This window comes from Shewanella vaxholmensis (assembly GCF_031932135.1).
Classification (GTDB): domain Bacteria; phylum Pseudomonadota; class Gammaproteobacteria; order Enterobacterales; family Shewanellaceae; genus Shewanella; species Shewanella hafniensis.
The window spans coordinates 1-57671 of the sequence record NZ_JAUOEV010000025.1 but is presented as its reverse complement, the minus strand read 5'-3'; the positions used below and the strand labels follow the sequence as shown (position 1 = coordinate 57671).

The 57671-nt window shown below is 45.8% G+C and carries 56 protein-coding genes (1 of these 56 running past the window's edge); 24 read left to right on the top strand and 32 right to left on the bottom strand.

Features of this window, described 5'->3' with window-relative positions; genetic code table 11:
- The 9 genes from atpF to mioC all read right to left on the bottom strand — a co-directional run.
- Window positions 1-344 carry the 5' portion of a F0F1 ATP synthase subunit B gene (gene atpF / locus Q4Q46_RS18440; RefSeq protein WP_259516210.1) on the bottom strand. The gene continues 127 nt to the left of window position 1, outside the view, so the window shows 344 of its 471 coding nt (coding positions 1-344); the start codon lies at window positions 342-344; its stop codon lies beyond the left edge, outside the window.
- Between the two features lie 37 nt (window positions 345-381).
- Window positions 382-633 carry a F0F1 ATP synthase subunit C gene (gene atpE / locus Q4Q46_RS18435; RefSeq protein ID WP_006083840.1) on the bottom strand — a complete coding sequence of 84 codons (252 nt, stop codon included), beginning with the start codon at window positions 631-633 and terminating at the stop codon, window positions 382-384.
- A gap of 64 nt (window positions 634-697) precedes the next feature.
- Entirely contained in the window at window positions 698-1492 is a 795-nt protein-coding gene (atpB, locus tag Q4Q46_RS18430; RefSeq protein WP_106648792.1) for a F0F1 ATP synthase subunit A, read from the bottom strand.
- A gap of 12 nt (window positions 1493-1504) precedes the next feature.
- The gene (locus Q4Q46_RS18425) at window positions 1505-1888 is read right to left on the bottom strand and encodes an ATP synthase subunit I (RefSeq protein WP_063883871.1); all 384 of its coding nucleotides are present in this window, start codon (window positions 1886-1888) and stop codon (window positions 1505-1507) included.
- A gap of 225 nt (window positions 1889-2113) precedes the next feature.
- Window positions 2114-2992 (bottom strand): ParB/RepB/Spo0J family partition protein, encoded by an 879-nt coding sequence (locus tag Q4Q46_RS18420; protein WP_006084765.1) that lies wholly within the window; start codon window positions 2990-2992, stop codon window positions 2114-2116.
- Window positions 2993-3001: 9 nt separating this feature from the next.
- Window positions 3002-3790, bottom strand: coding sequence for a ParA family protein (locus Q4Q46_RS18415; RefSeq protein ID WP_259591018.1), 789 nt, complete (start codon window positions 3788-3790; stop codon window positions 3002-3004).
- A 73-nt stretch (window positions 3791-3863) separates the two neighbouring features.
- The gene (gene rsmG / locus Q4Q46_RS18410; RefSeq protein ID WP_006083835.1) at window positions 3864-4484 is read right to left on the bottom strand and encodes a 16S rRNA (guanine(527)-N(7))-methyltransferase RsmG; all 621 of its coding nucleotides are present in this window, start codon (window positions 4482-4484) and stop codon (window positions 3864-3866) included.
- Between the two features lie 117 nt (window positions 4485-4601).
- Entirely contained in the window at window positions 4602-6491 is a 1890-nt protein-coding gene (mnmG, locus tag Q4Q46_RS18405; RefSeq protein ID WP_311906709.1) for a tRNA uridine-5-carboxymethylaminomethyl(34) synthesis enzyme MnmG, read from the bottom strand.
- A 439-nt stretch (window positions 6492-6930) separates the two neighbouring features.
- Window positions 6931-7371 carry an FMN-binding protein MioC gene (gene mioC, locus Q4Q46_RS18400; RefSeq protein ID WP_006083832.1) on the bottom strand — a complete coding sequence of 147 codons (441 nt, stop codon included), beginning with the start codon at window positions 7369-7371 and terminating at the stop codon, window positions 6931-6933.
- A 250-nt stretch (window positions 7372-7621) separates the two neighbouring features.
- On the opposite strand from mioC, the gene Q4Q46_RS18395 reads away from it, so the two are divergent.
- Complete coding sequence (locus tag Q4Q46_RS18395) at window positions 7622-9175, top strand: POT-type proton-dependent oligopeptide transporter (RefSeq protein ID WP_311906708.1); 1554 nt, start codon at window positions 7622-7624, stop codon at window positions 9173-9175.
- An 81-nt stretch (window positions 9176-9256) separates the two neighbouring features.
- On the opposite strand, the gene mnmE is transcribed toward Q4Q46_RS18395, so the two are convergent.
- The 5 genes from mnmE to rpmH all read right to left on the bottom strand — a co-directional run bounded on the left by mnmE (window position 9257) and on the right by rpmH (window position 13105).
- Complete coding sequence (gene mnmE, locus Q4Q46_RS18390; protein WP_012588973.1) at window positions 9257-10618, bottom strand: tRNA uridine-5-carboxymethylaminomethyl(34) synthesis GTPase MnmE; 1362 nt, start codon at window positions 10616-10618, stop codon at window positions 9257-9259.
- 127 nt (window positions 10619-10745) lie between these two features.
- Complete coding sequence (gene yidC, locus Q4Q46_RS18385) at window positions 10746-12371, bottom strand: membrane protein insertase YidC (RefSeq protein WP_311891285.1); 1626 nt, start codon at window positions 12369-12371, stop codon at window positions 10746-10748.
- A gap of 3 nt (window positions 12372-12374) precedes the next feature.
- Window positions 12375-12629, bottom strand: coding sequence for a membrane protein insertion efficiency factor YidD (gene yidD / locus Q4Q46_RS18380; protein ID WP_006083829.1), 255 nt, complete (start codon window positions 12627-12629; stop codon window positions 12375-12377).
- Window positions 12596-12952, bottom strand: coding sequence for a ribonuclease P protein component (gene rnpA, locus Q4Q46_RS18375; protein WP_105250802.1), 357 nt, complete (start codon window positions 12950-12952; stop codon window positions 12596-12598). The genes yidD and rnpA overlap by 34 nt, the downstream gene beginning before the upstream one ends.
- Window positions 12953-12967: 15 nt before the next feature.
- A complete protein-coding gene (rpmH, locus tag Q4Q46_RS18370) occupies window positions 12968-13105 on the bottom strand; it encodes a 50S ribosomal protein L34 (protein WP_006083827.1) in 138 nt (45 codons plus the stop codon).
- Window positions 13106-13551: 446 nt separating this feature from the next.
- Between rpmH and dnaA the strand changes: the two genes are divergently transcribed.
- From dnaA to gyrB, 4 genes are all read left to right on the top strand, one after another.
- Entirely contained in the window at window positions 13552-14940 is a 1389-nt protein-coding gene (gene dnaA, locus Q4Q46_RS18365) for a chromosomal replication initiator protein DnaA (RefSeq protein ID WP_006083826.1), read from the top strand.
- Window positions 14941-14959: 19 nt separating this feature from the next.
- Window positions 14960-16060: a DNA polymerase III subunit beta gene (gene dnaN / locus Q4Q46_RS18360; RefSeq protein WP_300482337.1), complete on the top strand. Its 1101-nt coding sequence runs from the start codon at window positions 14960-14962 to the stop codon at window positions 16058-16060.
- Between the two features lie 201 nt (window positions 16061-16261).
- Window positions 16262-17344, top strand: coding sequence for a DNA replication/repair protein RecF (recF, locus tag Q4Q46_RS18355; protein WP_106648778.1), 1083 nt, complete (start codon window positions 16262-16264; stop codon window positions 17342-17344).
- 16 nt (window positions 17345-17360) lie between these two features.
- Entirely contained in the window at window positions 17361-19778 is a 2418-nt protein-coding gene (gene gyrB, locus Q4Q46_RS18350; protein WP_311891282.1) for a DNA topoisomerase (ATP-hydrolyzing) subunit B, read from the top strand.
- A gap of 81 nt (window positions 19779-19859) precedes the next feature.
- On the opposite strand, the gene Q4Q46_RS18345 is transcribed toward gyrB, so the two are convergent.
- The gene (locus Q4Q46_RS18345; protein WP_311906706.1) at window positions 19860-20522 is read right to left on the bottom strand and encodes a glutathione S-transferase family protein; all 663 of its coding nucleotides are present in this window, start codon (window positions 20520-20522) and stop codon (window positions 19860-19862) included.
- 240 nt (window positions 20523-20762) lie between these two features.
- Here Q4Q46_RS18345 and Q4Q46_RS18340 point away from each other — a divergent pair, with 240 nt between their 5' ends.
- From Q4Q46_RS18340 to Q4Q46_RS18325, 4 genes are read left to right on the top strand one after another with little or no spacing between them, the layout of a single operon-like run.
- Window positions 20763-21065: a c-type cytochrome gene (locus Q4Q46_RS18340; protein WP_311906716.1), complete on the top strand. Its 303-nt coding sequence runs from the start codon at window positions 20763-20765 to the stop codon at window positions 21063-21065.
- Window position 21066: 1 nt separating this feature from the next.
- Window positions 21067-22293 carry a sulfite oxidase gene (locus tag Q4Q46_RS18335; protein ID WP_311906705.1) on the top strand — a complete coding sequence of 409 codons (1227 nt, stop codon included), beginning with the start codon at window positions 21067-21069 and terminating at the stop codon, window positions 22291-22293.
- On the top strand, window positions 22293-22676 hold the full coding sequence (locus Q4Q46_RS18330) for a cytochrome C (RefSeq protein ID WP_311906704.1): 384 nt from the start codon (window positions 22293-22295) through the stop codon (window positions 22674-22676). Before Q4Q46_RS18335 ends, Q4Q46_RS18330 begins: the two co-directional genes overlap by 1 nt.
- On the top strand, window positions 22673-23008 hold the full coding sequence (locus Q4Q46_RS18325; protein ID WP_311906702.1) for a c-type cytochrome: 336 nt from the start codon (window positions 22673-22675) through the stop codon (window positions 23006-23008). Before Q4Q46_RS18330 ends, Q4Q46_RS18325 begins: the two co-directional genes overlap by 4 nt.
- 92 nt (window positions 23009-23100) lie before the next feature.
- On the opposite strand, the gene Q4Q46_RS18320 is transcribed toward Q4Q46_RS18325, so the two are convergent.
- On the bottom strand, window positions 23101-24021 hold the full coding sequence (locus Q4Q46_RS18320) for a 5-oxoprolinase subunit C family protein (RefSeq protein WP_006084778.1): 921 nt from the start codon (window positions 24019-24021) through the stop codon (window positions 23101-23103).
- A 333-nt stretch (window positions 24022-24354) separates the two neighbouring features.
- On the opposite strand from Q4Q46_RS18320, the gene Q4Q46_RS18315 reads away from it, so the two are divergent.
- Entirely contained in the window at window positions 24355-25395 is a 1041-nt protein-coding gene (locus Q4Q46_RS18315; protein ID WP_311891278.1) for an HDOD domain-containing protein, read from the top strand.
- Between the two features lie 100 nt (window positions 25396-25495).
- On the opposite strand, the gene glyS is transcribed toward Q4Q46_RS18315, so the two are convergent.
- Both glyS and glyQ read right to left on the bottom strand, forming a co-directional pair.
- Window positions 25496-27565 carry a glycine--tRNA ligase subunit beta gene (glyS, locus tag Q4Q46_RS18310; RefSeq protein ID WP_311906700.1) on the bottom strand — a complete coding sequence of 690 codons (2070 nt, stop codon included), beginning with the start codon at window positions 27563-27565 and terminating at the stop codon, window positions 25496-25498.
- Window positions 27566-27575: 10 nt separating this feature from the next.
- The gene (glyQ, locus tag Q4Q46_RS18305; RefSeq protein ID WP_219235734.1) at window positions 27576-28481 is read right to left on the bottom strand and encodes a glycine--tRNA ligase subunit alpha; all 906 of its coding nucleotides are present in this window, start codon (window positions 28479-28481) and stop codon (window positions 27576-27578) included.
- Between the two features lie 117 nt (window positions 28482-28598).
- Here glyQ and Q4Q46_RS18300 point away from each other — a divergent pair, with 117 nt between their 5' ends.
- Window positions 28599-29195 carry a DNA-3-methyladenine glycosylase I gene (locus Q4Q46_RS18300; RefSeq protein WP_311906699.1) on the top strand — a complete coding sequence of 199 codons (597 nt, stop codon included), beginning with the start codon at window positions 28599-28601 and terminating at the stop codon, window positions 29193-29195.
- Window positions 29196-29372: 177 nt separating this feature from the next.
- Here Q4Q46_RS18300 and Q4Q46_RS18295 read toward each other — a convergent pair whose 3' ends face one another.
- The 6 genes from Q4Q46_RS18295 to fadB form a co-directional block, all read right to left on the bottom strand.
- Window positions 29373-32561 carry an amidohydrolase family protein gene (locus Q4Q46_RS18295; protein ID WP_311906698.1) on the bottom strand — a complete coding sequence of 1063 codons (3189 nt, stop codon included), beginning with the start codon at window positions 32559-32561 and terminating at the stop codon, window positions 29373-29375.
- Between the two features lie 262 nt (window positions 32562-32823).
- Window positions 32824-33270, bottom strand: a complete 447-nt coding sequence (locus Q4Q46_RS18290) for an MOSC domain-containing protein (RefSeq protein WP_268650039.1) — start codon at window positions 33268-33270, stop codon at window positions 32824-32826.
- Between the two features lie 47 nt (window positions 33271-33317).
- Window positions 33318-33563, bottom strand: coding sequence for a sulfurtransferase TusA (gene tusA, locus Q4Q46_RS18285; protein WP_259512326.1), 246 nt, complete (start codon window positions 33561-33563; stop codon window positions 33318-33320).
- A gap of 170 nt (window positions 33564-33733) precedes the next feature.
- A complete protein-coding gene (locus Q4Q46_RS18280; RefSeq protein WP_311906697.1) occupies window positions 33734-34897 on the bottom strand; it encodes a diguanylate cyclase domain-containing protein in 1164 nt (387 codons plus the stop codon).
- Between the two features lie 241 nt (window positions 34898-35138).
- Complete coding sequence (gene fadA, locus Q4Q46_RS18275; protein WP_006083808.1) at window positions 35139-36302, bottom strand: acetyl-CoA C-acyltransferase FadA; 1164 nt, start codon at window positions 36300-36302, stop codon at window positions 35139-35141.
- Window positions 36303-36324: 22 nt separating this feature from the next.
- Window positions 36325-38475, bottom strand: a complete 2151-nt coding sequence (gene fadB / locus Q4Q46_RS18270) for a fatty acid oxidation complex subunit alpha FadB (RefSeq protein WP_311906696.1) — start codon at window positions 38473-38475, stop codon at window positions 36325-36327.
- A 490-nt stretch (window positions 38476-38965) separates the two neighbouring features.
- Here fadB and pepQ point away from each other — a divergent pair, with 490 nt between their 5' ends.
- The 4 genes from pepQ (at window position 38966) to hemG (Q4Q46_RS18250) (ending at window position 42992) form a co-directional block, all read left to right on the top strand.
- Window positions 38966-40288, top strand: a complete 1323-nt coding sequence (gene pepQ / locus Q4Q46_RS18265) for a Xaa-Pro dipeptidase (protein ID WP_311906695.1) — start codon at window positions 38966-38968, stop codon at window positions 40286-40288.
- Between the two features lie 27 nt (window positions 40289-40315).
- Window positions 40316-40930 carry a YigZ family protein gene (locus Q4Q46_RS18260; protein ID WP_311906693.1) on the top strand — a complete coding sequence of 205 codons (615 nt, stop codon included), beginning with the start codon at window positions 40316-40318 and terminating at the stop codon, window positions 40928-40930.
- Between the two features lie 77 nt (window positions 40931-41007).
- Window positions 41008-42465 (top strand): TrkH family potassium uptake protein, encoded by a 1458-nt coding sequence (locus tag Q4Q46_RS18255; RefSeq protein ID WP_107946146.1) that lies wholly within the window; start codon window positions 41008-41010, stop codon window positions 42463-42465.
- Window positions 42466-42467: 2 nt separating this feature from the next.
- Window positions 42468-42992, top strand: a complete 525-nt coding sequence (gene hemG, locus Q4Q46_RS18250) for a menaquinone-dependent protoporphyrinogen IX dehydrogenase (RefSeq protein ID WP_311906692.1) — start codon at window positions 42468-42470, stop codon at window positions 42990-42992.
- Window positions 42993-43055: 63 nt separating this feature from the next.
- Here the strand turns inward: hemG (Q4Q46_RS18250) and Q4Q46_RS18245 are convergent, their stop codons facing one another.
- Window positions 43056-43364, bottom strand: a complete 309-nt coding sequence (locus Q4Q46_RS18245) for an ArsR/SmtB family transcription factor (protein WP_006083802.1) — start codon at window positions 43362-43364, stop codon at window positions 43056-43058.
- Window positions 43365-43564: 200 nt separating this feature from the next.
- On the opposite strand from Q4Q46_RS18245, the gene hemG (Q4Q46_RS18240) reads away from it, so the two are divergent.
- Window positions 43565-44116: a menaquinone-dependent protoporphyrinogen IX dehydrogenase gene (hemG, locus tag Q4Q46_RS18240; protein WP_311906691.1), complete on the top strand. Its 552-nt coding sequence runs from the start codon at window positions 43565-43567 to the stop codon at window positions 44114-44116.
- A 75-nt stretch (window positions 44117-44191) separates the two neighbouring features.
- On the opposite strand, the gene Q4Q46_RS18235 is transcribed toward hemG (Q4Q46_RS18240), so the two are convergent.
- Genes Q4Q46_RS18235 through def form a run of 5 tightly spaced genes read right to left on the bottom strand, consistent with a single transcriptional unit; the run spans window position 44192 to window position 49845 of the window.
- Window positions 44192-45634 carry a TrkH family potassium uptake protein gene (locus Q4Q46_RS18235; RefSeq protein WP_300482294.1) on the bottom strand — a complete coding sequence of 481 codons (1443 nt, stop codon included), beginning with the start codon at window positions 45632-45634 and terminating at the stop codon, window positions 44192-44194.
- Between the two features lie 20 nt (window positions 45635-45654).
- Window positions 45655-47064 (bottom strand): Trk system potassium transporter TrkA, encoded by a 1410-nt coding sequence (gene trkA / locus Q4Q46_RS18230; RefSeq protein WP_106648741.1) that lies wholly within the window; start codon window positions 47062-47064, stop codon window positions 45655-45657.
- A gap of 15 nt (window positions 47065-47079) precedes the next feature.
- Complete coding sequence (rsmB, locus tag Q4Q46_RS18225) at window positions 47080-48366, bottom strand: 16S rRNA (cytosine(967)-C(5))-methyltransferase RsmB (protein WP_311906690.1); 1287 nt, start codon at window positions 48364-48366, stop codon at window positions 47080-47082.
- A 1-nt stretch (window position 48367) separates the two neighbouring features.
- Entirely contained in the window at window positions 48368-49324 is a 957-nt protein-coding gene (gene fmt / locus Q4Q46_RS18220) for a methionyl-tRNA formyltransferase (RefSeq protein WP_126490852.1), read from the bottom strand.
- Window positions 49325-49332: 8 nt separating this feature from the next.
- Entirely contained in the window at window positions 49333-49845 is a 513-nt protein-coding gene (gene def, locus Q4Q46_RS18215; protein WP_311906689.1) for a peptide deformylase, read from the bottom strand.
- A gap of 125 nt (window positions 49846-49970) precedes the next feature.
- On the opposite strand from def, the gene Q4Q46_RS18210 reads away from it, so the two are divergent.
- The 6 genes from Q4Q46_RS18210 to hemF all read left to right on the top strand — a co-directional run bounded on the left by Q4Q46_RS18210 (window position 49971) and on the right by hemF (window position 54987).
- Window positions 49971-51101, top strand: a complete 1131-nt coding sequence (locus tag Q4Q46_RS18210; protein WP_311906688.1) for a LysM peptidoglycan-binding domain-containing protein — start codon at window positions 49971-49973, stop codon at window positions 51099-51101.
- Between the two features lie 83 nt (window positions 51102-51184).
- Complete coding sequence (gene dprA, locus Q4Q46_RS18205; protein ID WP_300482280.1) at window positions 51185-52201, top strand: DNA-processing protein DprA; 1017 nt, start codon at window positions 51185-51187, stop codon at window positions 52199-52201.
- A 2-nt stretch (window positions 52202-52203) separates the two neighbouring features.
- Entirely contained in the window at window positions 52204-52677 is a 474-nt protein-coding gene (locus tag Q4Q46_RS18200) for a DUF494 family protein (RefSeq protein WP_006083793.1), read from the top strand.
- 119 nt (window positions 52678-52796) lie between these two features.
- Complete coding sequence (locus Q4Q46_RS18195; RefSeq protein WP_006083792.1) at window positions 52797-53360, top strand: DNA topoisomerase family protein; 564 nt, start codon at window positions 52797-52799, stop codon at window positions 53358-53360.
- A 126-nt stretch (window positions 53361-53486) separates the two neighbouring features.
- Window positions 53487-54053, top strand: coding sequence for an L-threonylcarbamoyladenylate synthase type 1 TsaC (gene tsaC / locus Q4Q46_RS18190; RefSeq protein WP_226060052.1), 567 nt, complete (start codon window positions 53487-53489; stop codon window positions 54051-54053).
- Window positions 54054-54078: 25 nt separating this feature from the next.
- Window positions 54079-54987 carry an oxygen-dependent coproporphyrinogen oxidase gene (gene hemF, locus Q4Q46_RS18185; RefSeq protein ID WP_006084800.1) on the top strand — a complete coding sequence of 303 codons (909 nt, stop codon included), beginning with the start codon at window positions 54079-54081 and terminating at the stop codon, window positions 54985-54987.
- Between the two features lie 34 nt (window positions 54988-55021).
- Here hemF and Q4Q46_RS18180 read toward each other — a convergent pair whose 3' ends face one another.
- Window positions 55022-55456: a group II truncated hemoglobin gene (locus Q4Q46_RS18180; protein WP_259583128.1), complete on the bottom strand. Its 435-nt coding sequence runs from the start codon at window positions 55454-55456 to the stop codon at window positions 55022-55024.
- Between the two features lie 152 nt (window positions 55457-55608).
- Between Q4Q46_RS18180 and aroE the strand changes: the two genes are divergently transcribed.
- Entirely contained in the window at window positions 55609-56457 is an 849-nt protein-coding gene (aroE, locus tag Q4Q46_RS18175; RefSeq protein ID WP_311906715.1) for a shikimate dehydrogenase, read from the top strand.
- A gap of 5 nt (window positions 56458-56462) precedes the next feature.
- Window positions 56463-56738 (top strand): DUF1488 family protein, encoded by a 276-nt coding sequence (locus Q4Q46_RS18170; protein WP_006083787.1) that lies wholly within the window; start codon window positions 56463-56465, stop codon window positions 56736-56738.
- A 119-nt stretch (window positions 56739-56857) separates the two neighbouring features.
- Here the strand turns inward: Q4Q46_RS18170 and Q4Q46_RS18165 are convergent, their stop codons facing one another.
- Window positions 56858-57406 (bottom strand): gamma carbonic anhydrase family protein, encoded by a 549-nt coding sequence (locus Q4Q46_RS18165; protein ID WP_012586351.1) that lies wholly within the window; start codon window positions 57404-57406, stop codon window positions 56858-56860.
- Between the last annotated feature and the right edge of the window lie 265 nt (window positions 57407-57671).

Here is a 57671-nt window from a genome sequence, read left to right as displayed (position 1 = left end):
CGATTACGTTCAGCTTCAATTTCTGCTTTACCCTGAGCGATGATTTTAGCACGCTCAGCGTCTGCTTCGGTTTTGGCTTCTTCAACTATTTGAGCTTTACGCTTGTTAGCTTGCTCAATAATTTCATTAGCCGTTACCTTGGCTTCTTTTAGTTGGTCAGTCGCTTTCGCTTGTGCCAACTCCAGGTCTTTTACCGCACGATCAGCATCAGCTAGACCGTCAGCAATCCTTTTTTGGCGCTCTTCGATGGCATTCATCAAAGGGGGCCATACAAACTTCATGCAAAACCACACGAAGATCATAAAGGCGACCGTCTGACCGATTAGGGTAGCGTTGAAATTCACAACAGCCTCCTATTTAGAGTTAAGACAGAAGCGTTTTTTACAGCATTGCACCCAGTGGGTTGGTAAATAGCATGAATAATGCGATACCAACACCGATCATAGTTACGGCGTCAAGAAGACCCGCTACGATGAACATTTTAACTTGTAGCATAGGAGCCATTTCTGGTTGACGCGCAGCGCCTTCCAAGAACTTGCCGCCTAATAAGCCGAAACCGATTGCAGTACCAAGAGCACCCATACCAATCAGCAGAGCAACAGCGATAGCTGTCATGCCTAAAATCGTTTCCATCTGTATCTCCAGTATCTAAATCTGTATTAGTTGATGATTTAGTTTAAAATTTCTTCAGCAATCCTTAATGATCTTCATGCGCCATGCTTAAATAAACAATGGTCAACATCATGAAGATAAACGCTTGCAGTGTGATAACCAAAATGTGGAATATTAACCAACCCAGTTGTAGAGTCACACCTAGGGAAGATAATAACAAGTTGGTACCATACATCAGCGCAATAAGGATGAAGATCAACTCACCTGCGTACAAGTTACCAAAGAGTCGCAATGCCAATGAAATTGGCTTAGCTATCAAAGTAACTGTCTCTAATAGGAGGTTGACGGGTATCATTGCCTTATGGTTAAAGGGCTGTAGTGTCAGTTCTTTAACAAACCCAGACACACCTTTGACCTTAATGCTGTAGAAAATAATCAGCACGAACACACCAATAGCTAAGCTAAAGGTAATGTTAACGTCAGTCGTCGGAACCGCTTTAAGATATGGAATACCCATTAAACTTGCTGCGTGAGGCAGCCAATCAACAGGGATCATATCCATGAAGTTCATCATGAATACCCATACAAAAATGGTCAGAGCTAAAGGTGCGATCAGAGCATTGCGACCATGAAAACTTTCTTTCACGCTGTTATTTACGAACTCAACGATCATCTCAACAAAACATTGCAGTTTGCCAGGAACACCGGAAGTCGCTTTTTTACCAACGCTGCGGAAAATCCACAGGAACAGAACACCAAGACCAACCGAAAAGAACAACGAATCAATGTGCCATGTCCAAAAGCCTTCACCAACACTTAAGTTGGTAAGGTGATGTTGGATATAGCCCTGCGGTGTTAACGCTTCACCAGTTGCAGCCATGATTCATCCCACTTAACTTTGCTTGAAGTATAAAGGAGCTGTCCAATGCACGATTAGCGTCAGCACATAACAAACAAAAAGCGGCATAAAAGCGACCTTAATATTGATAAATACAAACGAAAACATTGCGATGGTTAACAGCAACTTTACCGCTTCCCCCCAGTAAAAAGCCTTTATGACTTTTGCAGCTGAACTTGCTCCCGTGTGGGAGAAAGCGAGGGTTGCGAATACAAAATTAGGGAGCACAGCGATTGAACCACCTGCTAAAGCAGAATAGCCAAACTGAACTCCCCACACGGCGAAAAAGAGAATTGAAGCACCCCCAGCGACCGCCGCCTGCATCATCACCAATTTATAGGCTGACCACCGGCCACGACGCGCTAAAACCTTACTCAATTCATCCTCTCCGCATTCATACTTTTTGTTTCGATGACCGGATGACAAATACCCGTATTTATGTCGATGCACAAAAAGCTTGCGAAAGTATACCTTTTCACGCCTTCATTGCAACTTTGAGATAAGGAAAAACAACACTTTTAACGTGATCTAGCGCCAAACGAGTTAAAATGTAAGATTAGCATCTGTCACAAATTTACATTAAAAACTGTTAATCTACAGACATTAATGAATTTTACTAAGAATTCCGTCTAATTCAGCCAGATTCTGATAGTTAATTACAATTTTACCTGTGCCCTTACTACTATGAGCGATAGAAACCTTGGCACCTAATCTTTCAATTAACTGCTGCTCTAAACGACAAACATCTTGATCTTTAGTCGTAGTTTCGGCTTGTTTAGGCGGATTTAAGGTTTGATTAATTAATCGTTCAGTTTCGCGAACGGTTAATTCCTTAGCGGCCACTAATCTCGCAAGATTTGTTTGTTCTTCTCCCTCAATTGCTAACAAAGCGCGAGCATGACCCATATCGATGTCGCCATACTCGAGTAGACGTTTTACCGGCTCATTTAAGCCGTTTAAACGTAACAAGTTAGATACACTCGCTCTGGATTTTCCCACAACATCGGCAACTTGTTGGTGAGTCAGTTCAAATTCTTGCATTAAACGTTGCAATGCAATGGCTTCTTCCATGGCATTTAAATCTTCACGCTGGATGTTTTCAATCAAAGCGATAGCAACAGCGGCTTCATCGGGCACTTGTTTGACTATGCAGGGGATTTTATTTAAGCCAGCAAGTTGAGAAGCACGCCAGCGACGTTCGCCCGCAATGATCTCATACATGTCGTTTGCCACTTGTCTAACAACGATGGGCTGAATAATGCCTTGGTTGCGGATAGAATGCGCCAGTTCTTCCAACGCTTCGGGAGACATGTCTTTTCGAGGTTGATACTTACCCGGTTGTAATAAGTCTAAATCGAGATGGATAAGCTCTTCTTTTTTATCGACAACATTAGCTTCGTCAGTATGTTTTTTACTGGCGGCATGGCTGTTACTCAGTAGGGCATCTAGCCCTTTGCCTAATCCTCTTTTCTTTAACGTCATGGTGATCCCTTACGCTTGCTTAGCCTGAGTTTGTTGTTCTGAACGACGGATCATTTCACCCGCAAGCGCTAGATACGCCTTAGCGCCGGCACTCGATTTATCGTAATACATAGCAGGCGCACCAAAACTTGGCGCCTCAGCCAGCCTGACATTACGTGGGATCACAGTACGATATACCTTGTCACCAAAATGCTGTTTTAGCTGATCGGACACATCATTAGACAAACGATTACGCGGATCGTACATAGTGCGTAAAATGCCTTCAATGCCAAGCCCTGGGTTAACCATAGCGGCAAGTTTAGTGATGGTATCAATCAGCGCTGTTAAGCCTTCAAGGGCATAGTATTCGCACTGCATAGGCACAAGCACAGAGTCGGCCGCTGACATAGCGTTCACCGTCAGCATGTTCAATGAAGGAGGGCAGTCGATAAAGATATAATCATATTGATCTTTTATCGGTGCGAGCGCGTTACGCAAACGGATCTCACGCGCAAAAAACTCCATCAGTTTGATCTCTGCCGCTGTGACATCGCCATTACTGGCGATCAGATCATACTTACCCGCAGTGTTTTTAATGACGATCTCATCGAAGTTTTTTTCTTCGACCAATAATTCGTAGGCCGTATTTTCGACCTCATATTTATCGACACCGCTACCCATAGTCGCATTACCTTGGGGATCGAGATCGATCAATAAGACTTTACGTTTTGTTGCTGCTAACGAAGCGGCGAGGTTAACGCAAGTAGTTGTTTTTCCTACGCCACCTTTCTGGTTAGCCACGGCAATCACTTTACCCACAATATCACCCTGTATGTAAATGCTGGTTTATTGCCCTTACCTAAAAATGATTTATTCATCACTTTCAAGCCTGTTATTCTTTGATTATTTTCAATAAATGTCTTTGTTCATCGAGTTTAGGCACCTTGAGCTCGATGACTTCTTTCACTGCAAATCCACTTGGAATATGTTGCATTTCTTCATCATTTAACTGGCCTTTAAGGGCATAAAACTGCCCATGTTCGGCGGGTAAATGATGGCACCAAGTGAGCATATCTTGGATTGAAGCAAATGCACGACTTAATACGCCGTCAAATTTTTGCTCTGGTTGATAAGCTTCTACGCGGCTTTCAACCGAACTGATGTTATGTATGCCTAGTTCAAAGGACACTTGTTTTTGAAAACGAATGCGTTTACCTAAGCTGTCCAATAACACAAATTGTTTATCGGGATTCATAATCGCTAACGGGATCCCAGGTAAACCAGGTCCTGTGCCTACATCGATAAAACGTTCACCTTGTAGATGTTTTGAAACCACTAAGCTGTCCATGATATGGCGGATCAACATGGCTTCGGGATCTCTCACCGATGTCAGGTTATAGGCTTTATTCCATTTGTTGAGCATGCCAACAAAATCAATTAGTTGTTTTTTTTGCTCGGCGGTTGCGGGCAAATTAATTTCGGCTAAATAAGCCTCTAACTGGGCAGATAACACGGAGCAACCTCAACAAAGATACGATTATGAACGCGAAGGCTATTATGAAGCCCGAAAACGATGAAGGGAAGCCTGAATGCTTCCCTTCTATGACCTAAGCAGCGATTAAGCTAGCTTTTACGCACTCTTACGTAATAAGCCACGCTTTTTAAGGTGAACCAACAAAATTGAAATAGCCGCAGGGGTAATACCAGAGATCCGTGATGCTTGACCTATGGTTTCAGGTTTGTGGTTATTTAACTTTGCAATCACTTCGTTCGACAAGCCCGGTACTTCTTTGTAATCGAGCGTCAAAGGTAAGCCTGTGTTCTCATTACGCACGGCTTTGTTGATCTCTTCCTGTTGACGTTGAATGTAGCCAGAGTACTTCACTTGGATCTGAACTTGCTCAGCCGCTTGTGGATCTTCAAGTCCAGGACCAAAACCTTCAATTTGCATTAACTTGCTGTAATCCATTTCTGGACGACGCAGTAACTCTTCAAATGACGCTTCACGCGAGATCGGCGTATTCAAATGTGGATTCAACGCATGGATCAAAGGTGAATTTGGATGCACCCATTGGCCACGTAGCCTTTGCAGTTCAAGTTCAATGGATTCTAGCTTCTCACTAAATGCTGCCCAGCGAGCGTCGTCGACTAAACCGAGTTCGCGACCTTTTGCCGTTAAGCGAATGTCGGCGTTATCTTCACGGAGTAACAAACGGTATTCGGCACGGCTAGTAAACATGCGGTACGGTTCTTTGGTACCCAGAGTCGACAGATCGTCAACCAGTACTCCAAGATACGCTTCATCACGACGTGGACACCAAGCTTCTTTGCCTTGCACTTGCAGCGACGCATTCATGCCCGCTAATAAACCTTGAGCACCGGCTTCTTCATAACCGGTTGTGCCGTTTATTTGGCCAGCGAAGAATAACCCGTTGATCGCTTTGGTTTCTAATGAGTTTTTCAGATCCCTTGGATCGAAATAATCATATTCGATCGCATAACCTGGACGCATAATTTCTGCGTTTTCCATGCCCTTGATCGAACGTACTAAATTCAGCTGTACATCGAAAGGTAAGCTGGTCGAGATCCCGTTAGGGTAGATCTCATTGGTATTTAAGCCTTCAGGTTCGATAAAGATCTGATGCGAAGATTTATCTGCAAAGCGGTGGATCTTGTCTTCAATCGATGGGCAGTAACGTGGGCCTATACCCTCGATTACGCCAGAATACATTGGACTTCTGTCTAAACCACCACGAATAATTTCATGGGTTTTCTCATTGGTATGAGTGATCCAGCAAGAAATTTGCTTTGGATGGTGACTGACATCGCCCATAAACGACATCACAGGCAATGGAGAATCGCCTTTCTGTTCAGCCATTTGAGAAAAATCAATCGTGTTTGCATCGATACGTGGTGGGGTACCCGTTTTTAAACGGCCTACACGGATCGGTAATTCACGTAAACGATTTGCTAAGGCAATGGCTGGTGGATCGCCTGCACGGCCACCGCTGTAGTTCTCTAATCCTATGTGGATTTTGCCGCTTAAGAATGTACCAGTTGTTAATACAACTGCTGGGGATTCAAAAGCTAATCCCATTTGAGTCACTACGCCAACAACTTTATGATTTTCAACAATTAAGTCATCAACGGCTTGTTGGAAAATACGTAAATTAGGTTGGTTTTGTAATATGTTTTGGATCTTTTGACGATACAAGGCACGGTCAGCTTGTGCACGTGTTGCTCGTACGGCTGGGCCTTTGCTTGAATTCAAGGTTCTAAATTGGATCCCTGCATAATCGGTTGCGATCGCCATTGCACCACCTAAGGCGTCAATTTCTTTCACTAGGTGGCCTTTGCCTATGCCACCGATCGCTGGATTACATGACATTTGTCCTAACGTATCGATATTGTGCGTTAGTAATAATGTTTTTGATCCCATTCTTGCTGCAGCCAACGCGGCTTCAGTTCCGGCATGACCACCACCAACAACAATAACATCAAACCGTTCATGAAAATGCATGCCACTACCTTCAATTGCTAAGAGACTCAGTACGAGCCGAGTATTTTAGCATTTGCTTTGCGCTAGGTGAATGATCATTTTACCTTGATCGATCGAGATGATCCGGACTAATAGATCTTAAGATCTTTATATAGATCTTCTTATTATGTTTACTATTAAGATCGCATTTTTCTGTGTATAACCCAAATTAAGTATATAAATCATTAATTAGCGCGATCTTGATCCTGTGATCTGATCGCGATCTAACGCCATTAAACATGGGGATAGATCGCCTACTTATCCACAAGGCTGATCATTAAGCAGATCGGAGTGTGAATAGTACAGAGGTTGATCAGATCTAAATAATAGCTTATCCACATGTTTATACTTTAAATAAGTAAATTGTGGATAAATAAGATCTAAACTGTACATAGATCGCGACCTTATCCAATAGGCGATCTTAAATCTCCTGTTGCCATTGTGCTAACCATGCAAGGGCTGGGTCTTCTGGCACGGGATCAAGCTGTACATCGATCTGGATCTTATCCACAAAGGCTTTTGCATCGCAGTCTTGAATCGCTGAAATGAGTTTTTCAGGGCCTTGGCAAAAGGTGTCATAACTTGAGTCGCCAATTGCACATAAGGCAAAGTTCACTTGGCTGAGATCTGGTTTTTGTTCGGTAATTTCGTTGAAAAAGGGCTGAATATTATCTGGAAGATCACCCGCGCCGTGGGTAGATGACACGATAATCCATAGTGCATGGGTGTCGATTTCGCACAGTGTTGGAGTTAAATGCACTTGAACTTGGTGCCCTTGATCCGTTAATTGCGCCATCATTTCGTCAGCAACATACTCTGCACTGCCCAATGTTGTGCCAACTATTACTTCAATCTTTGCCATTATGATTTCTCAGTGTGTTGTTGTTTTTAAAACAAATTTCAATTAAATAGATAGCTCAATGGCTATTATTATGTTCATCATAAAGGAAATGTGGATCGGACCACAGAAGCAATACGTGATTTTTGCAGTTTTTGCATCCTTTATATAATGTTGGTTTGGCTTACATGTTACCTTTAGCTTCTTGATACAAAATTAATATATTTACCAATTTAATTTCATTTTAAATCAAATAATTATAATAGGATGTTCTATGACAACACCCGTAAATGCGCCCCAGTGGCCACGGCAAATTCCTTACATCATCGCCAGTGAAGCTTGTGAACGTTTTAGCTTTTACGGTATGCGGAATATTCTTACCCCATTCTTGATGACAGCACTTTTGTTGTCTATTCCAGAAGAACTACGTGGAACTATGGCTAAGGATGTGTTCCATTCCTTTGTCATTGGAGTGTACTTTTTCCCATTACTCGGTGGTTGGATTGCTGATCGTTTTTTCGGTAAATACAATACTATCTTATGGTTAAGCTTAATTTACTGTGTTGGTCATGCGTTTCTCGCTATTTTTGAACACAGTATTCAAGGGTTTTATACGGGATTATTTTTAATTGCACTTGGATCGGGTGGGATTAAGCCCTTGGTTTCTTCCTTTATGGGAGATCAATTTGATCAAACCAATAAAACATTGGCGCAGAAAGCGTTTGATCTGTTTTATTTTACGATTAATTTTGGCTCCTTCTTTGCGTCGTTATCTATGCCATTACTATTGAAATATTATGGTGCTGCGGTCGCATTTGGGATCCCTGGTGTCTTGATGTTTATTGCAACTGTGTTCTTCTGGTTAGGCCGCAAACGTTATGTGCATATGCCACCCGAACCGAAAAATCCCCATGGTTTTTTACCCGTTATTCGTACCGCATTGCTCACTAAAATCGCTGGCCAAGCCAACATAGGTTTAGTGTTAGCTTTAGTTGGGATCATTTCTGCAGCGTATGCCTTAGTCAATATTCCAACCTTAGGTATCGTTGCTGGTTTGTGCTGTGCGTTAGTGCTTGTGATGGGATTTGTTGGCGCAGGGGCTTCATTGCAACTCGAACGGGCTAGGGGGATCCATCCGGATATCGCCGTTGATGGGGTGCGTTCAGTACTACGGATCTTAATCTTATTTGCGTTAGTGACTCCCTTTTGGTCTTTGTTCGATCAGAAAGCGTCCACTTGGATATTGCAAGCCAATGACATGTCAAAACCGGCATGGTTTGAACCTGCCATGATGCAAGCGTTAAACCCATTATTAGTTATGTTACTGATCCCATTTAATAACTTTGTGTTATATCCGGCGATTGAGCGCATGGGGGTAAAGTTAACTGCTTTGCGTAAAATGGGGGCTGGGATTGCCATCACGGGAGTGAGTTGGATAGTCGTTGGTAGCATTCAATTGGTGATGGATGGCGGCTCGGCATTATCAATATTTTGGCAGATTGTGCCCTATGCTTTGCTCACCTTTGGTGAAGTATTAGTTTCAGCCACAGGGCTAGAGTTTGCCTACAGTCAAGCGCCTAAAGCTATGAAAGGCACTATCATGAGTTTTTGGACCTTATCTGTGACCGTCGGTAACTTATGGGTGTTATTGGCGAACGTCAGTGTGAAAAGCCCTGCTGTGACCGAACAGATTGCCCAAACTGGGATCAGTATTACCGCATTTCAGATGTTTTTCTTCGCAGGTTTTGCCATCTTGGCAGCATTGATGTTTGCGCTTTATGCAAGATCCTATCAAATGCAAGATCATTACCGCCACGTCGAATCATGAAGATGGGTGGAAATATTCGGTTGTAGATAAAAAATCAGCCCATATTGTATGGGCTGATTTATATGGAACTAATAATGTTAGTTACTTCCCGATACAGAAGGAGCTGAAAATCTTGCCGAGTAGGTCGTCAGAAGTGAAGCGGCCAGTGATCTCTGATAGTGCTAATTGGCACATGCGTAGCTCTTCCGCCAGTAGTTCTCCTGCAAGGTAAACCTCTAACTGCTCTTTACCCAATTGCAGGTGTCCTGCGGCTAATTCAAGGGCTTCTAAGTGACGACGACGGGCGATAAAGCCACCTTCGAGATTACTCTGATAACCCATAAGTGACTTCAAGTGTTGCTTTAATTCTTCAACACCTAAGCCTGTTTTTGCCGAGATCCGGTAGACGCTATAACCTTGTTCTTCGGTCATCATTAAGTCTTCGCCAGTAAGATCGGCTTTATTACGGATCACTGTTACACCTAAATTGGAGGGAAGGCGATCGACAAAGTCTGGCCAAATCGCATGGGGATCGACGGCGGCGGTTGTCGTGCCGTCCACCATAAATAGCACACGATCGGCGCTGTTTATTTCATTCCATGCGCGTTCAATACCAATTTGTTCTACGGTATCAGTGGTATCACGCAGGCCTGCGGTATCAATAATGTGCAGCGGCATACCATCTAAATGGATATGTTCACGTAATACGTCGCGTGTTGTGCCAGCAATTTCAGTCACAATGGCCGACTCTTTACCCGCTAATGCATTTAATAAGCTTGATTTTCCGGCATTGGGGCGACCGGCTATCACGACTTTCATGCCTTCACGAATGATAGAACCTTGCTTGGCGCTGGCTTGCACTAGGTCGAGTTTGTCGATGATTTTATAGAGAGCATTGGCAATCTTGCCGTCACTTAAAAAGTCGACTTCTTCATCGGGGAAATCAATTGCGGCTTCAACGTATAAACGCAGGTTAGTGACTTGGTCCACCAGCTCATGGACTTCCTTAGAAAACTCACCTTGTAGCGATTGTAGTGCGCTTTTAGCGGCTTGCTCACTGGTTGCGTCGATAAGGTCGGCAATCGCTTCGGCTTGGGTTAAGTCGAGTTTATCGTTCATAAAGGCTTGTTCGCTAAATTCACCCGGTTTAGCGATACGAATGCCACCGACTTCCATTACCCGTTTGATCAGCATATCGAGGACGATTTGGCCGCCGTGGCCTTGAAGTTCCAGTACATCTTCGCCAGTAAAGGAATTAGGTCCTTTAAAGAATAGCGCTATGCCTTGGTCTATCACTTGGCCCGATGCACTTTTAAAATCGCAATAATCGGCATATCGGGTTTTAGGAAGATGACCTAATACGGCCATAGCGACATCACTGGCTTTGTCGCCTGAAATTCGAATTATGCCTACGCCGCCACGTCCGGGCGCGGTGGCTTGAGCCACAATAGTGTCAGTTGTCATGGAAATACCCACCAAACTAATATCTACTAAATCATGTAAAGGAAAAGGCGGCCAATTAAGCCGCCTTTTAGTGTCATGCGTTCACATTAATCTGTAACGATGCGCTAGAGTCTTGGAAATCTTAGGCTTATTTTAAGCCTTTTTTCTCAAGACCTGCATAAATAATCTTCTGCTGCGTGATAGCAACTATGTTACCCACTAACCAGTACAGTACTAGACCTGCTGGGAACCAGAGGAAGAATACGGTAAAGATTACTGGCATCCACTGCATCATTTTCACTTGCATAGGGTCCATAGTCGGTGCAATAGGCTGCATCTTCTGCATCACAAACATAGATACGCCCATCAATAATGGCAGAATGTAGTAAGGATCTTGTACCGATAAATCGTGGATCCATAACATAAATGGGGCGTGACGTAATTCGAAGCTTTCTAACAATACCCAGTACAAGGCAATGAAGATTGGCATCTGTAAAATAATAGGTAAACAGCCACCCATAGGGTTAACTTTTTCTTTCTTATACAGTTCCATCATGGCCTGACCCATCTTTTGACGGTCATCACCAAAGCGTTCTTTCAAGTCAGTCAGTTTAGGTTGCAGGTTACGCATTTTCGCCATTGAGGTGTACTGCGCTTTTGTTAGCGGGAACAGTAAACCACGAACGGTTAAGGTGATCAGAATAATCGCCACACCCCAGTTACCGACGAATGATTGATAGAACATCAATAACCAGTGGATTGGTACGGCTAACCACCATAGGAAGCCGTAATCGACCACTAGGTTTAAGGTATCAGAGATGGCTGACAGTGCTTTTTGATCCTTAGGACCAACGTAGAACTGTGAGCTAATTTCTTGGGTCGCACCAGGTGCAATATCATATACCGCACCGCGGAAACCAATATTGGCTAAACCGCCCGCACTGACACTAGAGAAAATAGTGTTGCTGTCGGTAGCCGGTGGGATCCACGCCGAAACGAAGTAATGTTGTAGCATGGCAGCCCAACCACCCAACGTTGCTTGGTTCAGGTTGCTTTTCGCCATGTCATCAAATTTGTATTTCTCATAACGCACATCTTGCGTAGAGAATGCGCCGCCACGATAGGTAGGCATCATCATGCTGCTTTCAGATGGTTTAATCGTTTGTTTAATTTGACCGTACATCTGAACTTGCAGCGGAGCCGCTGAAGTGTTGTTGATTTTATAGTCAACATCGACGTTGAACTTACCGCGATGGAATACAAACACTTTAGTGTATGTCACGCCATTGTCGGCTACATAAGTTAACGGCACTTCTAAAGTGTCTTGACCTTCGGCTAAGGTATATTCAGTCGCTGCAGAGCTAAATGCGGCACGGCCTTTGGCGCTACTGTCGATACCATCGCGACCTATAAGACCGCTCTGGGCTATATAAGTGAAATCTTTCGTTTGCTCAAGCAACACGAAGGGTTGATCTTTATCCTGTTCCATTTTGTGCGAAACTAACGCAGCAAAAACAATGTCGCCACCGATTGGATTAATTTGAACATCCAACTGGTCGGTTTTCACGGTAATCAGTTTGCTGGTTGCTGTCACTGCTGCAGGAACACCTGTATCAGCTTCTGGAACATCGGCACTGTGTGAGTTTGCCGCGTTCGCCACTAAGGACGATTCGGTTGCAACTGGTTTAGGAGCTTTGTCTGCTTGCCACTGTTGCCACAGCAAAAAGCTGACAAACAGTAGTCCTATGAGCAATATATTGCGTTGAGATTCCATAGCCTATTTATTACACCTGTCATTTTTAGGGGGGACGGGATCACTACCGCCGGGATGTAAAGGGTGACATTTTAATATGCGTTTCAATGCAAACCAACAACCTTTCGCGGTTCCATGCACTTTTATTGCTTCAATAGCGTAGTGAGAGCAGGTGGGATTGAAACGGCATCGAGGGCCCAGTATAGGGCTTATGAATACTTGATAGCCACGAATTAACGTGGTCGCTAGCCATTGTAGCGGCGACTGAGTTTGCGCCATAGCTTTTCTATCAATTTGTTGATTTCAGCGTTTTCCATTTCCATCACGCCATTTCTGACAAGCACAACAATATCAAGATGAGGAATGTCGTGTTGATTTAAGCGAAAACTATCTCTGATCACGCGCTTAATACGGTTACGTTGATTGGCGCGTTTTACATAGCGTTTGGCAACAGTAAGGCCCATACGCGGATGTTGTTCCGTGTTAGGAATAGCGAGCAAGGTAATTTCAGCAGAAGATGCTTTGATGGGATTGGAAAATACAGATTTAAATTGCGCGGGAGTTAACAAACGTAACTCCCGCGAAAAGGTATAGCTAGTCAACTAGTTACCTACTTATTAAGCAGATAAACGAGCGCGACCTTTCGCACGACGACGTGCAAGCACCTTACGGCCGCCTACAGTAGCCATACGAGCGCGGAAGCCGTGAGAACGCTTGCGCTTCAGGTTGCTAGGTTGAAAAGTACGTTTACTCATGATGGCAATCCGTCTTTGTTAATTAGTGAACATATCCTTATCTCTAGGATAGAGGTAAGGGCAAAAAAGAGGCCGAATTGTAATCACAATACTTAGTCACGTCAACAACGAAAGTAAGTAAGTGCTTTATTTCTGCCAGCGTATCCTTAGATCAACCCCCTGAATACACCATAAGATGTGGATAACTCTGTGTACGGACACTACATATAGTAGTGCAGGGGATCTTCGAGCCGATCTAAGGGGCGCCATTATAGATCAATGTGGATCGCTTAATAAAGCAGGATTTGCGGATAGTGTTGAATAAAAGGATCGTTTTGGATCTTTGATGATCGAGGATATCCACATAGAATGATCTCGCTGGGGATAAATATTTTTTAAGGATAGCGATCCTTGAGATCTCGCTATAGAATACACCTCTTTTTTGATGATCTTTTGGGGATAACTAAGTGGCTGTTTCACTTTGGCAACAATGTATCGGACGACTGCAAGATGAGCTTTCTGCTCAGCAGTTCAGTATGTGGATCAGACCGTTACAAGCCGAAATGGATGGAGATACTCTGGTGCTTTATGCGCCCAACCGCTTCGTGCTTGATTGGGTCAGAGATAAGTACATCAATATCATTAATCAGTTCTTTACTGAGCAGATGGGCAGTGATGCACCTAAATTGCGTTTCGATATTGGTAGTCGTCCTTCGGCGAAAAAGCCAAGTGTGCCAGCACCTATAGCGCCAACTCGAGTCGCGAATACGCAAACAAAAGCGACGGTAGGCACGACCTTTAACGTCCAAGCCGAGCCGATGGCGAACGCGAATCACCGCAGTAACATCAATCCAAGCTACCAGTTTGATAACTTCGTAGAAGGTAAGTCGAACCAATTAGGTAAGGCTGCGGCGTTGCAAGTGGCTGAAAATCCAGGTGGTGCTTATAATCCATTATTCTTATATGGCGGAACAGGTCTAGGTAAGACTCACTTGTTGCACGCTGTCGGTAACGGGATCATTAAAAATAATCCGAATGCTAAAGTGGTTTATATGCATTCCGAGCGTTTTGTTCAAGACATGGTTAAAGCGCTACAAAACAATGCGATCGAAGAATTTAAACGTTACTACCGTAGCGTCGATGCCTTGTTTATCGATGATATTCAATTTTTTGCTAATAAAGACAGATCCCAAGAAGAATTCTTCCATACCTTCAACGCCTTGCTTGAGGGGAATCATCAAATTATTTTGACTTCAGATCGTTATCCAAAAGAGATCGACGGTGTTGAAGACAGATTGAAATCGCGTTTTGGTTGGGGTTTAACTGTGGCGATTGAGCCACCAGAGTTAGAAACCCGCGTGGCGATTTTGATGCGTAAAGCCCAAGAGAGCGGTATTAACTTACCCGATGAAGTGGCCTTCTTTATTGCTAAACGTTTACGTTCAAACGTGCGTGAGCTAGAAGGGGCGTTAAACCGCGTTATCGCCAACGCGAACTTCACGGGTCGACCAATTACCATTGATTTTGTTCGTGAAGCCTTACGTGACCTCTTGGCACTTCAAGAAAAATTAGTCACTATAGACAATATTCAGAAAACCGTAGCTGAATACTACAAGATCAAGATGGCTGATATGTTGTCTAAGCGCCGTTCACGCAGTGTCGCGCGGCCTAGACAAGTGGCAATGGCGTTATCCAAAGAATTAACTAACCAAAGCTTGCCGGAAATTGGTGATGCTTTTGGTGGTAGAGATCACACCACAGTGTTGCATGCCTGTCGTAAGATTGCTCAGCTACGGGAAGAGAGTCACGACATTAAAGAAGATTATGCTAATTTGATTAGAACCTTATCTTCTTAAAACAAGGAATTTGGACACTATGAAATTCTCCATTGATAGGGATGCCCTATTAAAGCCGTTGCAATTGGTGTGTGGTGCGGTAGAAAGACGCCATAATTTGCCCATTTTGTCTAACCTCCTTGTAGAAGTAAGTGGTCACTCACTTAAGCTGACTGGTACAGATTTAGAAGTTGAACTGGTGGGCCAAGCTGTGGTTCACGGTGATATTGAAGAAGGTCGTACTACGGTCCCGGCTAAAAAGCTGCTCGATATTGTTAAGTCTTTGCCAGAACAAAGCGAACTGAAAGTCGAACAACAAGATAATAAATGGTTACTGCGTTCAGGCCGTAGCCGTTTTTCCTTAGCGACCTTGCCTGCAGAAGAATATCCTAACGTTGAAGCCTTCCAAGCTGAGATTGAATTTAGTTTGAAGCAGGGCGTATTGAAGTCGATTATCGACTCAACGCAATTTTCTATGGCTAACCAAGATGTGCGTTATTACCTCAACGGTTTATTGTTTGAAACTGAAGGTAATGTGTTGCGCGCTATTGCGACCGACGGCCACCGTTTAGCGTTAAGCCACCGCACGATTGAAGCACAATTACCTGAAAAACAAGTCATTGTTCCGCGCAAAGGCGTAATGGAAATGGCGCGTTTATTGGAGTCGGACGATCTCGATATTGCGATTGCCATTGGTGATAATGCCATTCGTGCCACAACGGCTAACACTGTATTTACCAGTAAGTTAGTTGATGGCCGCTTCCCTGATTATCGCCGTGTATTGCCAAAGGGCGGTGATAAAATAGTGATTGCCAGTCGCAACCATTTGAAACAAGCGTTAAACCGCGCTTCTATTTTGTCGAACGAGAAGTTTCGCGGCGTGCGTATTCAACTCGAAAATGGTTTGCTCAAGATCACCGCTAACAATCCTGAACAGGAAGAGGCGGAGGAGATCATCGATGTGGAATACAACAATCAAGCCTTAGAAATTGGTTTTAACGTCAGTTATTTGCTCGACGTGCTCAACAACCTAAAGTCCGATGATGTGCGTATTACGCTCATTGATGGTAACTCCAGCGCCTTAATCGAAAACCATTTGGAAGAAGATTCCATGTATGTGGTTATGCCGATGCGCTTATAAACCATCGACTTTTACGTTACCCGTGTCTGTAGCTCAGTCTCCGATAGCTATGCCGCTTAACCGCGGCACAGTGTTTAATACGCAGTATTGGCCATTCCTTCACTCATTTACCGATAGCCTTAGCCTGTGGCAGCGATTAAGTTGCCTGTTAAGTGTTATGAATCCTTGCCTTCGCCGTTTACGCGGCTTAATGAGTAATGCATGAGCCTAACCCGTCTCAATATCGAAGCGTTTCGCAACATTCAGTCTGCACAGTTAATCCCTGCACCTGGGATTAACTTGATTTATGGCCAAAATGGTAGCGGCAAAACCAGTATTCTTGAGGCGATATATTTCCTCGGTATGGGGCGTTCGTTTCGCAGCCATTTATCCCAGCGAGTGATTAATAACGACGACGATAAGTTAACCCTGTTTGCGACCTTAAATTTAGCGCGCGGTGACAGTAAAATCGGTTTACGCCGATTTCGCAGTGGTGAGACTGAAGTAAGAATCGATGGTGAAAAAGTCAAACGTCTGTCGACTTTAGCCGAAACCTTACCTATCCAAGTGATCACGCCTGAAAGCTTTTCGCTGCTGTTTGAAGGCCCAAAATCACGTCGACAATTTATCGATTGGGGCGCATTTCATGCTGACCCACAGTTTTATGGCGCTTGGACGAATGTTCGCCGCGTTCTTAAACAAAGAAATCAATTACTTAGGAATGGTTCAGCTTATAGCCATATTCAATTTTGGGACCAAGAGTTTGTGCGTTATGCCGAGCAGGTTACTGAAATACGAAACCATTATGTAGACTCGTTAAATGAGCTACTTAAGGGTATAATCGGGGAGTTTTTACCGAGTGTAGATGTGAAGGTTTCATTTACCCGCGGCTGGGATAGTAAAACGGATTTTGCAGAACTACTCGAAAACCAATATTCCAGAGATTTGGCCACAGGTCATACCGTCAGCGGTCCCCATAAAGCTGACCTTAGACTTCGTGTAGGCACTTTGCCGGCGCAGGATGCCCTGTCCCGTGGTCAATTGAAATTATTAGTCTGTGCACTGCGTATTGCACAGGGAAAGTTGCTCAAACAACAAATAGATAAACACAGTATTTATCTTGTGGATGATCTTCCATCCGAGTTGGATGCACAGCATAGGCAGCTATTGCTAAAGCAGTTAGTGGATACAGGTGCACAAGTGTTTGTCACTGCCATTGAGCCTGCAGCAATAGTCGATTCGTTACACACACCTCCCAGTAGGATGTTTCATGTGGAACAGGGACGTGTAACGGTAATTGAATAACCATTGAGAGAATAATATGTCAGAGAATAGTTACGATTCTTCGAGTATTAAGGTCCTTAAGGGCCTTGATGCAGTACGTAAGAGACCTGGGATGTATATTGGTGACACCGACGACGGTACGGGTCTACATCATATGGTGTTCGAAGTAGTCGATAACTCTATCGATGAAGCCTTAGCCGGCCACTGCAGCGATATTACCATTACTATCCATGTCGATGGTTCGGTTTCTGTTAAAGATGACGGCCGTGGTATTCCGGTTTCTATCCATGAGGAAGAAGGCGTATCGGCTGCTGAAGTTATCATGACGGTATTGCATGCCGGTGGTAAGTTCGACGATAACTCTTATAAAGTGTCTGGCGGCCTCCACGGCGTGGGGGTCTCGGTTGTAAACGCTTTATCTAAAAAGCTGCAAATGACTATTCGCCGTGCGGGCAAAGTGTACGAGCAGTTTTATACCCACGGTGTGCCTGATGCGCCAATCAAAGAGATTGGTGATGCGACTAAAACCGGTACTGAAATCCGTTTTTGGCCAAGTGAAGATACCTTCAGCGATGTTGAGTTTCACTTTGAAATTTTGGCAAAACGCGTACGTGAACTGTCATTCCTGAACTCAGGCGTCGGTATTCGTTTAGTTGATGAACGTGACAACAAGAATGAATTCTTCAAATACGAAGGCGGTATTAGCGCATTCGTTGATTATTTGAACCGTAATAAAACTCCCGTCAATAAAGACGTATTCCACTTTATGCAAGAGCGTGAGGATGGTATTACCGTTGAAGTGGCGATGCAGTGGAATGATGGTTATCAAGAAAATATTTTCTGTTTTACCAACAATATTCCACAGCGTGATGGTGGTACTCACCTAGCGGGTTTCCGTGGCGCCTTAACGCGTAACTTAAACAACTACATGGAAAACGAAGGCTATAACAAGAAAGGCAAAACTAACGCGACAGGCGATGACGCCCGTGAAGGTTTGACCGCCGTTATCTCTGTTAAAGTGCCCGATCCTAAGTTCAGCTCACAAACTAAAGATAAGTTAGTTTCGAGTGAAGTGAAATCTGCGGTTGAACAAACCATGGGTGAGAAGCTGAACGATTATCTGCTGGAAAACCCAGCCGATGCTAAGTTGATTGTCGGTAAAATTGTCGATGCGGCCCGTGCCCGTGAAGCGGCGCGTAAAGCCCGTGAAATGACTCGTCGAAAAGGCGCGCTCGATTTAGGTGGTTTGCCAGGTAAGCTGGCCGATTGCCAAGAGAAGGACCCTGGTCTTTCCGAAATTTACATAGTGGAAGGTGACTCTGCTGGCGGTAGCGCTAAGCAGGGACGTAACCGTAAGAACCAAGCGATTCTGCCACTGAAAGGTAAAATTCTAAACGTTGAGAAGGCCCGCTTCGATAAGATGTTGTCTTCTCAAGAAGTGGCCACACTGATCACCGCTCTTGGCTGTGGTATTGGTCGTGACGAATACAATCCAGATAAGACGCGTTATCACAACATCATCATCATGACGGATGCTGACGTCGACGGCTCGCACATTCGTACCTTGCTGTTGACCTTCTTCTTCCGTCAAATGCCTGAATTGATTGAACGTGGTTATGTGTATATTGCTCAGCCACCACTATTTAAAGTGAAAAAGGGCAAGCAAGAACAGTATTTGAAAGACGAGCCTGCATTGACTCAATATCTTACGACTCAAGCGTTGGATGGCACTATTGTGTACCCAACGCAAGGTGCGATTGGTATGTCAGGTGAGCCGTTAGAGCGTTTAGTGACTCAGTATCGTGAAGTGGAAGCGATTGTTGCCCGTTTAGAGCAACGCTACCCAACGCACATTACTAACCGTATGCTTTACCACCCAATGATCACCAACGAGATGTTGGCCGATGAAGGCAAGATGAAGGACTGGATCGATGCCTTTATCCATGAGCTGGTGGAAATGGAAAGCAGTGGCGTACTGTATTCTGCTGAGCCGATTCTCGATCCTGAACGTAAAGTGTATTTGCCTAAGATCACTATTCGTAAACACGGTATCGATACTAACTATCTGTTTACTTATGACTTCTTCCAATCAAGTGACTATCAACGCATCGGTAAGTTAGGTGCGGCGTTAGATGGCATGATTGAAGAAGGCGGTTATGTGCAACGCGGTGAACGTGTGAAAGAAGTCGGCAGCTTCCTTGAAGCGCTAGATTGGACGATTTCTGAAGCCAAACGCGGCTTATACATTCAACGTTATAAAGGATTGGGTGAGATGAACCCTGAGCAATTGTGGGAAACTACAATGGATCCTGAATCACGCCGTATGTTGCAAGTCACGATTGATGATGCCGTGGGTGCCGATCAGTTGTTCACTTGTTTGATGGGTGATCAAGTTGAACCTCGTCGTGAGTTCATCGAAGCGAACGCATTGAACGTGGCTAACTTAGACGTTTAATGCGCGTTAAGTGATTAGCAGTACGTAAATGATTAAGGGAAAGCCAAGGCTTTCCCTTTTTTATTTCTATGATTTATCCCTTTATCGTTCAATACCCGCTTCATCCGCTGCAACAATTTCAGTCTCAGCTTTAGCCGCACTCATCCACGCCTGCATTTCCGGACAGCTGATCACATGCTGAATATAGGCACGGCTTGCCTGCGAGACTTCAACACCGTAGGTGATAAAGCGCATGACCACAGGGGCAAACATCATGTCGGCAATCGACCACTCGCCAAATAACCAAGTACCTTCGGCATTTGATGGGGCAAACTCGGCCATTTGTGCTGACCAAATCGCATCGATGCGCTCAATGTCTTTGCGGACTGCATCAGTGAGCTCAACATAACGGCTCGCGCGTATGTTCATTGGTAGAGCGTTACGCACGGCATTAAAGCCAGAATGCATTTCACTGGCTATCGATCTAGCCTTGGCTTTTTGTTTAGGATCTTGCGGCCACGCGCTACCGGCAAGATAGGTGTCGTTGAGGTATTCACAAATTGAGAGTGAATCCCATATCGTGATATCGCCATCGACTAATGTCGGTACTTTTAACGTCGGCGAAATGGCTTTGAGTTGCTGATAAAAGCTGTCGGTATCGAGTTGCAGTAATATTTCGTTGAACTGCACGCCAGATTTCGCGGCCATTAACCAAGCCCGTAGTGACCAGCTAGAGTAGTTTTTATTGCCAATATAAAGATCCATTGTTTGTCCTTGAGTGAAATGCCGAGTGTTTCTGCAAAGCTACTATATGGGCTCATTTCACCTATGACTAATGAATATTTTACCCATTCTATATCCGCTAATACGCGTCATTTCTCTTGAGCTTTCGAATCACTTTTATTGAATTTAAACCACTAACCGCATTGAGATAATTTAACCATATCTTAATTACTTCGTTCGATGGAACTCGTCGGGATGAAGACTAACTGGCGAGATAAATGGATGTGGCAGCGAGTGATCTATCCGGTGAGCGTGCTGATGTTAATGTTACCAGTGGTGGCAAACGCCGATGAGGCAAATAAGTTATTGAATATGTGTAAGGCCTGTCATGGCGAGTCCGGTGTGAGTCGTTTTGAGCATATCCCTAATATCGGATGGCAAAACTCGGATTACCTGTTGAAGCAACTGCGAGCCTTTAAGGCGGAAAATCGCCAAGATCCCACAATGACTAAAGTCGCTCAATTGTTGAGTGAGGCTGATATGCAGCTGATGGCGGATTACTTTTACCTCGGAAAGGATAAATAACATGGATCTTAATCGTCGGGTTTTTATTAAAGGGGCGGTAGCGACGTCTGTGTTATCTGCCTTACCCGTTAAGTGGGTATTTGCCGATCAGCTTCCCGCAGCCGTCACTCCTCTGGATATATCAGCATTAACTTGGACTAAGGCTGAGGATTTACCGAGTTACTTCAAAGTGTTAAACACTCATCCACTGAATGCGTTTCCGCCTGAGTATAAACTCGCTCCAGCTGTGACGCCTGCTGATGCCTCATTTATCCGTTGGAATGGCATAGTGCCCGATTTTAAGGCGCTGGATGCTAAGACTTGGACTTTTAAAGTGGATGGCGAGTCTGTTATCACTCCAAAAACCTACACAATCGATGAACTTAAGCGCCGTTTTAAGCATTACACATTACAGTTACTGATTGAATGTGGTGGCAATAGTCGTTCAGGCTTCTTCCCTAGCACTAAAGGCAATCAATGGAATAATGCCGGCGTATTTTGCTCCGAGTGGACGGGTGTGTTAGTGAGTGACGTGCTTAAGGATTGCGGTATTAAAGCCGATGCTGTTTATACGGGTCATCACGGTGTTGATCGGCATTTGAGCGGTAAAGGTGAGGCGATTTCACGCGGTGTGCCAATAAAGGCGGCGCTCGAAGAGCTGGGACTCATTGCATGGTCGATGAACGGCGAGGACATTCCTTATCTACATGGATATCCCTTGCGTATTGTGTTTGGTGGACGGCCGGGCTCCGTTTCGCAAAAAGCCGCTACGGGGATCAGTGTGCGCAATAAAGTGCATGATGGACATAAAATGGCAGCGCCAGCGTATCAACTCCCTAAATATCCGATAGCGCCAGGTGAGTCCGTTGATGATAAAGACTATAAAATCATAGAAGAAATGATAGTGAAGTCCTTGATTACCGATCCTCAATCGGGAACAGAATTAGCTGTGGGCCAGAAGATAGCCATCGCAGGCCACGCTTGGGCGGGATTACGGGAAGTCCTTAAAGTGGAAGTGAGTTATGACTATGGCACCCGCTGGTATACCGCTGAGTTAGAAAAACCTAAAAACGTAGCGGCATGGCAGCAGTGGAAGATTGAATTGCAATTACCGTCGCAGGGCTATTATGAAATCTGGGCCAAAGCGACCGATAGTGAAGGTGATAGTCAGCCAGTCGTACAACCGCAATGGAATCCTAAGGGATATATGTTTAACGGCTGCCACCGTATTGCCGTGAGGGTGGTGTGATGAAATCGCATATCAATCAATTGATAGTGTGCGGGTTACTTTTCACTGGGGCGACGTTCGCTGCAGAGTATCCCGTGGACCCTCAATCGGGCCTCATTATGGCACCCGGTTGGGAGTTGGTTAATTATCAATGCAATGCCTGTCACACCAGCATGATTGTTACCCAAAATCGCGGTGATAAAGCGTTTTGGCAAGAAACCTTGCAATGGATGGTGGATACTCAAGGCTTATGGGACTTGTCGGATACTTGGGAGCCGACATTGAGCTATCTCAGTACTTATTATGGCCAAGTTGAAATGGATATGACTATCTTTAGGCGTCTGCCCATTGAATCAAGCCAGTTGCCTCCACCTGTTAAGCCTGCCGTTAAGGAATCTCAATGAAAGCGTTTATCGTCAGTTTGCTTGTCTTGTGCGGCTTATCCACAGCGGTTTATGCAGAAGGTTATCAAGCAGATATTGAACGTGGTCAGGTGCTGGCTACGGCTCAATGTGAGTCATGCCATGGCAATGTGGTGATCACTATGGCTAAACAATTCCCAAACTTGAAGGGACAGAAAATAGCTTATCTCAATAAACAGCTTGTTGATTTTAAAACTGGTTTGCGAGTCGATCCTTTGATGCAGGCGCAAGTCAGCGCGTTAAGCTCTGATCAATTGCAAGATGTGGCGCTGTTTTATAGCCAGCAAGTTACACCAAACTTAAGTGCGAATTAGCATTATTGTGGGGGGACTATTTGAATGAAGTCGAATGCGGCTTGCTAGGAATGCGGGATGATGCTTCTTGGCCGCGATGATTAAGCGGCTCGTTAACCTAGACTGCGTTGTAAGCGATAGAAGTAGTCATGCCATTCCGCTTGTGCCGTTGCCGCTTGTTCATCGTCAACTAATTCGAATTTAACTGTTTGTCCTGGGCGAGTTTGCGCGAGTTTCCACAGATCGGCTTCAATAATCACGGCGATTTGAGGATGACTGCTGGTGGTTTGCGCATCGGCAAGGAGCACGAGTGGTTGCCCTGAAGCGGACACTTGAACCACTCCGGGCGTGACTGTGTGTGATTGCACAGGGAATGGCTTCGCCAATGTTAACGTATCACCTTTGAGTATTGCACTCGCACGATCACTTTCAGCTGAAAGTTGCCACTGTGTTTGCCAGAATGTTTGCTGAGATTTCAACGAGAAGGCTTGAGTGTGCTTGGTCGCGAGTGCGCGAATATGCCCATCCCAACTTTTTTGAATTGCGCCAACTTGCCTTCTTAGTGGATGAGCTGAACCTAAGGTCAGGCGATCGCCCGCTTCTAATGCGCGGCCATGAAATCCACCGATACCTGAGGTTAAATCGGTAGCGGCAGAATTCATCACTAGCGGTACTTTAACGCCGCCATCAACGGCAATATAAGCACGCATGCCTTTATTTCCCCCTCTAAGACTGAGTTTTTGCCCTGCCTTAATGGAGTAACGCCAGCCGCAAACTATGGGCTTATTGTCTATACGAGCATCGAAATCGGCACCGGTTAAGGCAATCCAAGCGTCGCGTTTAAACAAAAAAATCGATTGGCCGAAGGTCAATTCTAATACGGGTGTGTTATCTGGGTTTGATAATAGGCGGTTTGCTAAACACAGGGCAGGTCTATCTAAGGCGCCAGCTTGGGTTACACCTAAATGTCGGTATCCCATGCGTCCGAGATCTTGAACTGTGGTTAGTGCACCCGCTTTTATTACCTCGATCATCAAATATTCCGTCGTTAGCTGGCGAGTATGTCGTGAATGACTTAAAGGGAGACGAAATACGTATCACTTTATGAAGGGTGGACATATTGTCAGCTAAATGATGCCAGAATGTAAGTTTTTTGAGGTTTCAAGTTGTAACCAAGATTGTCTTTATAAAGGCAGCAATAGCGGGATTGTAGACGTCAGAAATGAATTGAATATGTTACACTTAAGCAAGCCATTAGCATGTCTGCAACGTGTTTATATATAGCTTTAGCGGATCAAAATGGATTTATGATGGGCAATATTTAACTGACTTTTTAACAATTATTTATAATGACAGGTTGATGCTTCTTGATTAAATCACTTTTTAATAAGCTGTTTAATATTCGTGATTCGGCGACGGTAGAGAGACCCAAAAGTTTTTCAACGACGGACTTAGGTAAGTCGTTTGAACCTGCGCGAAAGCCAGCTAAACCTCTCGAAGATATTAGCGTGGTATCTGTTGATTTATCTGCTCTCTTTTATAGTTTGTTATTTCCGACACGGGTTAAGGACACTGGCGGCGTAGCCAATAATCTTGAACGTCGAGTCATGGCGGAGATAGAGCAGGCCTTGGCATCACCACAAGTGATCGCCGAGAAAGTGTTAAAGCTACCGTCAAAAGTATTGGAATTAGATCGTAAACTGGCCGATCCACAATTTGATATTAAGGACCTATTAGCGCTCATCGAGCAAGATCCTTTACTGAGTATTGAGGTGCTTAAGTTATGTAATTCCCCTGCATTTAAACGTAGCGATAGGGATATCACCAGTTTGCAGCAGGCTTTGGTACAGCTTGGTCGTGAACAGTTGAGAAAGTTTGTTACCACTTGTCTAGTGCGTGAAATGTTGGATATCAAGCCAATCTATTTCCGTCGTTTTGGGGCTGAAATTTGGCGCCATTCGATGCAGGTTGCTTTTCTTGCCAGTGAGTTAAGCGATGAAGATCAAGATACGGCTTTTTTATTGGGCTTATTACACGATGTCGGCAAGTTGGCCATTTTTAAAATGCTTCTCGATGCATTTGTACAGGCAGAGCCGGGAGAACAGCCTAATTCTGGTTTATTTAGACAAGTGATGACGACGAAATCGTTAGCCTTAAGTTCATTGCTCGCTAAGCATTGGCAGTTACCCAATACCTTTGAAACAGAATTAGACAAGCTTGCCAGTGTGAACTCGCGCCCGCAAGCTGGGCTAGCTGCTGTGGTATGGCGGGCGAATGTGATCAGCGAGATTTCTATGCTGCATCAAGCAGGGCAATTGTCCCCTGAGATTCTGGCGAATTTACTGCAGCAAGTTAACTTAGATCAAACACAATTTGATGGCTTACATCAAAAACTACTGCAGTTTTGATTAGGCCATGTAATACGTTGGATATAAGAAATCAGGGCAATAAAAAACGCGCTAATGAGCGCGTTTTTTATAAAGCGATAATTTAAAAACGTTAGTATCGTTATTGCAGTAGTGAGATATCCGCGACGTGCAGGAACTGCTCGCGTAGATTATTCAACAATGCTAAACGATTGTTTTTCAACGCTTCATCATCTGCCATTACCATCACATCTTCGAAGAACTGATCCACGCTTTCACGTAGGCCAGCTAACAAGGTTAAGGCTTGTTGGTAATTGGCATTGGTAAACAATGGTGCCAGCAGTGGTTGTAGCTCGTTCAACTTGGCCGCTAATGCTTGTTCTGCGGCTTCGGTTAACAGACTCGCATTGATCGTTGTCGGTAAAGCACCTTCAACCTTAGCCAGAATGTTCGATACACGTTTGTTCGCTGCCGCAAGTGCGCTAGAAGCTTCTAGGCTTCTAAAGTGTGATACCGCATTGATACGGCTATCAAAATCAGCTGGGCGTGTTGGGCGACGTGCTAGCACTGCTAAGATCACATCAACACCAATGCCTTTATCTTGATACCAAGCGCGGAAGCGTGCCATTAAGAACTCTAACACTTCATCGCTTGCATTGGCGTTGCTTAAGTTAGTGCCATGCAGTGCTTGTGCTTTAGCGATAAGATCAACTAAATCAAGTGGTAGCTTGTTTTCTACTATGATACGTAGCACGCCAATTGCTGCGCGGCGTAGGGCAAAGGGATCGGCTGCACCTTTAGGAGCTTGGCCAATACCAAAGATACCGACTAAAGTATCTAGCTTGTCTGCTAATGCAACTGCGCAAGATACACCTGCACTTGGCACTGTATCGCCAGAGAACTTAGGCTTGTATTGCTCTTCCATCGCAACTGCAACGGCTTCGGTTTCACCATCGAGGCGGGCGTAATGCATGCCCATAGTGCCTTGAGTATCAGTAAATTCCATCACCATATTGGTCATCAAATCGGTTTTAGATAACAAACCTGCACGGGCTGCATCAACCGCATTCGCGCCAGTTTGCTCGGCAATAAAGGCGGCTAGGGCAGAGATACGATTTACTTTGTCTTTTAATGTACCCAGCTGCTGTTGGAACAAGACTGTTTCTAAGCTAGGTAAACGTGATTCCAGCGTGTGTTTTTTATCGGTATTAAAGAAGAATTCGGCGTCGGCAAGACGTGGACGAACGACTTTCTCGTTACCAGAGATAATTTGCGCAGGATCTTTAGATTCTATGTTGGTCACAAAGATAAAGTTTGGCAGTAACTTGCCCGCGTCATCAAAGACTGGGAAGTATTTTTGATCGCCCTTCATGGTGTAGACCAAAGCTTCAGACGGTACACTTAAGAATTTTTCTTCGAAGCTGGCGGTCAATACCACTGGCCATTCAACCAAAGAGGCGACTTCTTCAAGTAGGCTATCTTCGATATCGGCTGTACCACCAATCTTAGCGGCGGCTTTTTCGGCATCGGCTTTGATCAATGCTTTACGGCTTTCGTAATCGGCGATGACTTTGCCTTTTTCTTTCAGGTCGGCAAGGTAGTGATCAGCATGGGCTAATTCAAACTGCTTGAGTCCCATAAAGCGGTGACCGCGAACAGTGCGTGCCGATTTGATACCCAGCAATTCCCCTTCAATCAACTCACTGCCTAACAACATAGTCGCGGTGTGCACAGGGCGAATAAATTGGGTTTTATTATTACCCCAACGCATTGGCTTAGGAATGGGCAATTTATCGAGTGCACGTTGAGCCATAGCAGCGATCAAACTTTTGGTTTCGACGCCTTCAACTTTAGCGTTATGGACTAACCATTCGCCTTTATCTGTCACTAAACGTTCGGCTTGTTCAACAGTAATGCCATTCCCACGTGCCCAACCTTCGGCGGCTTTCGTCGGCTTACCTTCTGCATCAAAGGCTGAACTCACTGCGGGGCCGCGTTTTTCAACCACTTTATCGGCTTGTGCAAGGGCCAGTTCGGTAACGTTAATCGCCAGACGACGTGGCGCTGCGTACCAAACGGCTGAGCTAAAGGCTAAATCGGCTTTGGTGAGTTCTTCGGTAAAGTTAGCTAAAAAGGATTCAGCCAGTTTACGCAGTGACTTAGGTGGTAATTCTTCCGTGCCTAACTCTATGAGTAAGTTTTCAAAATTCATTTTTTTACCTCTACTTACACATTGGGAAGCCAAGCGCTTCGCGTGCCTGATAATAGGATTCAGCAACCGCTTTCGCCATAGTACGAACGCGCAGAATATAACGCTGACGTTCAGTCACTGAAATGGCGTGGCGGGCATCGAGCAGGTTGAAGGCGTGTGAGGCTTTCATCACTTGCTCGTAGGCGGGCAGAGGTAAAGGTTTTTCCAGTGACAATAAATGCTGACACATTTTTTCGCACTGATCGAACAGGGTGAACATAAAGTCCACATCGGCGTGCTCGAAGTTATAGGTCGATTGCTCGACTTCGTTTTGATGAAACACATCGCCATAGGTGATGCGCCCCAGCGGACCATCGGTCCAAACGAGATCATAAACACTATCAACACCTTGGATATACATAGCCAGACGTTCTAGGCCATAGGTGATTTCACCTGTGACTGGGCTGCATTCGATGCCGCCAACCTGTTGGAAGTAAGTAAACTGAGTTACTTCCATACCGTTAAGCCAGACTTCCCAGCCTAAGCCCCAAGCACCTAGTGTTGGTGATTCCCAGTTATCTTCCACAAAGCGGATATCGTGGATTTGAGTATCGATACCCAACGCTTGCAGTGAGCCTAAATACAGCTCTTGAATATTGTCAGGTGAAGGCTTCAACACGACTTGGAATTGGTAGTAGTGCTGCAGACGGTTAGGGTTTTCACCGTAACGACCGTCCGTAGGGCGGCGCGATGGCTGCACATAGGCACTGCTCATAGGTTCTGGCCCTAAAGAACGCAGGAAAGTTTGTGGGTGGAATGTTCCCGCGCCGACTTCCATATCAAGAGGTTGAACGATTGCACAGCCTTGCTGTGCCCAATATTCCTGCAGGGTGAGAATGAAACCCTGAAATGTTTTTACGTCGTGTTTTGTCGTCATGTCTACTTGTCTACTGCCGTCAGCCTGAATAGAAAATGGGTTCGATTATACCTTGTAGATATCTGCTTATGTAGGTTATTTTTTACCTTCTTAATTAAAACAATAAGGTTATATACCATGGAAGAGATCCGTTGTGGCTGGGTAAGTGATGATCCCTTGTATCGTGAGTATCATGACAAAGTGTGGGGGCGGCCAGTTTATGATCCTAAGGAGCTGTTTGCTAAGTTGTGTTTAGACGGTCAACAGGCCGGATTATCGTGGATTACGATCCTGAAGAAACAACAAAACTATGAGCAGGCCTTTGCCAATTTTGAACCAGAAGTGATTGCTGGCTTTGATGAGGCGAAAGTCGAGGAACTTATGTTGAATCCCGGCATAGTGCGCAATCGCTTGAAGGTGAACTCTATTATCAAGAATGCCAAAGGATATTTGGCCTATACTGCCGATGGGAAGGATTTCTCTGCATTCTTATGGAGCTTTGTTGGGGGTAAGCCCATAGTTAATCAGTTTACTGCTATATCGCAGGTTCCAGCGCAAACGCCAGAATCTGAAGCCATGTCAAAAGCGTTAAAGAAGCTTGGATTTAATTTCGTCGGCCCAACAATTTGTTATGCCTTTATGCAGGCGGTGGGTATGGTGAATGACCACCTTGTAGAGTGTATTTCCTACCAGGCCTGTGTTGATTCCTGTACCGTTCAGCATAACCACGATTAACATTAATCGCAGAGCTTGCCGATATTGAAGTAGGGTTGGGGGCTTGTGGTATTAGAAGCCTAGAGATAAAAAAGCATGTTCCACGTGGAACATGCTTTTTATTTTTATGAGTGATATCTGGTTAAAGCAAATAATTAAAACAGGAAAGCGAATCAGCCATTCTAATCTTGATTGAGATTAGATTTTTTCAAAGAAAAATGGCTTACGTTTTTCCTTATCCCCATTAAGCTCATTCATCGTCTCAGCATTAAAAAGCTTACCGTTGACCATGGTATAAGTGACTTTATCTGTAACGCGAATATCGGTTAATGGATCACCATCAATAACGATTAAGTCTGCGAGCTTACCTGCTTTAATCGAACCTAGCTGTTGTTCCATACCAAAGGTTGTCGCAGGATTAATGGTGGCCGTTTTCAATACCTCCATATTGCTCATGCCGCCTTGGGCGAACATCCACATTTCCCAATGTGCCGCTAAACCTTCACGCTGACCGTGGGCGCCAATATTTGGGTGAACCCCTAACTTATTGAGCTCGTTAGCGACTTTTGCAACATTGAAATGATTATAGTGGCCATCTGGAGCATGCGGGCGTCGCATGGATCTCGCCTGCAAGATATCGGCGGGGACATACATAGACAGACGTGGATGCGCCCACACATCGGTTTTATCGTACCAGTAGTTTTCGCCTGAAATACCGCCATAGGCGACCACTAAGGTTGGAGTGTAACCGACTTTAGTTTGGCTCCAGAATTGTTTGATATCGTTATAAATCGCTGCCACTGGCAGTGAGTGCTCAACCGTTGTATGGCCATCGGCGACCATAGTGAGATTGTGTTGCAGCAAACTGCCACCCTCAGGCACGACCATCATTTCGAGTTCACGAGCGGCTGCGATGACTTGCTGCCTCTGATTTCGGCGTGGTTGGTTATAGCTTTTTACGCTAAACGCCCCGACTTTTTTCAGACGTTCAAGATGGAATTTAGCGTCATCGAGGGAGTCTATGTGTGATGTGTAGCCCGGCGCATTGGCACCATACAATATGGTACCAGTAGAGAAAATACGTGGGCCAACTATGTGTCCTGCTTTTTGTTGTTCGGAAGCGGCAAAAATCTCTGTCGTGTCATTCGAGGGATCGTGAATAGTGGTGATACCCAAAGATAAACCGGAATACAGCGCCCAGTTCTGTTGTGGCACAATTTCATCATCTGCTTGCGGTCCATGGGCGTGGGCATCGAATAGTCCTGGCATAATGGATTTGCCTTTGATGTCGATGATCTGCGCATCCTTAGGAATCGCAACATTGGCATCGCCTACGGCGACAATATGATTGTCTTTGACTATGACCACACCATTATCAATCACCTGGTTATTTTCCATCGTAATCACTTTGCCACCGACGAAGGCGATTGTTCCACGTGGAACATCGGCCTTTTCGGTAAAGCCCAAATTGATAATACTTGGCTGAGTCATTTCATCTTTATTGAGATATCGAGTATCAACCTTGGCTTGATAAAGTTCGGGGCCAAGAGTCCAATAGAGTTGGTCGCTTTTACTGTTCCAACTGATACTTTCGCCCGCACGGGCACTCAATTGGCTTACAGGTAGATTGCTGGCATTGGGGCCAATCTCAACTGTCTCGCCGTGTTTAGCAAAAGGTGTTACCCAAACTTTAAAGCGTTCAGCAAAGGCGAGTTGCTCACCATCGGGTGAAACCCTAAATTCAGTTGCATGTTTGCTGCTGTAATGAACCCGCTTATCGAAGCCGTCTAAGTTGATCGATGATAATTGCGGCGTTTCATCTTCGCTGCTATTCATAAAAAAGATGCGATCGGCATTGGCACCGAATTGAGCTTGATAGCCATCGGTACTGATCTTGCTATTTTGTTTACCTTTAATATCGACTTTATATAGCCCGGGCTCCTGCGACCAAGTTCTTGGTGTGAGGTTACCGCCTTGAGTTTTACGATACACTACGAGTTCACCATTGGGTGAAAAGGTGGGTTCGACATACTTTCCTGGTTCAGATGTTAGCTGCTTAGGTTTGCCACCTTTGGCGCTAATCACTTGTACTGTGCCTTGGTCTTGGTCATTCCAAGTGGTGAAAACAATATTTTTACCATCGCGCGACCATTGGGGATAAAGTTCTGCAATATTTTTGTCTAGATCAGTTAAGCGCGACATTCTGCCATCGGGTAAGGATTTTAACCAAATTTTCCCCAGTGCTTCGAAGGCGACTTTGCTACCATCCGGTGAGACTTGCGCCATACGTAGCATTTTTACATCGAAAACGTCTTTATCGATATCTGGCTTAAAGCGCACCGAGGGTTGTATGGCTAACTCAGTTTTTACACTAAAGGGGATATCTGTGAGTGTTTTATTGGCAACATTCAGACGATTAATTTTTCCCTTAGCCCAGAAGAAAATATCCTTGTTATCTTGTGTCCATGCCATTGTTGGATAGACGCCATGAATGGCCCAAGTCTCTTGCATATCACGGTCAAGTTCGCCAAACAGTTTAGTCGTCTCTCCCGACTTAAGGTCGAGTAGGTAGAGTGATGAATTAAAATTATCGCGCTTTATATAGGCGAGCTTAGTGCCATCAGGACTTGGTGTTGGTCGAATTGCGCCACCGGTACCTTCAATCAAAATTTCAATGTCACCGGTTTGGGTATCATAACGTTTGATTTTGTAGATACCGTTAACTGAGTCCTTTGAATAGTGGAATGTTTTGCCTGGCGTATCATCTTGGCTAAAGTAGATATAACGGCCATCGGGCGAGTACGCGGGTTCGCCTAAATCTTTCTGATCATTTGGGCGTTCAGTTAGTTTGACGCCTTCGCCGCCCGCTACGTGGTATAGCCACACTTCACCCGCACCTAAACTGCGGCTGGCGGTAAAATGCTTACGTGCAACAAGATACTGAGAGTCAGGGCTCCAAGCGGGACTGTTTAGCAACCTGAATGTTTCTTGGGTGACAGTTCGTGGATTGCTACCATCGGCATCCATGATCCAAATGTTATCACCACCATCGCCATCCGAGGTAAATGCGATGTGTTTGCCATCTGGGCTATAGACGGGCTGCATCTGCCAAGCAATGCCTTGGGCTAATGGCTTAGCTTCACCGCCGGTTACTGGGATTTGGTAAATGTCGCCGAGCAAGTCGAAGACAATATGCTTGCCATCTGGACTGACACTAAGGTTCATCCAAGTGCCTTCATTAACATCAATTTTGACTTGCTCTAAGGGAGCATTTGCTGGAGCGTTAACATTCCATTCGGCCTCCTTCGTTTCTGCTGCGTTAACGGCGAGGGTATTCATACCTAGAGCGAGGGCGATATAAAGCGGGGTAAGTTTAGATTTCAACATGTCACTTCCTGTTATCGTTCTTATGGACTGCTTGAGTGGTATTAATTTTAAGATGAACTTTTGTTAATACTCAGTCTAGTTATCGCATAAATAGATAAGAAGGAAAACGTAAATACTGTTTCAATTGATGACCGAGTGAAGGATAAGTCATGGCGATATGGATAAGAGAGCTGGCATAGCAGAAGTAGAACCAAGTCACTTGGTTCTATTTACTGAGGAGTATGGAGAATTAACTAAGAGAGCCGACTAGCTGGGAATAAAATTAGCTTGGATTAACCAGAGTGATCTCATCGCCTAAATGGATCATGGCATCATTCAATACTCGGCAGGTTACACCGCCTCGCCAATCTGGCGTGAGCGCGGCTTCTAAACCGACATGTGCTATTTCCATTTTTTTACAGGGGTCGGTCTCACCCGTGATTTCAAGTCGCAACTCGCCGATCTGTAAATGTTTACCAACATCGGCACTGCTAAATACGAGATCATCAACCAGCAGATTTGCTCTGCGAGTCGTCCAAGGTAAATCTGCCTCGATACTATGGCAGGCCTGTTGCCACTGAAGTTTAGAAAGCACAGTGACTTGGCGTTTGCCTGGACGACCAAACACATCTTTCTCTACGCCACTGAGTTGGGTGACATTGGCACAGAGAACTTCATTCATTGGGCCGCGCTTTACAGTTTTATAGGCAATCGCCAGCAGTTTTGGCATAGTTTCTCACATCCTTTGTTCATGATTAAGTCGTTAACGAATACGACTTAAAGTCCTTTTTTGATCAAATATTGATATGGCGTTTGTGTGGTTTCACTGGCAATTAAGGTGTGATCCATAAACTCACAAAAGCTCGGAATATCGCGCGTCGTTGCAGGGTCATCGGCAATGATCAGCAGTGTCTCGCCGGTAGCCATTTGTCTTACGGTTTTACGCACCATCATTACAGGCTCTGGGCAGCGTAAACCAAGAGCATCGAGTCTATGCTGCGCGGTTGAGAAAGCGTCGTTCATATTACCTCTACTGAACGGTTAAGCAGAATTAGCTAATGTTACTCTAGCCCCCATGATAAACCAAGTTGGCGGTTTCAATTTGTGATCTGGTTTCATTGAGATGTTCTATCAATACGAATGTTAGATATTTAATGTTCCACGTGGAACATGATGACGAATGGGTTTAAAAATTACTCGACGGCTTTATTAACGCTTTGAGATTGAGAGATTGAATGGACATCAGCGGTACTATTCTCAGGTACTAAATCATTTGCTGCCGCCATAGTTTGTTGCTGCTGTTTGGACGCACGTTTGTAGCTATACATTCGCTGATCGGCTTTATGAATTAAGCTATTGGCTTCTTCGTATTCGTAGGGCCCTGTATCAATAATGCCAAAGCTTAAGGAAATATTGTTTAAACTGAGTTTTATTTTTTGATTGAATCGAGTGATGAAATTATCCCGAGCTTGTTCTTCACGGCAGTTAGGCATGATGATACAGAACTCATCTCCACCATATCGAAAGCAATGATCCTCGGCCCGAGTGATTTCTTTAATCGCTTTTGCTACAGCGCGCAGTACTTCATCCCCAGATCTATGGCCTTGGGTGTCGTTGAATGACTTAAAATCATCTACGTCTAAGTAGATCACGCTGACGGGTTCGGCACGCCTTTGGGCAGCCCTGAGTATGCGCGTTGCCGTTTCTTGTAAATGCCTAACGTTGAGCATGCCTGTTAAGGGATCGGTTTGCGACAGTTCTTCTAACTGCTGTGTCCGCTCTTTGACTTTGCTTTCCATGCTTTGGGCATATTTTTCGGCTTTATCCTTAGCGTTCTCAATTTCGGATACTAAGCTGCGAATATAAGTATCGAATACTAACGTGACATCAAACAGCACCAGTTTATCAATTGCGGCTCGAATACGTTCGCCATGATGTACATCTTCTACTGAGCTGTTGATCACTGCATAGATCAACTCCTTGAGTGTGTGCACCGCAGACAGGTAAAGTTTGGGTTCAACACCAATACGTTTATGCACTAAACCAATCCGCAGGCGATTGTTTACGTATTCAAGGTCATAAACACCATTAAATAAATCGAGTACATATCTTCTCTGTGCGGTACGCAAGCGGGCAAGGGTGTCTGAGTCTCCGATCAGTAGCGCAATTTCTGACACGCTGGTTTGTAACCCGTAAAAGTCATCGACGATTTTATCTATGTTTTCTTCAATGATGGGTTTAAAGGATTGCAGGGCCTTTACGTCCGCCGCAGTAAAAGAGAAGAGCGCCTTACGAGACTCGATCTCCAGCTCAGTGATCCGCATTTGTTCGAAAAGGGTCTGTTCCGTTTGTAGCATCAGGCATTCCTCTGGTAAAACAACGAATTGCATCCTTGCACTACACTGCCTAGATTTGGCTGATGATTACTTGTCTGTGGTTGACACAATAGCCAGTGATGCCCTTGTAGTTAAGTTGATAACGGACTGATTTTCAAATGAACAGCAGAAGAAATGAGAAATATTAATATTTACGCTGGCAGAATATTTGGCATAAAAAAGCCGGAACGAGTTCCGGCTTTGAAATTATTCGAGTAATGAATTAAACGCGTTCGAACACGGTTGCGATACCTTGGCCTAAACCAATACACATGGTCGCTAAACCTAAGGTCGCGTCTTTGTCTTCCATCAAGTTGATCAGCGTCGTAGAGATACGAGCGCCTGAACAACCCAGTGGGTGACCGAGTGCAATCGCGCCGCCGTTGAGGTTGATTTTGTCATCAACCACATCCGCTAAACCTAAGTCTTTCACGCAAGGTAAAGACTGAGCAGCGAATGCTTCGTTAAGTTCAATCACATCTAAATCGGCAACGGTAATACCGGCGCGAGCCAGTGCTTTTTGCGTGGCTGGCACAGGACCGTAACCCATAATCGCCGCGTCACAACCTGCAACCGCCATGGAGCGAATGCGTGCTCGAATTGGCAAGCCAAGTGCGCGCGCTTTAGATTCTTCCATGATTAACATGGCCGAAGCGCCGTCAGACAGGGCTGAAGACGTACCCGCAGTCACTGTACCGTTGACTGGATCAAATACGGGGCGCAGTGCAGCCAAAGATTCCATGGTGGTTTCTGGGCGGATCACTTCGTCTTGCAGGACCTTGATTAGCGCGCCGTTAGCATCGTGACCTTCAATGCCATAAATTTCTTTGGCAAAGCGGCCTTCAACTGTTGCTGCATAGGCACGTTGGTGTGAACGTACCGCAAAAGCATCTTGCTGCTCACGGGTAATGCCGTGCAGTTTACCCAGCATTTCAGCCGTTAAACCCATCATGCCAGAGGCTTTTGCCACGTTGTTAGCAAGACCTGGGTGGAAGTCGACACCATGGCTCATCGGCACATGGCCCATGTGCTCTACGCCACCAATAATAAAGGTGTCGCCCATGCCAGTCATAATCGCACGCGCAGCTTGATGGATTGCATCCATTGATGAACCACATAGGCGGTTAACTGTCACAGCGCCAGCGGTCTTTGGAATGCCCGCTAATAGCGAAGCGTTACGGGCGATGTTGAAGCCTTGCTCTAGGGTTTGTTGCACACAACCCCAAATCACGTCTTCAATTAGGTTTGGGTCGAGTTGTGGGTTACGCAGCAACAGACCTTTCATTAATTCGGCAGACAGAGTTTCTGCACGCACATTACGAAATACGCCAGCCTTTGAGCGGCCCATCGGAGTACGGATGCAGTCTACGATAACAGCTTGTTTCATGATTAAATTCCTTTCCCGCTAATTAGGCTTGGTAGTAGCTACCGTTATTGGCTGCTAATGTGCGCATCGCATCTGTGACTTGATACAGACCGCCCAAGTGAGCGTATTTGTCTGCTAAGGCCACAAAATTTGCGACACCCATGGTATCCAAGTAACGGAACACGCCGCCTCTGAATGGCGGGAAACCTAAGCCATAAACTAGGCCCATATCCGCTTCGGCAGGCGATGCGACAATACCTTCTTCTAAACAGCGCACGGTTTCGATGATCATAGGGATCATAGTACGGGCAATAATGTCATCGGCTTCAAAGGCTTTTAACTCGCCAAAGGCATCTTTCAATAGGCCGTAGCTCGTTGGATCGACATCTTTCCTCGGCTTGCCACGGCTATCGACTGAATAGACATAGAAACCTTTACCATTTTTCTGGCCAAGACGTTTGTTCTCAAACATCACATCAATCGCGTCAGTGCCTGATTTACCCATGCGATCAGGGAAACCTTCAGCCATAACAGCTTGGGCGTGATGACCTGTGTCTAAACCGACTACGTCGAGCAGGTAAGCTGGACCCATTGGCCAACCGAATTGTTTTTCCATCACTTTGTCTATTGCAGCAAAGTCGCCACCTTCGGCAAGTAAGCCGTTAAAGCCTGCAAAGTAAGGGAAGAGTACGCGGTTAACGAAGAAGCCTGGGCAATCATTAACAACGATTGGGGTCTTGCCCATTTTGCTGGCATAAGCCACAACAGAGGCGATGGTTTCTTCAGAGCTATGCTCGCCACGGATAACTTCGACCAAAGGCATTTTGTGCACTGGGTTGAAGAAATGCATACCGCAGAAACGCTCAGGTTTCTTCATGCTCTTAGCGAGCAAGTTGATTGAAATCGTTGAGGTGTTTGAGGCGATAATTGCATCTTCACTTACATAGCCTTCAACTTCGGCTAAAACCTGTGCTTTGATTTTTGGATGTTCAACAACAGCTTCAACGACAACATCACTGTGTTTAATCGCGGCATAATCTAATGAAGGCGTGATGTTGTTCAGTACTTTGGCCATTTTTTCTGGCGTTGAACGGCCACGGGCGACTTGGGCAGACAGCAGTTTAGCGGCTTCATTGAGACCCAAATCTAATGCTGGCTGGGCAATGTCTTTCATGACAATCGGTGTGCCTTTGCTGGCGCTTTGGTAAGCGATGCCGCCGCCCATAATGCCTGCGCCTAATACGGCCGCGTAGTTGACTTCTTTCGCTAACTTGCCGGCTTTCTTCGCTTTACCTTTAACAAATTGATCATTAAGGAAAATACCGATAAGTGCTTTAGCTACGTCAGTTTTAGCCAGCTTGATAAAGGCTTGATGTTCGATTTGTAATGCTTCAGCACGACCTTTAGTCGATGCTTGCTCAATCACGCTTACAGCAGCCATTGGTGCAGGGTAGTGTTTACCCGCAACCGCAAACACCATGCCTTTGGCTGTGGTGAATGACATCATAGCTTCAAGTTTTGGCAGTGTTAGCGCAGACAGTTTACGGTTACGACGTGCTTGCCAATTCAGCTTTTCAGCAACAGCATCTTTCAGCATTTGAATCGCAGCAGCTTCTAACGCTTGTGGTGCAACCACGGCATCAACAGCGCCGACTTTCAGTGCATCTTCAGCGCGTTGGTCTTTACCTGTGGTAATCCACTCAAGTGCGTTATCTGCACCAATCACACGTGGCAGACGAACTGTGCCGCCAAAACCTGGGATGATGCCGAGTTTAGTTTCAGGTAAACCGATTTTGGCTGTGGTGTCTGCGATACGGAAATCGGTTGCCAGAATGGTTTCACAGCCGCCACCTAAGGCAAAGCCTTTGATTGCTGATGCAGTTGGGAAAGGCAAATCTTCGAGTTTGTTGAAGACTGCGTTGGCTTGTTCAACCCAAGAGAGCAATACGGCGTCATCTTGTGCGAACAGGCCTAAAAATTCGGTAATGTCGGCGCCCACAATAAAGGTATCTTTACTTGAGGTCAGCACTAACGCTTTGATATTGGAATCTTGCTTGATGCTGTCTAATGCCGCATCGAGCGAGGCGAGGGTTTCTCTGTCGAATTTGTTCACCGAACCGGGTGCGTTAAAGCACAGCTTGGCAATATTATCCTCGAGTAACTCAACCTGAATAGTAGGACTTTGGTAGATCATTGCTTGCTTCCTTTTGGCTTAAAAGTGATACCCACCATTATGTGTTGGTGCTAGTACGACTCTCTATCTCACAGCAGCTTCGGCCATCATTTGACCAGTTGTGTGCCAGTGTGCTTCGAAATTCGATAAATTACAACACCCAATTTAAACGACTGTTTAATTTCTTGTCGGCTAGAGTGATTTTTCACCTTTGTGATACACTGCACAGAGTGTAGAACACCTAGAATGCGTTAAATCACTTTGCGGATAAATAGGTCTTTGTGGCTGTTTACCTTAGACGTTTAAACGCTGCAGCCATGCTAGGGTTGAACATAACTCTTAAAGATAATCATGATGTTATCGCTTTAATGTTGTTTGTTCAGTGGCCATGTATTTTAGATTGAGTGACAGTTTAGCGTTTTGATTGAATCTGTTGTTCATGATCAGATTAAGATTATGTGAGCAAATTCGGCTCATATTATTAACTTTTATTCATTGCAGGAGATGACAAATGGATCAGTTGGCTCATCACTATCGTGCCCATATTGCCGAGTTAAACCGTCGAGTCGCAGAGATTTTGTCTCGAGAAGCCTTGTCTGGTTTAGTGATCCATTCGGGTCAGCCGCATCGGATGTTTTTGGATGATATCAATTATCCCTTTAAGGCAAACCCGCACTTCAAGGCATGGTTGCCTGTGTTGGATAATCCGAATTGCTGGTTGGTGGTTAACGGCCGTGATAAGCCGCAGCTGATTTTTTATCGTCCTGTGGATTTTTGGCACAAAGTGTCTGATGTGCCTGATATGTTTTGGACTGAGTATTTCGATATTAAGCTGCTGACCAAGGCTGATAAGGTCGCTGAGTTTTTACCGACAGATATCGCTAATTGGGCCTATTTAGGTGAGCATTTAGATGTGGCCGAAGTGTTGGGTTTTACCAGTCGTAATCCCGATGCTGTGATGAGTTATCTGCATTACCACAGAACCACTAAAACCGAATATGAGCTAGAATGCATGCGCCGCGCGAATCAAATTGCGGTGCAGGGACATTTGGCTGCTAAAAATGCCTTTTATAATGGTGCGAGCGAGTTCGAAATCCAGCAGCACTATTTATCTGCAGTTGGCCAGAGCGAGAATGAGGTGCCCTATGGCAATATCATCGCCCTTAACCAAAATGCGGCGATTTTGCATTACACCGCACTTGAACACCAAAGCCCTGCGAAACGTTTGTCATTTCTTATCGATGCCGGCGCGAGTTACTTTGGCTATGCCTCTGATATCACCAGAACCTACGCATTTGAGAAGAATCGTTTCGATGAATTGATCACTGCGATGAACAAGGCGCAGCTAGAGCTTATCGACATGATGCGTCCGGGCGTGCGTTATCCCGATTTACACTTGGCCACCCATGCTAAAGTCGCGCAAATGCTATTGGATTTTAATTTAGCCACAGGTGATGCCCAAGGTTTGGTCGATCAAGGCATAACCAGTGCTTTCTTTCCCCATGGCTTAGGTCACATGTTAGGCCTACAAGTACATGATGTTGGCGGCTTCTCCCACGATGAACGCGGTACTCATATCGCGGCGCCAGAAGCCCATCCATTCCTACGTTGCACCCGCATTTTAGCGCCAAACCAAGTGCTGACCATGGAACCTGGGTTATACATCATCGATACTCTGCTCAATGAGCTTAAACAAGATAGTCGTGGCCAACAGATCAACTGGCAAACGGTTGATGAGTTAAGACCTTTTGGTGGTATTCGCATCGAAGATAACGTCATAGTGCATCAAGATAGAAACGAGAACATGACCCGTGAACTCGGTTTGACCGATTGATCATAGGGTAAAGATTAGGGCGGATGTGTGCTCGAAAGTTATAGCGTTCCCTGTGAAGATATCGTGGTCGAAGAAGAGATAAAGCATAGCCGCTTTATCTCTTTTCTCTTTCATTGCGATAGCTTTGAAAAATTTAAGTTAGTACTCACTGACATAAAGCGTGACTATCCCGGCGCCAGCCATTATTGCTCTGCTTTTGTGGCTGGCGCACCGGATGATAGCGTCTTGATTGGTTCGAGTGATGATGGTGAGCCAGCAGGCAGTGCTGGTCGCCCTATGTTAGCTGTGTTGCAAGGGGCAAATATTGGCGAAGTGGGCGCTGTTGTGGTGCGTTTTTATGGCGGAACTAAGCTAGGCGTAGGTGGACTGGTTCGGGCTTATACGTCGGGCTTAAGGCAAGGTTTGGTTCAATTGCCAACGCGACTAAAACAGTTACGTTATCCTGCCAAGTTGCATTGTGATTATGCGCAGCTGCGCGATGTGGAACATCTATTACAGCAAGTCGATGCCGTGATTATCGATAAGCAATTTGCTGAAGCGGTCGATATTGTGTTCGAGATAGGGAGGCAGCAACAGGCATTACTGTGTGAGTCGCTGGCGACGCTCAGTCAGGGAAGTTTGAGACCTGAGTTTGAGCTGTGATGCCTGCGTAAATTATGCCAAAATAGCCCAAATGCTGAAAATACCTTTGCAGCCAATGGAATGATTGAACTCGCTTAATGCAATATAAAACCATAATACGAATCATAGGCCTGCTGATTGGTTTATTTTCAATCACTATGCTGCCACCAGCACTGATCGCAGTTTGGTATAACGATGGCGGCGGCACGGCGTTTATGCAGGCATTTTTTGTCAGCCTATTTATTGGTTTCTGGCTCTGGTATCCCAATCGCCACTGTAAAGAAGAATTGCGTACCCGAGAGGGTTTCTTGATTGTGGTCCTGTTCTGGACCGTACTGGGTTCTATCGGTGCTTTACCGTTTATCTTCTCGAGTCAACCCGACCTCAGTTGGACCGATAGTTTCTTCGAATCTTTCTCTGCGTTAACCACCACCGGAGCCACAGTGATTGTCGGGCTCGACTTCTTACCTAAAGCCATTCTGTTTTATCGTCATATGCTGCAATGGCTCGGCGGTATGGGGATTATTGTGCTCGCCGTGGCGATTTTACCTGTGCTTGGCGTAGGGGGAATGCAGCTATATCGCGCTGAAATTCCGGGCCCAGTGAAAGACAGTAAGATGACCCCGCGGATCGCCGAAACCGCTAAGGCACTGTGGTATATCTATTTACTGTTAACTATTTCCTGTGCAACCGCCTATTGGCTGGCGGGCATGAGTGTGTTCGATGCGGTTTGTCATTCATTTTCTACTATCGCTATTGGCGGTTTTTCGACCCACGATGCTAGCATGGGGTATTTCGATAGTTCAGTGATTAACCTTATTTGTGTATTCTTTTTAATCGTTTCTGCGGTTAACTTTAGCGTGCATTTTGCGGCATTTTCGCGGCGAGGAATTAACGTTAGAGTGTATTTTAAAGATGCCGAATTTAAGATGCTGGTGGCGATTCAACTCATTCTTACCGCGATTTGTTTCCTCACGCTTTATCATTCGGGCATTTATGATTCGCCGGAAGAAACCTTAGATCATGCCTTATTTCAGGCTGTTTCCGTGGCCACTACCGCAGGGTTTGGTACTGAAAGCTTCCACATGTGGCCGCTGTTTTTACCTATTCTATTGATATTTTCGAGCTTTATCGGTGGCTGTGGTGGCTCTACGGCGGGTGGGATTAAGGTGATTCGGGTTATTTTGCTGCTGTTACAGGGCTCGCGTGAATTAAAGCGACTGGTTCATCCTAAGGCGATGTTCTCCATCCGTATCGGTTCTAAAGCCTTGCCCGATCGCGTTGTCGATGCCGTGTGGGGATTCTTCTCTGCCTATGCGCTGGTGTTTGTGATCTGTATGCTTGCACTCATGGCTATGGGATTAGATGATATTACCGCCTTTAGTGCTACCGCGGCTTGCTTAAACAATCTAGGCCCAGGCTTAGGTGCGGTAGCCAGTAACTACGCCAGTATTGGCGATGGCGCCAAATGGGTATTGGTCGTGGCTATGCTGTTTGGTCGCCTCGAAGTATTTACCTTACTGATTTTGTTTACGCCAACTTTTTGGAAGAATTAATCATGCAGACGTTAATAATCTATTCGACGATTGATGGCCAAACATTGGCAATTTGCCAAAAAATGAAGACGATTGCAGAGCAGGCGGGAGAACAGGTTGCTCTGGTCACATTAGAGCAGGCTGAAGCGTTGAGCTTAGCTGATTTTGATAAAGTGCTGATTGGCGCCAGTATTCGTTATGGTAAGCATAGACCTGAACTTTACCAGTTTGTGAACCGCCACCATGCGGTGCTCGATACTAAGATTAATGGCTTTTTTACCGTTAATGTCGTGGCGCGTAAACCCTTAAAGAATACGCCTGAAACCAATCCTTATATGCAAAAGTTTCTGCAGCTTTCACTATGGCAGCCACAGTTGCTTGAAGTGTTTGCGGGCAAGATTGATTATCCTAAATACGGTTTCTTCGATCGCACTATGATACGTTTCATTATGTGGATGACTAAAGGGCCAACCGATATCACAGGCACCTTTGAGTTTACCGATTGGGGAAAAGTCGACGCCTTCGGTAACCGCTTTAGCCAGCACTAAAAACCATTAAGCCCTAATCACTTGCAAGCGATTAGGGCTTAAATTTAAGCTAGCTTTACCGTGTTACACTGCGCAGTAGCGGCTATGCAGAATCGAAATCACTTGGGTGACTTGTTCGTTCTTGAGCTTGTAGTAAACAATTTGCGAGCTCTTACGGGTATCCACCAGATCTTCAGCGCGTAATACGGCTAAATGCTGGGATAGTGCCGACTGGCTTAATGGCACAGTGGCATTGAGTTCAGTTACGCTCAACTCTTTGTCTAGTAATAGGCATAAAATCATTAGGCGATAAGGGTTCGCTATGGCCTTAAGCCATTTAGCCGCACTTTCCGCATTAGTTACCATTGCAGCTACATCTATGTCATTTTGCATAAGGTCACTCACTTCATCGCTTTTAATTAGATAATTCTAATTGAACACCTGTGTTTACGCAATCATACTGCTCAGCCATGCAGATCTCAATTTTTGCATCTCAGAATATGAGATACGGCTGATTTGTGATCCTATCAGAGGTTTATTTAACGTAATTTTGCCACAATGGTGACATTAACTCAGTGGATCGGTAATTCCCTATGACACGCGTTCTCGTACTTTATTTTACCCGTGGTGGCCACACGGCCAAGATTGCCAATGCAATTGCCGACCAATTAACCTTTCGTGGCGCTAAGGTCGACCTTGTCGATATCAACAGTGCTGCCGCAACTTGTATCAATTGGCCCGATTACGAGGTCGTCGCCTTAGGTGCCTGCGTACTCTATGGCACCTATGATAAGAGTGTATTCAAGTTTATCGAGCAGAATGCAGAGGCTTTGGGTGCATTGCCAAACAGTTTCTTCTGCGTCAACGTGGTAGCGAGAAATCCAGAAAAACGTATTCCTGAGAATAATAAATATCTGCAAAAGTTCATCGCCTTATCGCCGTGGACGCCAGCCGATCTTAAAATTATTGCGGGGAAAGTGGATTATCCTTCATGGCCTTGGTACGACAGGTGGATGATCCAGTTGATTATGAAGATGACCAAAGGTCCAACCGATCCTAAGTCGGTTATTGATTACACCGACTGGGCAGATGTGAAGGTCTATGCCGATCATCTGTTGGAATTGGCCGAAGTTACCGCTATTTAGGACGAGTCAGGCTTAATAAAAAAGGCGCTTAACGAGTTAAGTTAAGCGCCTTTTTAGTATTCAAGCTCTACTGCATTAATACTTCCAAAAACTCGGGTGGAATAACACTGCTACGGTCAGAATCTCTAAACGGCCGAGGAGCATACCGAGTGACAAGGCCCATTTTGCTACGTCGGGCAGAGTTGAAAAGTTACCCGCAGGGCCAATAATTGGGCCTAAACCTGGGCCTACGTTGGTGACCGCCGTGATAGCGCCAGTAAAACTGGTCATAGGGTCGAGCCCTGTGAGCACTAAAATTACCGACAAGCCAACAATCACCATCACAAACAACAGCACGAAAGTGATCAGCGAGCGCACGATATCTTCACTGATGATGCGATTGTTGTAGCGTTCCCTAAAGATACCGTTTGGATGACATTGCTGTTTCAATTGCTCGCGCATAATGGCGCCAGCGATTTGAAAACGGAAGATTTTAATCCCGCCCGAGGTTGAGCCTGAGCAGCTACCGACAAACATTAAAAACAGGAAAGCGATGTTGGCAAAGGCGCCCCAAGCACCGTAATCCGTTAAGCCATAACCTGTGGTGGTCACCACAGAAACCACGTTAAAGCTAGATAAACGCAGTGCATCGAGGAGTTCAATGTCGCGGGTTTGCCACAGCCAAAAGCCAATAGAACAAGACACGAAGGTCAGGAAAAACAAGAAGCCTTTGACCTGAGCATCGTTCCAAATGCGCAGATCCCTTTGCTGTATGGTGTGCACAAACATGAGTAGTGGTAAGCCACCCGCCGCCATAAAGAACACGCCAACCCAGTGAGCTGAGTGCGAAAACGCGGCCATTGAGCTATCAGATGTTGAGTAGCCGCCGGTCGATAGGGTGGTCATGGCATGGTTTATGGCTTGAAACCACGTCATTCCCGCCAGATGATAGGCAACGCAGCAGGCAACAGTCAGCAAAATATAAATAAAGAATAAGTACTTAGCCATGCTCTGGGTACGTGGTACGGCTTTATCGCTCCAATCTGAAGATTCAGTGCGGAACAGCCGCATACCACCGACGTTCAAGAAGGGCAGAATGGCCACCGCCATCACGATAAAACCAATTCCGCCAAGCCACTGCAATAAAGAGCGCCAGATTAAGATACTGTGATCCATGGTATCCAACCCCGAGAGCACAGTAGAACCTGTGGTCGTGATGCCGGACATAGTCTCAAAGAAGGCGTCGGTATAGCCAATCCCGTGATACAGGGTAAAGGGCATGGCCGCAAACAGGCTCACGATCAACCACGTCAAGCTGGTTAACAGGAACATATCGCGGATATTGAGGTTAATAGTCTTGCTCTGGCCATTGTGTAAACACAAGCTGGCACTAATGCCTGTCACTAACGCCGACAGCATGAAAGAGCCCACGGTTTCCTCGGCATTGAACACGGCGAGGAGCAGTGGGATCAACATGAAGGCTGTCAGCATGGACAAAAACAGCCCCAAAATAAACAATAGTGGTCTAAAGTTCAGCATAAGTTGGCTTACTTAGGTTCTTAGAAGAAGAAAGCACTTGGTTGGAAAAGCTTCTCGACTTCGCCGACAAACTTTTTATTCACTAGGAATAAGATCACGTGATCCCCTTGCTCTATCACGGTTTTGTCGTGGGCCATTAATACTTCGTCGTTGCGGACAATAGCACCAATGGTGGTTCCCGGTGGCAACTTAATATCACCAATGGCTTTGCCAACCACTTTAGACGTGCTGGCATCCCCGTGGGCAATCGCTTCAATTGCCTCGGCGGCGCCGCGACGTAGGGAGTAAACGTTACAGATATCACCCTGACGGATATGGGTTAACAGTGCCGAAATGGTCGCTTGCTGGGGTGAGATAGCAATGTCGATATTGGCTTCTTGGACGATATCCACATAGGCTTCGCGCTGGATCAGCACCATGACCTTTTTCGCGCCCATACGTTTTGCCAGCAATGCCGACATAATATTGGCTTCATCGTCATTGGTCACCGCAATAAATACGTCGGTTTGATCTATGTGTTCTTCGAGCAGTAATTCTTGATCCGAAGCGTCACCGCAGAACACGGTAGTATTTTCCAGTTGCTCCGATAGTGCTTCAGCGCGCTCATACTTGTGCTCAATCAGTTTAACTGAGTGGGTACGCTCAAGGCGTTTGGCTAAACCTAAGCCTATGTTACCGCCACCGGCGATCATAATGTTGCGGTAGGAGTTATCGAGCTTCTGCATTTCGCTCATCACAGCGCGAATATGGCGACTGTCGGCGACGAAGAATACTTCATCATCGGCTTCGATAATCGTGGTACCGCGAGGCATGATAGGGCGGCCTTGGCGGAAAATTGCCGCAACCCGGGTATCAATATTTGGCATGTGTTCGCGCAGTGCCGCTAACGCATTACCTACCAGTGGACCACCATAATAGGCACGAACGGCCACTAGACTTAGCCGTCCTTCGGCAAATTCGAGCACTTGCAGTGCGCCGGGATATTCAACGAGTCGTTGGATGTAAGCGGTCACTAACTGTTCAGGGGCAATTAACTCATCGATCACGAAGCCGCCACGGGGGCGGCCATCGCTATTTTTGGTTTCACTGTCGATAAAGAGTTTATCGCGCATCGCCAGATAAGGTTCTGAGCGAATACGGGCAATTTTTGTTGGTGTGCCGAAGAGGGTGTAAGCAATTTGGCAGGCGGCCATGTTGCATTCATCGCTATTGGTTACCGCGATCAGCATGTCGGCATCTTCTGCGCCTGCTTCTCTAAGTACGTCTGGATGGGCTGCATGGCCCGCCACAACGCGAAGGTCATATTTATCTTGCAGGGCGCGTAGTCTGGATTTGTCACTATCTACAATAGTGATGTCATTATTCTCACCGACCAAGTTCTCGGCCAAGGTTCCCCCGACTTGACCCGCACCTAATATGATAATTTTCATGGCCTTGCTTACTTCCTAATCGGTCGCTTTTAATAAACGGGCGTAATAGAACCCATCCATATTGTCTTGTCCTGGCGTGATTTGCCAACCTATATCCTGTGGCGAATGTTGCTGGGAGAGTGTGTCTAGCTTAGCATCTGTGGTTCTGGCCAAAAATGCACTGATCTGGTCGCGGTTTTCCTGCGGTAAAATCGAGCAAGTAGCATAAAGTAGCGTGCCACCGGGTTTGAGCCACTTCCAGCAATGATCGAGAATTTGCTGTTGTAGCTCTGCCAGTTCTTCGATGTCATGGTTTTTACGTAACCATTTGATATCGGGATGGCGGCGGATCACTCCCGTGGCCGAGCATGGCGCGTCCAGTAAGATACGATCAAATTGTCCACCTTGCCACCATGAGTCAATATTGGCCGCATCGCCATGGATAAGCTCCGCTTTTAATGACAAGCGGTCAAGGTTCTGTTGCACCCGCTCGAGACGTTTAGCATCAAAGTCGACGGCAACCAGTTTGATGCTTGGCTCAAGTTCGAGTAGATGACAGCTTTTGCCACCGGGCGCAGCGCAGGCATCGAGGATTAATTCATTCGCTTGTGGTGCCAGTAATGTCGCCGCCCACTGCGCCGCGCCATCTTGCACTGAGGCTGCACCTTCATGGAAGCGCGGCAGTGTGGCAACATCCTTTGGATGCGCTAAAAGAATGGCATCTGCACTGCAGCCTTCACTCGCTTCAATTTCGAGGTCGGCTAAAGCGGCGAGGTATTCGGTACGGCCTTGGGATAAGCGATTATTACGCAGCCACATAGGTGGGCGTTCATGGCTTTGTTGAATGATGTCTTGCCACTGCTCGGGATAGGCTTCTTTTAAGCGCTTAATCAACCAAGCGGGTGTGTTGTAGCTTAAGGTATCTGATTCAGTGCTGAGCGGCGAAAGCTGACGCTGAATGTTGCGCAGTACACCGTTAACGACCTTAACCATGCCTTCAAATTTTAACTGGCGACAGGCTTCGGCGGTTTCTGAAATCGCGGCGTGGCTTGGAATGCGAGTGAAGTAAAGTTGATAGCAACCTATGATCAGCAACTGGTGGATAATCCTTTGCTTACCTTTGAGTGGTTTCGCTAGGCATTCACTGATGCGTTTCTCTATTTGTGGCAGAGTGCGCATCACGCCGTAACAGAGTTCGGCGAGTAGGGCTTTATCTTTGCCGCTGGCAAGGTGCTTTTGTTGATCGGGCAATGCCACTGAGAGTGACACGCCTTTTTCTAATACTTCGAAGATGGCTTTCGCAGCCAGCGCGCGCAAGTTCATACTATTGTGCCTCGTTTGCGAGGCGAGTATTCGGGCTAAACCATTCACCTCGTGCATTGAGTATATCGGCAACATTGAGCGGCTTTTTCCCCGGCAGCTGCATACTCAGCAGGGTTAATACGCCGTCGGCGGTGGCGACTTCTATGCCTTTTTTGCTGGCGCTGATAATAGTGCCGGGAGCGGCTGTGCTGGTGGTTTCGCTAACTTGGGTCTGCCACACTTTAATGGTATTGCCTTGGTGCTCAAAGTAACTCACTGGCCAAGGATTAAAGGCACGGACTTCTTGCCAGAGTTGCTGGGCAGATTTATTCCAATCGAGTCTGGCTTCTTCTTTACTGAGTTTTTCTGCGTAGTTCGCTAAGGCTTCATCTTGTTTTTCAGCGGCTAAGGTGCCGTTTGCTAGACCTTCGAGGGCTTGCAATAGGGCAACAGGACCTTGTTCTGCCAATTTCTCGTAAAGGCTGGCTGAGGTGTCGCTATCTTCAATCGGCAGAGTGGTTTTCAGTAGCATATCGCCGGTATCTAAACCCACATCCATCTGCATAACGGTCACGCCGGTTTCTTTGTCGCCGGCCCAAAGTGCGCGTTGGATCGGTGCGGCACCGCGCCAGCGTGGCAAAATAGAACCGTGAACGTTAATACAACCTAAACGTGGCGTATCTAATACGACTTTTGGCAGGATAAGGCCGTAGGCAACTACCACCATAATATCGGCATTCAGCGCGGCAAGTTCTTGTTGCGCGGGTTCTTTACGTAATGAACCAGGTTGATACACAGGAATATTGTTGGCGACGGCGAGTTCTTTTACTGGGCTGGCGGTCAGCTTCTTGCCGCGGCCAGCGGGTCTATCGGGCTGAGTGTAAACGCCAATCACATTGTGGTGTGAGTTCAACAGTGCTTGTAAGTGGCGAGCGGCAAAATCCGGTGTTCCGGCAAAGATGATGTTGAGTGGTTTCAAATCTGATCCTATGCTTCTTTGGCGTCCAATCGGGCCGCTTTTTCAAGTTTTTGTTTGATCCGCTGACGTTTTAGCGGCGACAGATAATCGACAAACAATTTGCCTTTGAGGTGATCCATTTCGTGTTGAATACAGATAGCAAAAAGCTCATCGGCCTCAACAATAAATTCGTTGCCGTGCCTGTCTAAGGCTTTTACCGTAACAAATTCGGCGCGATCGACTTTGGCATAAATGCCCGGCACCGACAGGCAACCTTCTTCATTGCAGAAGTCGCCGCGGCTGGCGATAATTTCGGGATTAATAAACACTTTCGGTCGTTCGACTTCATCTTGTAAGTCCATGACAATAAGTCGTTTATGGTAATCCACTTGGGTCGCGGCCAGACCGATACCTTTTTCTTGGTACATGGTTTCGAACATATCATCAATTTGAGTTTGCAGCTCGGCATTAAACTCTGTGATGGGTGTGGCTTGTGTCCGCAATCTTTCGTCAGGAAATTGTAATACTTTTAATTGTGCCATACATAAACTCTTAACAAGTCTGTCAAATCTCTGCCAGTTAGTTATACTGACTGATGCTAATGGGTTAATTTTAATCTTTAGTGCCTATCAATAACAGTAAAAGCTCAAACTAAGAGCCAAACAACATGGAAATACCCATGAAACGGTTAATTTTACTCGCGTTAATGACATTCAATTGCACGTTTGTTGCCGCCGATACCCTTACGCTGAAAGCGGGGCATCCTGAGTCATATGTAGTGAAAAAGGGCGATACTCTTTGGGATATCTCCGCAGCGTTTCTGAATGATCCATGGAAATGGCCACGTCTTTGGGATGTAAACCCGCAGATTGCCAATCCCCATCTTATTTACCCTGGCGATCAACTCACCCTAGTGTTTGTTGATGGTCAGCCTCGACTCGTGCGCAACGGCGACATACTCGATACTGCTAAACCCCATGTAAAGAAGAGCCCTGAAGGACGGATCATTGCGAAGAGCAATGCCATTCCTGCCGTCGACTTGGCCTTGATTGAACAGTATTTAGTGCAGAATCGCGTTGTCGCAACCGACTGGCTTGCCGAGCAACCTATGGTATTAGCAGGTGAAAGCCCATCGCGTCATCATATTGTGGGTGATGTCATTTATATCGATGCTGAACTGCCGATGAATCAAAAGTACGGTGTTTACGAACGTGGTCGCGAGTTTTTCAATAAGGAGTCTGGCGAGGCGATAGGACAAGAAGCTATTTTAGCCTCAACTGGGCAAGTGGTTGAGTCTGGTAAGGTGTCAAAAATTAAGTTGTTAACCAGCTTTCGTGAAACCAAAGCAGGTTTCAGAGTCATGCCGATGGAAAGTGATTCCTTGATGTCAGCTTATTTCACCCCAAAGCCTGCAGAGTTAAAGACACCAGCTGTTGTGCTTGCTATCGAATCGAAGATGCGTGAAGCGGGTAAGTTGGATGTGGTGTACTTAGATAAAGGCACCCAAGATGGGGTTGAGCCCGGAGTCGTGTTCTCTATTTACCGTGATGGTGAAGTCATTGTCATCAACAATGATGGTATGCCAGTGCCTGCCACTGAGCGCACCGCCTACGATAACCTGATGGCATCTGTCTCATCGGATCGTGCTATTCAAATGCCGGATATCTATCATGGCAAGCTGTTAGTTTTCAAAGTATTTGACAAAGCGAGCTTAGGTTTGATTGTTTCCACCGAGCGTCCTGTGCGTGTCGACGATAAGTTAATCGCCCCAGAATCTTTAGCCTTAAGAGGTCTATAATCTCTGAAAATTTGGTCGATTGGTTAGTTGTTTGTGCTGTATCTGGGCTAGGACCCGCTCGGATCCAACAATTATTAACGCACATGGAAGTGGACGACCTCAGACAAAGGTTAGAGCATGAGAGACAAGCGCTACCTTTATCTGATCATCTGCTCCATAGCCTTGTTATTGATTATCAAAAAGTGGATGTCGCCCTCGAATGGCAACAGCAAGCCGCCGATCATCATCTGCTTTGTTTCTCTGATCCGCTTTATCCACCATTATTAAAACAACTCTCAGATCCGCCCGCCGTCCTGTTCGTTAAAGGTTGCTTAGAGGCGTTAGCCCTTCCTTATCTTGCTATTGTTGGCAGTCGTAATGCTTCTCCAGGCGGATTGCAGGTCGCTTACCAACTGGCTGCTGAGATGTCCTCAATGGGATTTGGTATCTGTAGCGGCATGGCGATGGGGATTGATGGGGCGGCCCATAAAGCCTGTGTTGACCATCAAGGGCGCACTATTGCCGTACTAGGAACGGGCATAGAGATCATTTATCCACGAAAACATCGACAGCTTTATCATGATATTCAGCGGCAAGGCTGTATACTTAGCGAGTTTTGGCCTGATACTGGTCCCTTTGCGGGTAATTTCCCGAAACGAAATCGGATTATTAGCGGTCTTTCTTTAGGGACACTTGTGGTTGAAGCCTGTCGTAAAAGCGGTTCTTTAATCACAGCGAGGTTGGCGATGGAGCAAGGGCGTGAGGTGTTTGCCGTTCCGGGCTCAATCTTGGGTGGTTACCATCAAGGCTGTCATGATTTATTACGTGATGGGGCAAAACTTGTGGAAACAGCCGCCGATATAGTGGAGGAGTTGGCAAGTTTAACCGCTTACCACCTTGAAGAATTGAAGTTATGCCACCATATACAGCAAGGCGAGATTTGTAATTTGCCATTTTCGTCTCTGTTAGCTAGTGTAGGTTATGAAACTACATCCATTGATGCAGTAGTTGAACATAGTGGGAAAACGATAGATCTGGTGTTAGAACAAATGCTTGAACTTGAGTTGCAAGGTTGGGTGATTGCAGTACCCGGTGGTTACGTCAGAGTAAAGAGGAGCTAGCCATGTTTGATATCCTCATGTATCTATTTGAAAACTATGTTCACAGTGAAGTTGAACTACTAGTTGATGAAGACGAGTTAACCAAGGAACTCACTCGTGCCGGATTTCATCAATCCGAGATTTTAAAAGCGTTAACTTGGTTAGAGCGCTTAGCAGAATTACAAGAAGGGGATAAACCTTATCTTTGTAATCACGATCAGCATTCGTTTCGTATCTATACAAAGGACGAAATGGACAAGCTGGATGTGGAATCCCGCGGTTTCTTGCTGTTTTTAGAGCAAGTTAAAGTGCTGAATGTCGAAACCCGTGAAATGGTGATCGATAGAGTCATGGAGTTGGATGAGCCAACCCTGATTTTAGAAGATCTCAAATGGGTTATCTTAATGGTGTTGTTTAACGCTCCTGGTCATGAGTCCGCTTATGAGCAAATGGAAGATTTAATCTTCGAACAGCCAGAAGGCCGACTACATTCTTAATCGTTGTGAAAGATGAATTATGAGAGAAAGGAGGCTAAGACCTCCTTTTTTGATGCCATAAATTCCTTGATGGCACTGCGCTTGATATTCTAATGCGCTACGACAGGTGGTGAATGATTATGTCTAAGATTGATGAACAATTATTTAGTGCCCACGAACACGCACTGGAAAAAGAATACGAACTTTGCCCTGAATGTGGCAGCGAGTTATCGGTCAAACACAGTAAGCACGGCGGTTTTATTGGCTGCAATAATTACCCTAGCTGTAATTACACTCGTCCCTTAGTGCAGCACGAATCCATTGAAACTCAAGTGATTGAAGGTTCTGTATGTCCTGAATGCGGCCACGAACTGGCGGTAAAGTCTGGGCGATTTGGGATCTTTATCGGTTGCACTCAATACCCTAGCTGCACGCATATTGAAAAACAGGATCAAGCGAGTGACAAGCCTGATATCCCTTGCCCAGAATGTAAAACGGGTAAACTGGAGCACAGAACGAGTCGCTTCGGAAAGAGTTTTTATGCCTGTAGCGCTTACCCTAAGTGCAAGTTTATTGTGAATTATCCTCCGGTTGCTGAAGATTGCCCAAGTTGTGGTTTTGGGATCTTAGTCGAGCGTAAAGGTGCGGCGGGGATGCGTTTAGAATGTCCGCAAAAAACCTGCAAGTACAAGCGCCCCTTGTAGCGAGGCCATTGCATAATATTTGTTGCCTTAGTGCGGCTTGAGTATAATCCCCAACCGATCGTTAGATGGGGCGGCGAAGATTCGGGTAATGACAAAAACTGATAAGACGCATAAGGTGATTTGATAATGTTGCAGCTACACCCATCCGATATAAAAGACATCATTCTTGACGGTGGCGTTATTGCTTATCCAACCGAGGCGGTTTATGGCCTAGGTTGTGACCCTGATAACGACACTGCTATCCAAAAGTTATTGGCGGTAAAACAGCGCCCATGGCAGAAAGGACTGATCTTAGTCGCCAGTGATTTTCAGCAGCTTTTAGCCTATGTTGATGAATCGCAATTGACGGCTGAGCAGCTTGAATTTGCATTTTCCAAGTGGCCGGGGCCTTTTACCTTTGTCATGCCAATCAAAGCACATGTTTCAAAATACCTCTGTGGCGAATTTGACTCTATCGCAGTGCGAGTGTCGGCCCATGCTGGAGTACAAGCCCTGTGCCGCGCACTTAATAAACCTTTAGTGTCGACCAGCGCTAACCTTGCGGGTGAAGATCCCGCATTAACTGCCGCTGAAATCCTCGCTGATTTTACCGGTAAAATCGATGCACTGGTATTAGGCGAACTCGGCGAACAACGTCAGCCCTCGACCATTATCGATGCGCGAAGCGGCAAAATTTTACGAAATGGACAATGAGCAAACCAATAATAAGGATAACAAGATGAGTGTGCCTGATGCTGCAGTGGTAAAAGCGTTTTTACTCGATTTACAAAACCGAATTTGTGCCGGTTTACAGGCTCTGGATGGCCAAGCAACGTTTGCCGCCGATTCATGGACCCGCGCCGAAGGCGGTGGTGGCACGAGCCGAGTATTAACCCAAGGTGCAGTATTCGAGCAAGCTGGAGTTAACTTTTCCCATGTGACTGGCGCCGCTATGCCGGCGTCAGCTACGGCGCATCGCCCAGAATTGGCGGGTCGCAGTTTTGAGGCTATGGGTGTGTCTTTAGTGATCCATCCTAACAATCCTTATATCCCGACGACTCACGCCAATGTGCGCTTCTTTATCGCGCAAAAAGAAGGTGCCGATCCTGTGTGGTGGTTTGGCGGTGGTTTTGACTTAACGCCTTATTATCCATTTGAAGAAGATGTGCGCGAGTGGCACCAGACGTCTAAGGATATTTGTGCGCCTTTCGGGGATGAGGTTTATCCCAAGTATAAGAAATGGTGCGATGAGTATTTCTTCCTGCCGCATCGTAATGAAACCCGCGGTGTGGGCGGACTTTTTTTCGATGACTTGAATCAAGCAGGATTCGAGCAAAGCTTTAGCTTTATGCAAGCCGTGGGCAATGGCTTCTTAACGGCCTATGCGCCGATTGTTGAGCGTCGTAAGGATACTGAGTTCGGTGAGCGTGAGCGTCAGTTCCAACTCTATCGCCGTGGTCGTTATGTTGAGTTCAACTTAGTCTACGACAGAGGCACGTTGTTTGGTCTGCAGACAGGTGGACGTACCGAGTCTATCTTAATGTCGATGCCGCCATTAGTGCGTTGGCAATATGCTTATACACCAGAGGCGGGAAGCCCAGAGGCAGATTTGTACGATAATTACCTCAAACCCCGCGATTGGGTTTAGCCGTTAATCATAAAAAGTGGATGCCATATCCACGTTATTGATTACGCATATGATCGGCCAGAGTTGAAATCGCCTCAAAGATGGCGGCTCGATGCTCTGGCTTTTTAATGTTCTCTTCAATCGCAAACTTCATACAAAACAGCCATTGATCGCGCATCGCCTCATCAATATCGACATGCATGTGTCGTGCTCGCAATGCCGGATGACCATATTTTTGCTGATAAAGCTGCGGCCCGCCTAGCCAACCACTTAAAAATTCAAACAACTTCTGCTCTGATTCCGCAATGGGCGCCCTATGAATGGCAAGCAGTGTTGTCGTTTCTGTTGAGCTTGCCATCTTCTGATAAAAACATTTAGTGATCGCGCGGATCACTTTTTCGCCGCCGATTAAGTCATAGGCGTTAGATTGACTCGGATCGCGATCATCCTGCGGAGTGTGTTTACTAAAAATCTTTTTAAGCCAGTTCATTGGAATAGTCGTTCACTAAATAGAGTGTATTGAGCCGATGGCGCATTATAGCGTGAAACCTAGCGTGAAATTTAGTTGAGCATAATTCGTCTTGCGTGGGCTCAAAAGCGCGGTAGACTGCAAAGCCATTGAACCTAAAATTTCATATCGCTATGACAGACAGATACGCAGTGTTTGGCAATCCAATTAGCCACAGTAAATCGCCGTTCATCCATGGACAATTTGCCGCGCCCACCCAAGAGTCATTAACCTATGAAGCCATTCTCGCTCCGGTCGATGGTTTTGAAGCCTCATTGACGGCGTTTTTCAATGCGGGCGGCAAGGGCGCAAATGTGACTGTGCCTTTTAAGGAGCAAGCTTTTACGCTCTGTGACAGTATCAGCCCCGAAGCCAAACTCGCTGGCGCAGTCAACACCTTAAGTTTATTGGCCGATGGCACTATTCGCGGTGATAACACCGATGGCTTAGGGCTGGTGGCCGATCTCATCGCTAACTTAGGTAGCTTGCAAGATCAGCGCGTGTTACTTATTGGCGCTGGTGGCGCGGCGCGCGGTTGTATTCTGCCGTTATTAAATGCGGAGATTGCACAACTGACCATCAGCAATCGCACCCACACTAAGGCGCAGCTTTTAGTCGATATCTTTACTTCTGTGGATAACGGCGCTTACGCGAGTAAAGTCACCGCCGTAGAAATGAGTGAGCTTGCGGGCGAGTTCGATATCATTATTAATTCAACCTCTGCTAGCCTTGCGGGCGAGTTGCCACCTTTGCCAGCACATATCATCACCACCCAAACCGTTTGTTATGACATGATGTATGGCGCCTCGGTCACCGCGTTTAACCAATGGGCACTCTCCCAAGGTGCAGCAAAAGTCATTGATGGGCTAGGTATGTTAGTCGGACAAGCGGCCAAGAGTTTTACCTTATGGCGAGGTATTGAGCCCGACACCCAAGTGGTGTTGACGCTTTTGCGGGACAACCTAATGGCAGAGCCTAAGTAGGAAGCATGAATCAAAGTATTCTTTTCCCCGATCTGCAATATTGGGACGATGCCCAAGGGCAAATCTGTTTTATGGCGCAGTCGCAGGGGATGAACATCAAGTGCTATATCAGTGCCGCCAAATTACGTGAGCTGAATGATTTTTCTGAACAGCCGAGTACCGATGAAGCTGCTGCTATGCTGGCATTATTTGATGCGGTGAGATTTGACGCCGAAGAAATGGCAGAAGACTTAATCGAAGCCGAAGAGTTTGATGAGTTTGGCGCAGTACGCCTAGGCTAGCTTCATCGCGAGTTTCAGTGGATAGATTTTGAATCAATAAATAGCAAAAGACGACAGAGACTGAATGAGTCTCTGCCGCCTTTCTTATATAGCGATACTAAGCGACTAACGCTAACTGACTAGATGTTTTGTAACTCAACTAAGTACTCGTTTTTCAGTCTGACATAGTTGTCGGCAGATTCTGGCAAAAAGGCAATTTCGGCAGGTGTTAATGGACGAGCCTGCTTAGCTGGGCTGCCTACATATAAATAGCCGCTCTGTAATACCTTGCCCGGTGGCACTAAAGAGCCCGCACCTAAGATCACATCATCTTCTAAAATCGCACCGTCAAGAATAATCGCGCCCATGCCCACTAATACTCGGTTACCGACTTTGCAACCGTGAAGCATCGCCTTGTGACCAATAGTCACATCATCACCAATAATCAGTGGATGACCATCGGGACGAGCAGCTGACTTACGCGTCACATGCAATATGCTACCGTCTTGCACATTAGAGCGCTTACCAATACGAATATGGTTAACATCACCACGCGCCGCCACCATAGGCCAAATACTGGCATCAGTATCTAACGCAATATCGCCAACAAGCACCGAAGCTTCATCTACATACACATTATTGCCTAATTGAGGATGAATACCTTGGTAAGTTCTGAGTGGCCCTGACATAGAAAAGTCCCTAATTGAGTGGTTTTTTGCATTATAAAGGTTAAAAACTAGCTGGTCAGGTCAAATATCCAACGAACAGTGAGAAAATGACAATTATCTTAAAAATAGGGGTTGCGCACTTTCTCAATCTCCCTATAATGCGCATCCACTGACACGGCAGACAGCGAAAGCGAGCTGACGAGTTAGGTTGAATTGAATGGCTTTTAACCACTTAATTCAATCGCAGCAAGAAGTTGAAAATACTCCTTGACGCGAAACGGGAAAT

Coding starts and splice junctions, on each gene's coding strand:
- atpE (WP_006083840.1), bottom strand. CDS start 633: ATGGAAACGATTTTAGGCATGACAGCTATCGCTGTTGCTCTGCTGATT.
- atpB (WP_106648792.1), bottom strand. CDS start 1,492: ATGGCTGCAACTGGTGAAGCGTTAACACCGCAGGGCTATATCCAACAT.
- Q4Q46_RS18420 (WP_006084765.1), bottom strand. CDS start 2,992: ATGACGTTAAAGAAAAGAGGATTAGGCAAAGGGCTAGATGCCCTACTG.
- mnmG (WP_311906709.1), bottom strand. CDS start 6,491: ATGCATTTTCATGAACGGTTTGATGTTATTGTTGTTGGTGGTGGTCAT.
- mioC (WP_006083832.1), bottom strand. CDS start 7,371: ATGGCAAAGATTGAAGTAATAGTTGGCACAACATTGGGCAGTGCAGAG.
- Q4Q46_RS18395 (WP_311906708.1), top strand. CDS start 7,622: ATGACAACACCCGTAAATGCGCCCCAGTGGCCACGGCAAATTCCTTAC.
- mnmE (WP_012588973.1), bottom strand. CDS start 10,618: ATGACAACTGACACTATTGTGGCTCAAGCCACCGCGCCCGGACGTGGC.
- yidC (WP_311891285.1), bottom strand. CDS start 12,371: ATGGAATCTCAACGCAATATATTGCTCATAGGACTACTGTTTGTCAGC.
- yidD (WP_006083829.1), bottom strand. CDS start 12,629: ATGGCGCAAACTCAGTCGCCGCTACAATGGCTAGCGACCACGTTAATT.
- rpmH (WP_006083827.1), bottom strand. CDS start 13,105: ATGAGTAAACGTACTTTTCAACCTAGCAACCTGAAGCGCAAGCGTTCT.
- dnaN (WP_300482337.1), top strand. CDS start 14,960: ATGAAATTCTCCATTGATAGGGATGCCCTATTAAAGCCGTTGCAATTG.
- recF (WP_106648778.1), top strand. CDS start 16,262: ATGAGCCTAACCCGTCTCAATATCGAAGCGTTTCGCAACATTCAGTCT.
- gyrB (WP_311891282.1), top strand. CDS start 17,361: ATGTCAGAGAATAGTTACGATTCTTCGAGTATTAAGGTCCTTAAGGGC.
- Q4Q46_RS18345 (WP_311906706.1), bottom strand. CDS start 20,522: ATGGATCTTTATATTGGCAATAAAAACTACTCTAGCTGGTCACTACGG.
- Q4Q46_RS18340 (WP_311906716.1), top strand. CDS start 20,763: ATGTGGCAGCGAGTGATCTATCCGGTGAGCGTGCTGATGTTAATGTTA.
- Q4Q46_RS18335 (WP_311906705.1), top strand. CDS start 21,067: ATGGATCTTAATCGTCGGGTTTTTATTAAAGGGGCGGTAGCGACGTCT.
- Q4Q46_RS18330 (WP_311906704.1), top strand. CDS start 22,293: ATGAAATCGCATATCAATCAATTGATAGTGTGCGGGTTACTTTTCACT.
- Q4Q46_RS18325 (WP_311906702.1), top strand. CDS start 22,673: ATGAAAGCGTTTATCGTCAGTTTGCTTGTCTTGTGCGGCTTATCCACA.
- Q4Q46_RS18320 (WP_006084778.1), bottom strand. CDS start 24,021: ATGATCGAGGTAATAAAAGCGGGTGCACTAACCACAGTTCAAGATCTC.
- glyS (WP_311906700.1), bottom strand. CDS start 27,565: ATGAATTTTGAAAACTTACTCATAGAGTTAGGCACGGAAGAATTACCA.
- glyQ (WP_219235734.1), bottom strand. CDS start 28,481: ATGACGACAAAACACGACGTAAAAACATTTCAGGGTTTCATTCTCACC.
- Q4Q46_RS18300 (WP_311906699.1), top strand. CDS start 28,599: ATGGAAGAGATCCGTTGTGGCTGGGTAAGTGATGATCCCTTGTATCGT.
- Q4Q46_RS18295 (WP_311906698.1), bottom strand. CDS start 32,561: ATGTTGAAATCTAAACTTACCCCGCTTTATATCGCCCTCGCTCTAGGT.
- Q4Q46_RS18290 (WP_268650039.1), bottom strand. CDS start 33,270: ATGCCAAAACTGCTGGCGATTGCCTATAAAACTGTAAAGCGCGGCCCA.
- tusA (WP_259512326.1), bottom strand. CDS start 33,563: ATGAACGACGCTTTCTCAACCGCGCAGCATAGACTCGATGCTCTTGGT.
- Q4Q46_RS18280 (WP_311906697.1), bottom strand. CDS start 34,897: ATGCTACAAACGGAACAGACCCTTTTCGAACAAATGCGGATCACTGAG.
- fadA (WP_006083808.1), bottom strand. CDS start 36,302: ATGAAACAAGCTGTTATCGTAGACTGCATCCGTACTCCGATGGGCCGC.
- fadB (WP_311906696.1), bottom strand. CDS start 38,475: ATGATCTACCAAAGTCCTACTATTCAGGTTGAGTTACTCGAGGATAAT.
- pepQ (WP_311906695.1), top strand. CDS start 38,966: ATGGATCAGTTGGCTCATCACTATCGTGCCCATATTGCCGAGTTAAAC.
- Q4Q46_RS18255 (WP_107946146.1), top strand. CDS start 41,008: ATGCAATATAAAACCATAATACGAATCATAGGCCTGCTGATTGGTTTA.
- hemG (WP_311906692.1), top strand. CDS start 42,468: ATGCAGACGTTAATAATCTATTCGACGATTGATGGCCAAACATTGGCA.
- Q4Q46_RS18245 (WP_006083802.1), bottom strand. CDS start 43,364: ATGCAAAATGACATAGATGTAGCTGCAATGGTAACTAATGCGGAAAGT.
- hemG (WP_311906691.1), top strand. CDS start 43,565: ATGACACGCGTTCTCGTACTTTATTTTACCCGTGGTGGCCACACGGCC.
- Q4Q46_RS18235 (WP_300482294.1), bottom strand. CDS start 45,634: ATGCTGAACTTTAGACCACTATTGTTTATTTTGGGGCTGTTTTTGTCC.
- trkA (WP_106648741.1), bottom strand. CDS start 47,064: ATGAAAATTATCATATTAGGTGCGGGTCAAGTCGGGGGAACCTTGGCC.
- rsmB (WP_311906690.1), bottom strand. CDS start 48,366: ATGAACTTGCGCGCGCTGGCTGCGAAAGCCATCTTCGAAGTATTAGAA.
- def (WP_311906689.1), bottom strand. CDS start 49,845: ATGGCACAATTAAAAGTATTACAATTTCCTGACGAAAGATTGCGGACA.
- Q4Q46_RS18210 (WP_311906688.1), top strand. CDS start 49,971: ATGGAAATACCCATGAAACGGTTAATTTTACTCGCGTTAATGACATTC.
- dprA (WP_300482280.1), top strand. CDS start 51,185: ATGGAAGTGGACGACCTCAGACAAAGGTTAGAGCATGAGAGACAAGCG.
- Q4Q46_RS18200 (WP_006083793.1), top strand. CDS start 52,204: ATGTTTGATATCCTCATGTATCTATTTGAAAACTATGTTCACAGTGAA.
- Q4Q46_RS18195 (WP_006083792.1), top strand. CDS start 52,797: ATGTCTAAGATTGATGAACAATTATTTAGTGCCCACGAACACGCACTG.
- tsaC (WP_226060052.1), top strand. CDS start 53,487: ATGTTGCAGCTACACCCATCCGATATAAAAGACATCATTCTTGACGGT.
- hemF (WP_006084800.1), top strand. CDS start 54,079: ATGAGTGTGCCTGATGCTGCAGTGGTAAAAGCGTTTTTACTCGATTTA.
- Q4Q46_RS18180 (WP_259583128.1), bottom strand. CDS start 55,456: ATGAACTGGCTTAAAAAGATTTTTAGTAAACACACTCCGCAGGATGAT.
- aroE (WP_311906715.1), top strand. CDS start 55,609: ATGACAGACAGATACGCAGTGTTTGGCAATCCAATTAGCCACAGTAAA.
- Q4Q46_RS18170 (WP_006083787.1), top strand. CDS start 56,463: ATGAATCAAAGTATTCTTTTCCCCGATCTGCAATATTGGGACGATGCC.
- Q4Q46_RS18165 (WP_012586351.1), bottom strand. CDS start 57,406: ATGTCAGGGCCACTCAGAACTTACCAAGGTATTCATCCTCAATTAGGC.